The 57671-nt window shown below is 63.7% G+C and carries 48 protein-coding genes and 2 tRNA genes; 21 read left to right on the top strand and 29 right to left on the bottom strand.

Annotated elements, in window-relative coordinates; genetic code table 11:
• The first annotated feature begins 184 nt into the window (after window positions 1-184).
• On the top strand, window positions 185-2014 hold the full coding sequence (locus FHS31_RS15640; protein ID WP_167075258.1) for a hypothetical protein: 1830 nt from the start codon (window positions 185-187) through the stop codon (window positions 2012-2014).
• Window positions 2015-2527: 513 nt separating this feature from the next.
• Here the strand turns inward: FHS31_RS15640 and FHS31_RS15635 are convergent.
• Together FHS31_RS15635 and FHS31_RS15630 are read right to left on the bottom strand one after the other, a co-directional pair.
• Window positions 2528-2926 carry a hypothetical protein gene (locus FHS31_RS15635; protein ID WP_167075256.1) on the bottom strand — a complete coding sequence of 133 codons (399 nt, stop codon included), beginning with the start codon at window positions 2924-2926 and terminating at the stop codon, window positions 2528-2530.
• A gap of 510 nt (window positions 2927-3436) precedes the next feature.
• Window positions 3437-7510, bottom strand: coding sequence for an Eco57I restriction-modification methylase domain-containing protein (locus tag FHS31_RS15630; protein ID WP_208408767.1), 4074 nt, complete (start codon window positions 7508-7510; stop codon window positions 3437-3439).
• Between the two features lie 138 nt (window positions 7511-7648).
• Here FHS31_RS15630 and FHS31_RS16820 point away from each other — a divergent pair, with 138 nt between their 5' ends.
• A complete protein-coding gene (locus FHS31_RS16820; RefSeq protein ID WP_167075254.1) occupies window positions 7649-7801 on the top strand; it encodes an integrase core domain-containing protein in 153 nt (50 codons plus the stop codon).
• Window positions 7802-7915: 114 nt separating this feature from the next.
• On the opposite strand, the gene FHS31_RS15620 is transcribed toward FHS31_RS16820, so the two are convergent.
• Both FHS31_RS15620 and FHS31_RS15615 read right to left on the bottom strand, forming a co-directional pair.
• Window positions 7916-8356, bottom strand: coding sequence for an ASCH domain-containing protein (locus FHS31_RS15620; RefSeq protein WP_167075252.1), 441 nt, complete (start codon window positions 8354-8356; stop codon window positions 7916-7918).
• Window positions 8353-10503: a GNAT family N-acetyltransferase gene (locus FHS31_RS15615; protein ID WP_167075250.1), complete on the bottom strand. Its 2151-nt coding sequence runs from the start codon at window positions 10501-10503 to the stop codon at window positions 8353-8355. Before FHS31_RS15615 ends, FHS31_RS15620 begins: the two co-directional genes overlap by 4 nt.
• A gap of 215 nt (window positions 10504-10718) precedes the next feature.
• On the opposite strand from FHS31_RS15615, the gene FHS31_RS15610 reads away from it, so the two are divergent.
• Window positions 10719-10931 (top strand): helix-turn-helix domain-containing protein, encoded by a 213-nt coding sequence (locus FHS31_RS15610; RefSeq protein WP_167075248.1) that lies wholly within the window; start codon window positions 10719-10721, stop codon window positions 10929-10931.
• Here the strand turns inward: FHS31_RS15610 and FHS31_RS15605 are convergent.
• Both FHS31_RS15605 and FHS31_RS15600 read right to left on the bottom strand, forming a co-directional pair.
• Entirely contained in the window at window positions 10903-12156 is a 1254-nt protein-coding gene (locus FHS31_RS15605; RefSeq protein ID WP_167075246.1) for a tyrosine-type recombinase/integrase, read from the bottom strand. The genes FHS31_RS15610 and FHS31_RS15605 overlap by 29 nt on opposite strands.
• Window positions 12157-12329: 173 nt before the next feature.
• A tRNA-Leu gene (locus tag FHS31_RS15600) sits at window positions 12330-12416 on the bottom strand.
• 125 nt (window positions 12417-12541) lie between these two features.
• Between FHS31_RS15600 and FHS31_RS15595 the strand changes: the two genes are divergently transcribed.
• The 6 genes from FHS31_RS15595 (at window position 12542) to gltB (ending at window position 21547) form a co-directional block, all read left to right on the top strand.
• The gene (locus tag FHS31_RS15595) at window positions 12542-13477 is read left to right on the top strand and encodes a complex I NDUFA9 subunit family protein (RefSeq protein WP_167075244.1); all 936 of its coding nucleotides are present in this window, start codon (window positions 12542-12544) and stop codon (window positions 13475-13477) included.
• Window positions 13474-14274, top strand: a complete 801-nt coding sequence (locus tag FHS31_RS15590) for an undecaprenyl-diphosphate phosphatase (protein WP_167075241.1) — start codon at window positions 13474-13476, stop codon at window positions 14272-14274. Before FHS31_RS15595 ends, FHS31_RS15590 begins: the two co-directional genes overlap by 4 nt.
• Before the next feature lie 148 nt (window positions 14275-14422).
• A complete protein-coding gene (locus tag FHS31_RS15585) occupies window positions 14423-15856 on the top strand; it encodes an NAD(P)-dependent oxidoreductase (RefSeq protein WP_167075239.1) in 1434 nt (477 codons plus the stop codon).
• Complete coding sequence (locus FHS31_RS15580) at window positions 15856-16569, top strand: DUF2059 domain-containing protein (protein ID WP_167075236.1); 714 nt, start codon at window positions 15856-15858, stop codon at window positions 16567-16569. Before FHS31_RS15585 ends, FHS31_RS15580 begins: the two co-directional genes overlap by 1 nt.
• Window positions 16566-16997, top strand: coding sequence for a hypothetical protein (locus FHS31_RS15575; protein WP_167075234.1), 432 nt, complete (start codon window positions 16566-16568; stop codon window positions 16995-16997). Before FHS31_RS15580 ends, FHS31_RS15575 begins: the two co-directional genes overlap by 4 nt.
• A 5-nt stretch (window positions 16998-17002) precedes the next feature.
• Complete coding sequence (gene gltB, locus FHS31_RS15570) at window positions 17003-21547, top strand: glutamate synthase large subunit (RefSeq protein WP_167075231.1); 4545 nt, start codon at window positions 17003-17005, stop codon at window positions 21545-21547.
• Window positions 21548-21580: 33 nt separating this feature from the next.
• On the opposite strand, the gene FHS31_RS15565 is transcribed toward gltB, so the two are convergent.
• On the bottom strand, window positions 21581-22204 hold the full coding sequence (locus FHS31_RS15565; protein ID WP_167075228.1) for a class I SAM-dependent methyltransferase: 624 nt from the start codon (window positions 22202-22204) through the stop codon (window positions 21581-21583).
• 112 nt (window positions 22205-22316) lie between these two features.
• On the opposite strand from FHS31_RS15565, the gene FHS31_RS15560 reads away from it, so the two are divergent.
• Genes FHS31_RS15560 through FHS31_RS15550 form a run of 3 tightly spaced genes read left to right on the top strand, consistent with a single transcriptional unit; the run spans window position 22317 to window position 24198 of the window.
• Complete coding sequence (locus FHS31_RS15560; RefSeq protein WP_167075224.1) at window positions 22317-22637, top strand: antibiotic biosynthesis monooxygenase family protein; 321 nt, start codon at window positions 22317-22319, stop codon at window positions 22635-22637.
• Window positions 22634-23446, top strand: a complete 813-nt coding sequence (locus tag FHS31_RS15555) for a cytochrome b/b6 domain-containing protein (protein WP_167075222.1) — start codon at window positions 22634-22636, stop codon at window positions 23444-23446. The genes FHS31_RS15560 and FHS31_RS15555 overlap by 4 nt, the downstream gene beginning before the upstream one ends.
• Entirely contained in the window at window positions 23443-24198 is a 756-nt protein-coding gene (locus FHS31_RS15550; protein WP_167075221.1) for a molybdopterin-dependent oxidoreductase, read from the top strand. The genes FHS31_RS15555 and FHS31_RS15550 overlap by 4 nt, the downstream gene beginning before the upstream one ends.
• A gap of 15 nt (window positions 24199-24213) precedes the next feature.
• Here FHS31_RS15550 and FHS31_RS15545 read toward each other — a convergent pair whose 3' ends face one another.
• From FHS31_RS15545 to FHS31_RS15525, 5 genes are all read right to left on the bottom strand, one after another.
• Window positions 24214-24909, bottom strand: a complete 696-nt coding sequence (locus FHS31_RS15545) for a head GIN domain-containing protein (RefSeq protein WP_167075219.1) — start codon at window positions 24907-24909, stop codon at window positions 24214-24216.
• Between the two features lie 192 nt (window positions 24910-25101).
• Window positions 25102-25632 carry a CarD family transcriptional regulator gene (locus FHS31_RS15540; protein ID WP_167075217.1) on the bottom strand — a complete coding sequence of 177 codons (531 nt, stop codon included), beginning with the start codon at window positions 25630-25632 and terminating at the stop codon, window positions 25102-25104.
• A 263-nt stretch (window positions 25633-25895) separates the two neighbouring features.
• On the bottom strand, window positions 25896-26234 hold the full coding sequence (gene fdxA / locus FHS31_RS15535) for a ferredoxin FdxA (RefSeq protein ID WP_167075215.1): 339 nt from the start codon (window positions 26232-26234) through the stop codon (window positions 25896-25898).
• Between the two features lie 54 nt (window positions 26235-26288).
• Window positions 26289-26558, bottom strand: a complete 270-nt coding sequence (locus FHS31_RS15530) for an RNA-binding S4 domain-containing protein (protein ID WP_167075213.1) — start codon at window positions 26556-26558, stop codon at window positions 26289-26291.
• Window positions 26558-29068 (bottom strand): helicase-related protein, encoded by a 2511-nt coding sequence (locus FHS31_RS15525; protein ID WP_167075211.1) that lies wholly within the window; start codon window positions 29066-29068, stop codon window positions 26558-26560. The genes FHS31_RS15530 and FHS31_RS15525 overlap by 1 nt, the downstream gene beginning before the upstream one ends.
• A gap of 328 nt (window positions 29069-29396) precedes the next feature.
• On the opposite strand from FHS31_RS15525, the gene FHS31_RS15520 reads away from it, so the two are divergent.
• Window positions 29397-30872 (top strand): M23 family metallopeptidase, encoded by a 1476-nt coding sequence (locus tag FHS31_RS15520; protein ID WP_167075209.1) that lies wholly within the window; start codon window positions 29397-29399, stop codon window positions 30870-30872.
• A gap of 270 nt (window positions 30873-31142) precedes the next feature.
• Complete coding sequence (locus tag FHS31_RS15515) at window positions 31143-32033, top strand: LysR substrate-binding domain-containing protein (protein ID WP_167075207.1); 891 nt, start codon at window positions 31143-31145, stop codon at window positions 32031-32033.
• A 36-nt stretch (window positions 32034-32069) separates the two neighbouring features.
• On the opposite strand, the gene FHS31_RS15510 is transcribed toward FHS31_RS15515, so the two are convergent.
• Together FHS31_RS15510 and FHS31_RS15505 are read right to left on the bottom strand one after the other, a co-directional pair.
• Complete coding sequence (locus tag FHS31_RS15510) at window positions 32070-32534, bottom strand: peptidylprolyl isomerase (RefSeq protein ID WP_167075308.1); 465 nt, start codon at window positions 32532-32534, stop codon at window positions 32070-32072.
• Between the two features lie 120 nt (window positions 32535-32654).
• Window positions 32655-33674 carry an LLM class flavin-dependent oxidoreductase gene (locus FHS31_RS15505; protein WP_243843506.1) on the bottom strand — a complete coding sequence of 340 codons (1020 nt, stop codon included), beginning with the start codon at window positions 33672-33674 and terminating at the stop codon, window positions 32655-32657.
• Window positions 33675-33781: 107 nt separating this feature from the next.
• Between FHS31_RS15505 and mgtE the strand changes: the two genes are divergently transcribed.
• Both mgtE and FHS31_RS15495 read left to right on the top strand, forming a co-directional pair.
• Entirely contained in the window at window positions 33782-35191 is a 1410-nt protein-coding gene (mgtE, locus tag FHS31_RS15500) for a magnesium transporter (RefSeq protein ID WP_167075205.1), read from the top strand.
• Window positions 35192-35229: 38 nt separating this feature from the next.
• Window positions 35230-35631, top strand: coding sequence for a DUF1489 family protein (locus FHS31_RS15495; RefSeq protein ID WP_167075203.1), 402 nt, complete (start codon window positions 35230-35232; stop codon window positions 35629-35631).
• Here the strand turns inward: FHS31_RS15495 and FHS31_RS15490 are convergent.
• From FHS31_RS15490 to FHS31_RS15455, 8 genes are all read right to left on the bottom strand, one after another.
• Entirely contained in the window at window positions 35628-38456 is a 2829-nt protein-coding gene (locus FHS31_RS15490; protein ID WP_167075201.1) for a M16 family metallopeptidase, read from the bottom strand. The two genes, FHS31_RS15495 and FHS31_RS15490, sit on opposite strands and share 4 nt — an antisense overlap.
• Before the next feature lie 65 nt (window positions 38457-38521).
• Window positions 38522-40513: an ATP-binding protein gene (locus FHS31_RS15485; protein ID WP_167075199.1), complete on the bottom strand. Its 1992-nt coding sequence runs from the start codon at window positions 40511-40513 to the stop codon at window positions 38522-38524.
• Between the two features lie 178 nt (window positions 40514-40691).
• Window positions 40692-41951, bottom strand: coding sequence for a serine palmitoyltransferase (gene spt, locus FHS31_RS15480; RefSeq protein WP_167075197.1), 1260 nt, complete (start codon window positions 41949-41951; stop codon window positions 40692-40694).
• Window positions 41948-42196: an acyl carrier protein gene (locus tag FHS31_RS15475; RefSeq protein WP_167075195.1), complete on the bottom strand. Its 249-nt coding sequence runs from the start codon at window positions 42194-42196 to the stop codon at window positions 41948-41950. The genes spt and FHS31_RS15475 overlap by 4 nt, the downstream gene beginning before the upstream one ends.
• Before the next feature lie 61 nt (window positions 42197-42257).
• Complete coding sequence (locus tag FHS31_RS15470; RefSeq protein ID WP_167075193.1) at window positions 42258-43166, bottom strand: NAD-dependent epimerase/dehydratase family protein; 909 nt, start codon at window positions 43164-43166, stop codon at window positions 42258-42260.
• Between the two features lie 109 nt (window positions 43167-43275).
• On the bottom strand, window positions 43276-44415 hold the full coding sequence (proB, locus tag FHS31_RS15465; protein ID WP_167075191.1) for a glutamate 5-kinase: 1140 nt from the start codon (window positions 44413-44415) through the stop codon (window positions 43276-43278).
• 71 nt (window positions 44416-44486) lie between these two features.
• On the bottom strand, window positions 44487-45536 hold the full coding sequence (obgE, locus tag FHS31_RS15460; RefSeq protein WP_167075189.1) for a GTPase ObgE: 1050 nt from the start codon (window positions 45534-45536) through the stop codon (window positions 44487-44489).
• Window positions 45537-45555: 19 nt separating this feature from the next.
• Window positions 45556-45747: a Thivi_2564 family membrane protein gene (locus FHS31_RS15455; protein ID WP_167075187.1), complete on the bottom strand. Its 192-nt coding sequence runs from the start codon at window positions 45745-45747 to the stop codon at window positions 45556-45558.
• A 192-nt stretch (window positions 45748-45939) separates the two neighbouring features.
• Between FHS31_RS15455 and FHS31_RS15450 the strand changes: the two genes are divergently transcribed.
• Together FHS31_RS15450 and FHS31_RS15445 are read left to right on the top strand one after the other, a co-directional pair.
• Window positions 45940-46539 (top strand): YceI family protein, encoded by a 600-nt coding sequence (locus tag FHS31_RS15450; protein WP_167075185.1) that lies wholly within the window; start codon window positions 45940-45942, stop codon window positions 46537-46539.
• A 4-nt stretch (window positions 46540-46543) separates the two neighbouring features.
• Window positions 46544-47116, top strand: a complete 573-nt coding sequence (locus FHS31_RS15445; RefSeq protein ID WP_167075183.1) for a cytochrome b — start codon at window positions 46544-46546, stop codon at window positions 47114-47116.
• 51 nt (window positions 47117-47167) lie between these two features.
• On the opposite strand, the gene FHS31_RS15440 is transcribed toward FHS31_RS15445, so the two are convergent.
• Window positions 47168-48100 carry an alpha/beta fold hydrolase gene (locus tag FHS31_RS15440; RefSeq protein ID WP_167075181.1) on the bottom strand — a complete coding sequence of 311 codons (933 nt, stop codon included), beginning with the start codon at window positions 48098-48100 and terminating at the stop codon, window positions 47168-47170.
• Window positions 48101-48182: 82 nt separating this feature from the next.
• Here FHS31_RS15440 and FHS31_RS15435 point away from each other — a divergent pair, with 82 nt between their 5' ends.
• Window positions 48183-49325, top strand: coding sequence for an aminotransferase (locus tag FHS31_RS15435; RefSeq protein WP_167075179.1), 1143 nt, complete (start codon window positions 48183-48185; stop codon window positions 49323-49325).
• Between the two features lie 3 nt (window positions 49326-49328).
• Here the strand turns inward: FHS31_RS15435 and FHS31_RS15430 are convergent, their stop codons facing one another.
• Genes FHS31_RS15430 through FHS31_RS15420 form a run of 3 tightly spaced genes read right to left on the bottom strand, consistent with a single transcriptional unit; the run spans window position 49329 to window position 53262 of the window.
• Window positions 49329-51455 carry a malate synthase G gene (locus tag FHS31_RS15430; RefSeq protein ID WP_167075177.1) on the bottom strand — a complete coding sequence of 709 codons (2127 nt, stop codon included), beginning with the start codon at window positions 51453-51455 and terminating at the stop codon, window positions 49329-49331.
• Between the two features lie 16 nt (window positions 51456-51471).
• Complete coding sequence (locus FHS31_RS15425; RefSeq protein ID WP_167075175.1) at window positions 51472-51642, bottom strand: hypothetical protein; 171 nt, start codon at window positions 51640-51642, stop codon at window positions 51472-51474.
• A gap of 27 nt (window positions 51643-51669) precedes the next feature.
• Complete coding sequence (locus tag FHS31_RS15420; RefSeq protein WP_167075173.1) at window positions 51670-53262, bottom strand: isocitrate lyase; 1593 nt, start codon at window positions 53260-53262, stop codon at window positions 51670-51672.
• A 122-nt stretch (window positions 53263-53384) separates the two neighbouring features.
• Between FHS31_RS15420 and FHS31_RS15415 the strand changes: the two genes are divergently transcribed.
• A complete protein-coding gene (locus tag FHS31_RS15415; protein ID WP_167075171.1) occupies window positions 53385-54791 on the top strand; it encodes a helix-turn-helix domain-containing protein in 1407 nt (468 codons plus the stop codon).
• 63 nt (window positions 54792-54854) lie between these two features.
• Here the strand turns inward: FHS31_RS15415 and FHS31_RS15410 are convergent.
• Both FHS31_RS15410 and cpdR read right to left on the bottom strand, forming a co-directional pair.
• A tRNA-Val gene (locus FHS31_RS15410) sits at window positions 54855-54929 on the bottom strand.
• Between the two features lie 142 nt (window positions 54930-55071).
• Complete coding sequence (cpdR, locus tag FHS31_RS15405) at window positions 55072-55446, bottom strand: cell cycle two-component system response regulator CpdR (protein WP_167075304.1); 375 nt, start codon at window positions 55444-55446, stop codon at window positions 55072-55074.
• A gap of 124 nt (window positions 55447-55570) precedes the next feature.
• Between cpdR and FHS31_RS15400 the strand changes: the two genes are divergently transcribed.
• Window positions 55571-56389, top strand: coding sequence for an N-formylglutamate amidohydrolase (locus FHS31_RS15400; protein ID WP_167075169.1), 819 nt, complete (start codon window positions 55571-55573; stop codon window positions 56387-56389).
• Window positions 56390-56598: 209 nt separating this feature from the next.
• On the opposite strand, the gene FHS31_RS15395 is transcribed toward FHS31_RS15400, so the two are convergent.
• Window positions 56599-57360 carry a SapC family protein gene (locus FHS31_RS15395; protein WP_167075167.1) on the bottom strand — a complete coding sequence of 254 codons (762 nt, stop codon included), beginning with the start codon at window positions 57358-57360 and terminating at the stop codon, window positions 56599-56601.
• Between the last annotated feature and the right edge of the window lie 311 nt (window positions 57361-57671).

The following is a 57671-nucleotide window of genomic DNA, read 5'->3' as shown; positions in this document are numbered from 1 at the left end:
CCGCTTTCCCTCATGTCCTGTCATCCCAACCGCCGGCCGCGTGCGCCAAATTGCCGAAGGCACGCGCGGCCCTGCCAGCCCATGACGCCCCACCGCCGATACGCCCGTTGTGCGGCTCGCAAGCGCGTTGCCACGTCTAAAGGCTCCAAAATGGAGTCATCGATAACATACGCTGGTCAAGGCGTTGAAATGCGATACGCTGCCGGAACAGTTAGAACGTGCGTATCTTGGCGAATCAAGCTGGGGGCTTGCGCTTATGAGACACGGCTTGCGAGCGATCCGGCATCGGGATCGCAATGTTTCTTCATCTCTTCTCGGCTCGGCGATTGCCATGGCGACAATGGGTCTGGCAGGATGTTCGACATCCTCGATCGTGACCTCTACGGAACTTTCGGGCAACGCACCTCCAGCGCTGGCCGGCGCGTCCGCAATCTATGGTGTCGGCCGGTCATCGATCCAGGTCAGCATGTCGCTACCCGATGATGCGGCATCGTCTGACAGCAGCTCCAAAGGCGGCTCTGCCACCTCCGATACCGACAAAGGAGTCGCTCCGAAGACGACAGACAGTAAGGACAAAGACGCCAAAACGGACACGGCCGATAAAGGCACTACCAGCGCGGCACCCGCGGCGGACGCAAGTGTTAATCCCACCACTGTGGCGCAGCCCGCGAGCTGCAAGGATCTCAGAACCGCCTATCGGGCCAGCCGCTTTTCATACCTGAAGTTCTTCTTCGCCACGAAAGGAATGCTGGCTCGGCTCGACGATTTCGCGGATCTCGATCCTAATCCTGCTCCGGTCAGCGACGCTGCGCTGAAGCCAATTCTCGCCAGCCTTCAACAATATCAAAAGGACTCACCGGCGGCCATCGCCTTGGCGCATGTCGCCAACCAGACCTACGACGTCATCGAGGCCGAGTGTCAGACGCCTATCAAGGTCGAGTTGAAGCATATCGTCGACGCTGACCCTGACCATATCTTTCAGCTCACTCTGAACACCGACGACTTTGCCTCGGACCAGCTGACGGTAAAAACCGATGAGGCCGGATTGCCCGTGCTCGTCGAAACCGCGGCCGACGACCAGACCGGCACGTTTCTGACCAGTCTGGCAACTTCGGTCGGAACGATCGTCGGGCTAGTGAAACCCATTCCGCTGCCGATCGGTGACGCGGCGAGCATTGTCGTCACCGGGTCAAAAACCAGACCGGTCAAAGCCGTCGGGCGACCCCCGACCCTCGACGAACTGATCGCGGCCTTGAGCAAAGCGCCGCCACAACAAAGGCCGCATTTGCTGGCTTATATCATGAACATGATCAATTCCGCCTTGCCTCCCACCCCGGAGTCCATCGATCCGGCAATCCCCAGTGCTGCCCAAACTTATCTGATTTCCGACCTCGAGAAGGGCCCGCTTCGGATCGCCGATGGAATAGCACTGCAAGCCGCTTGCGGCCTTCGGCTTTCCGCCTCGCCAATCCCGGTCAAGACCGCCGACGGCAAGATTGTGCCAAATCATTATCCTGGCGTTGTTGCCTCCTTGCCCCGTCCTTGCACAGTGCGCGTGAGCCTAGTGAAGCGCTTTGATCCGCCAAAATCCGAGGGAGATTTCGCGGACCTCGACCCTTCGGAATTGCCGCCGCTCCTCAAGATGGGCGGGCAGAATTTCGCGCTCGGCCCCGACCTCGCGCGCGCATCGTTCCTAGCACTCGACAGCAAGGCGCTGTTCGTGGTGCCGATCGAACGATCGACATTGGTCAAGCGCACCGCCCATATCGAATTCGCAGCCGGACGGGTCGTCAACACCCAATATACAAGGCCGAGCCCGGCGGTCGCTGCAGCATCGCTGCCAGCAAATGTCGTCGGAGGCTTCCTTAGTGGGATCGTCGGCGGCATCACGGGGCGGACCAACAGTGTGAAGGCCGAGACCGACCTCGTGAACGCCAAGGCCGCGATGCTGGCCGCGCAGGCCGCCTACAAGAAAGCGGCGGCCGATCCCCAGCCTGCCAGCACGAGTAAATGATCTAGCATATCCGCTGATCGCCCCGCCGCTGAGCCCGTCGCTTTCTGGTTCCTTAAGCACGCAGCCGGTTGTCGCGCCACTCAACGCGCTATAGCGTCGGCCGATGGCCGCTGGTTCATGGGCTTGATGCTGGTGGATGGCGATGGCGATCCGCAACGAATGCTCGGCCGGCACTTATTCCGGAGCGGAAAGCAAGCGCGGAAGCGCTGCCCGGTGCGCAATGACCCACAGGAGTCCGGTTGGGAGGAGCGGCGTAGGATCGGCGCTGCTCCTCGCCTTCGTTTTTAGCGGGGAAGCTCAGAAGGAGGGAGGCAGGGAAAACAAGATAAAGGCAATGTCTCGCGTCACTGCCTAAGTGTTTGTCTGCACATCACTTTTTCGAGAGACAAGCTCGCCGATCGCGAGACAAACATGCTCTCGCGCGGTGGATAATAGCCTTTAATCAACTGGTTATGCGCCACCCGCCCGCCAGAGCTAGTAAAGCGCGCGCTCAACCATATGGCAGCGTATTAGCTAGGCTGGTGGCAGCAACTGACGCAGATCTGCAAGGATCAGTGGTTCGATCTGGCCATCGTAGCCATGCTGTTGGAGGAGTTCGATCTTACGAATGGCGGAAGGCAGGTCCGGAGAGGGCGTATCGTAAAAGGCTTTGGCCGCTTCGAATAAGGCGTCGCCAAAGATGCGCTCGTTGGCATAGGCCTTGTCGACGCGCTGCTTGGCATTCGCTTCCCGTGAGATAGCCGCAGCATCGTCACCAGATTTGCCGCACATATCGAAATACTCACGCTCGGCACGATTGAGTTCCACGCGCACAATTTCGAAGTCGGCATCGGCATCATGCAATCTGATCATCGCGATGGCCCAGGCGTCTTCAGTAGCAGTTGGCAAAGAAGGTTGGCGTGCAGTTGCCATGTTCGCCTCCGTTCGCATCCACGCGAGACCGGAAGCTCGGTTGGATGCAAACCCATCGCTCCCGCGCGCTGAGCGCGGGAGCCGGGGCTGGTAACATGACTGCTCATGCGCCTGCGCTTTTAGCCGCAAGCGACCTGGACATATGCACAGGCACCCCGGCGAGAAGCTCTCGTCGAAGTGTATTTGCAGTCAGGATTACCAGTCCCGGCGCCGCCCTTTTTGCAGCGCCTAACCAAGATATGCGTCGCATCCAGTTGAAGCAAGCTGCCCGCCGTGCATTTTGGCTAGGATCGGCTGTTGCTTGAAGCAGTGCCCGTTATCGCGCCGCGCGTGGCTAGAACCGCTGATGCGGACAAAGGATCGCTATACGGTGGAAGAAAGCGTCAGCGCGACGAAGCTGTAATGTAGCAAGTTGCGAAGGCGAGCGATCGCCTCCTCGATTCGCTCGGCTTCGTCGTCAAATATCTCGCGCACATCGCAAGCTGGTTCAGGAATTGCTTGCGATAGCCACTACCCAGCAACCGCGCCGTCAGGCTGTCCCGCCATCAGCGCATTGATCCAGGCGAGGCACAGGTCGCGGCTACGGTAACTGCCCCATTTTTCCGTCTCTTCTCGTTCAACGATTGGGAAGGTCGAATAGATATAGCGTATGTCGTCGCGACTTCGCGATGGGTCAGCGGGATCGAAAACGCCGTAGAGGATGAAGTAAAACGCATCCAGCTTGGCGCGCAGCCGTAACCGCCGGTCCTCGTCCCAAACGAAAGGTGGGAGCACGTCTCCCGCCGCATCGACATGGCCCATGTCGCGCGCGAAGGGAGCAAGGTCGTTTGCGGTGTATGTCAGTTCTAGCACAGCCTCGCGGACGATCTGAGCAGCGGACTTGGGACCGAAGCGTCGATTGTAGGCGGCAGGCGGCACGACGGGGAGTTGAGCAAGTATATACTTGCTCAGATTCCGGCTTTGAATTTTTTGTCGTGCGATATAGTCGGTAATGATTGATGCCAAGTTCGCTTGCAGCAACGGTAAATTAATGATCGTTTCGTCAGTCCAAGTCAGCAAAGGTAACTTGTTTCCATAGGCACCCCTTGGAACTATAGCAGATATCAGGCTACGCGAATTGTTCGTATTACAGATATCATTAAAGCCGATTGCGAACTCGAAGTCTGGAGCGGCATCCGATTCCAAAATCCAATAACGTGGTATTGGCAGAAAAGTCGGATCGGCGAGGTCAGTCTCCGAGCTGTGCACCGGGATTCCCTGTCCACTGACAGAGTTCGACCGGTTCCGCACCCCCGCATATCGATGATTGAAGATCGAAACCATCTTACCTTCATAGAGGCGCAGCCATCGACCGGCAGGCGAGTCAAACTCACCGTTGCCAACAGGCCAAGCGCCCTCTTGTTCAGTAAGCATTTGAGCGGTCCGAAAACCTTCGCTCCTGCTCGTCATGTTGATCATCTGCCGATATTTTATCGGCCACACGGGAGCTTCATTGCGCCCTGTCCCTTCGATCAACACCGGAGAGCTATCATAGACTTTTGCCACTATTCCCAAGTCGATCATCGACCGGAAAATTGGCATTGTCCCCGTCGTCGGATTCACTTTGGCCAAGGTTTCGCGAGTGAGTGTTACTGGCTTGGGCGCGTCGGGATCAGTTGGAAGACGGTGCAGTTTTACCCCGTACGCAAACTTTTGAAATGCCCGCTTCCAGCCGCCAACGCAAAATATCGTAGGTTGGTCCTCGGCGTGCACGTCGGCGAACAACCAGTGCCGCTTATTTTCGAAGGCCACAAATGCCTTGAGCCGGTCGGCTTCGGTGATTTTTCGCAGGAATGACGCGACATTATGGTCCGTTCCGATACCGATTGGCGTCAAGAGACCGACCATGCCCTCCGGCTTAACCAGTGAAATCGCCCGCTCGACGAAAATTTTATAGATGTTGAGCTTCCCGCTGGTCAGCTCACAGTATATTTTTCCGTTTCTGACAATCTTTGCCGCCGCTGTCTGTCGCGCTTGGGCGGTCTCGAACTCCGCAAGGAGTGTTGGATTGCTGACCTTCAACGCCGCGATCATGGCTTTGCGTTTTGATTTCAGCGGCTCTGTTGCAATCGCGGCATCACGCGCGGCGAACCACGGCAGTTCTTCGAATTCAAACCTATCCCAAGGAGGATTGCCCACCACGGCGTCGAACCCGCCTTCTCGCCCTTTGCTGGCCCAATTGTCCCACACGCCGGGGAAGGCAATCTGCCAGTTGAGGAAGCGTTCTTCGCCAATGAGCGCCCGCGCGCGTTCCCAGATCGCGGTGAACGCCTCGACTTCCTCCGGCTTCGCCATGCCGCCTTCCGGCGATTTACGGCCACGCGCGATCGGCATGGGATCGCCGAACCGGCCATCGAGCCAGAGCCGGGCCAGGGCCTTGTCCTTGGCTCTCAGATCAAGCCAGTCGAGCCCGTGGAGGAAGCTGACAAAACCGTCGAGTTCGCCGGTCATCAGCTCCACGTCTTCATACATCGCCGCCGAACGATGCGCCTCCGCGATCTCCACATCGGTCAGCGCTTCGATCGTTTTCATCGCTTCCGCCGAGCGCTGCGCGTTGCGCAGCGCCTCGTTGTAGAAAAGCTCGCCGCCCATCGCGGTCGCCTTGTCGATGGCGTCGCGCACCCAGAGGCCGAACAGGCTGTCGCCGGCGTGCAGGTGGTGGTCGATGAACGATAGCGGCGCGCCGACCGTGAATGTGTGAAGCCACAGCGCGACCTTGGCAAGTTCGACCGCCATCGGATTCTTGTCCACGCCATAGACACAGCGTTTCAGCACCATGCGGCGGACGATGTGCCGGTCGTCGAGCTGTTCCTCATCGATGGTCCAGTTCGCCGTCCTGGCGTTCTTCAGGATCGTGGCGCGAATATCCTCGATTTTGTCGGCGAGCGGCGAGGTGTAGTGCAGATCGACGCCCAGCGCGGCGGCTTCCGCCATCGCATCGAGCACATGGTCGGCAAGCGTATCGACCAGGCTGACGAGGAAGTGCCCCGATCCCATCGCCGGATCGCAAACGCGAAGCGACAGGATCGCGTTGGCCGGATCGGCATCGCGCAATTCGCGCCGCCGATAATCTTCGGCGTCCTTGGCATTGAGCTTCGCAAACGCCGAGCGAAAGGCGTCCAGCCGCTCAGTGACGAGCGGTTCGAGCGTTTCGTCGAGAATCAGTCCGACCAGCTCGTCAGGCGTATAGTAGCTGCCGCTGTTCTTGCGTGCGAAAAGGTTTGGGCGAACCGTCAGCGCGTCGGTCTCGTCGCGCACAATCTCGAATTCCAGCAGCCGTTCGTAGATCGAGCCGAGCTGCTGGACGGAGAGATCGCGGTAATTGATGTAGCGGCGCTCGCCCGACGATCGCTCGTAGGAAAGCGCATCAAGGGCGGGAGCCATCACGGTGTCCGGCACGCGGGCGCTGGCAAGTAGGGGTGTTCCGCCCGTGGCGAACAGGCCGCCATTGTAAGGCGGAATACCGACGGACGCATCGCCCTTGTCGATGATCCGCGACAGATCGGAAACATGCGACCAGATGCGGGCGGCGGACGTGGAAAATGCGTCCCCATTGGTCACGCGCCTGCCGACATCGAGCCTCAGCGGGCGCAGCGAATAGTCGTCATATCGCGGGTCGCTGACCGGCAGCAGGTCGCGATCCTCAGCATATAGCAGGAAAAGCAGGCGATAGAGGAGCACCAGCGCAGCGTCCCGAACGTCGGTCAACGGCGCTTCCGGCGCGGCGTCGGCGATGGACTTGGCCAGGCTGGGGAACACGACATCGAACACCAGCTTCGAGAGGCTGGCGGCGACCCGTTCCTCATAGAACGCGGCCTCGGCGCGGGCGCGATCGTGGAACGAGCGCTGCTCCACGCCGTCCCGCAGGAACGCCTCGCGCCCGAACATTACCGCGAAGACCCGCAGCCAATGGTCGCGCGTGGCGGAATCGGCGAACAAGTCGCCGCCGCTATCGAGGGCAAGGACGCGGCCCAAGTCGATTTCGAGAAACTCTTCCGAGATCGACCGTGCGCCCGCCCAATAGAGCCGCCAGCGCGTGCCGTTGGTGAGGATGCCCCAGCGCAGTGCGCCACCCGTCAGATCGTCGATCCGGCGTAGATAGCGCAGCATCTGAGTGGACGGCGCGGTGGTTTCATCGCGGCCAGATGCGCGGTCCAAAGGGCGCGCCCAGCGCTTGCTTTCGACGACGGCGAGGCCGTGCGCGTAGCGCCGCCATTGGTCTCGTTGCGCGTTGGCCGAAGCTTTCGCCGCCGCGTCCGCAAATAGCAGGCCATCGGGCACGTCATCGCGCCCCGTGACAGTCAGATTCTGTTGGCGAAGCGATTCCGACCAGCCGAGTGCAATCAGCACCGGCCAGATGAAATCGTCTTCGGTCTGGCTTTCATTTGTCCGCTGATCTTGCGGAAATTCAGCGGCGATCTGATCGAGCCGCGCCCGCAATCGGGCTACATCGACAGCGCGATATGCGGCGGTGTCCCTGATCGCTTCTACAAGATAATCGGTGGTGAAGAGCGCACCGGAAATGAACAACGCGGAATCGGCCAAACGGCACCCCCTTTCTGGTTTCATACCGACGGATAGGCGAGCCGCAAAGGAGAAGCCCTGTAAGGTGCGCGAAACGGGCCAACGCTTGGCGGCGACGATATCTAGGGGTCTTCCAAGCCACATAATCTGTTCGCGTCGTTGAGCCATGGCCGCTCGGTGCTGAGCGACTGGCGCGACGGCTACAACCGTGTGCGACCGCATAACGGGATAGGCGGGCTGACGCCCGCCGGTGCTGCCAGGCTCGTTGTGCAACCCAGCCCGCAAGGGCACGATGATAACCCTGGCCTCTAGTTATGACTGGAGGAGCTTTGAGGCGCACGTCAGCTGTCGTTCGATTAACCGCTAGAGGCAGCCCTTAATGCGTCAAATGCCGGCCCCAGCTTGTCTTTACGACGAAGCAGATCGCTACCCCTTCGAACCAGCCATACGGTGCAGCAGCTGGGCTTCACGATTGCTAATATTCATCATGACTTGAGGAGGGTGGAAACGATCGCGCAGACAACGCAACTGTTCGATCTCCACGTGCTCAGCATTACGCCGAACATCAACCAGTATCAGGCCGATCGCTTCCTGCGCGCCATCAAAATAGGCGTCGAAGTCAATCCGCTCAATGCCGGCCTGATCTCCAAATTCTAGCCAAATTTCCTCAGGATCACCCCGAACAATGCGCTCCACTGTCGCCATCCCAATGACAGCGCCTATCGGCCGCGTGGCATAAATCCAGAGCCGTGTACCGATCGAAAGATAGGGTATCCGGCGACGTAACTCGATTGTTTTCGCGCCATCCAGAATGGCATTGGCGTGACGGGGATGGATGGAGATTATTGCGTCGCTGTCGGGGGTCATTTCCTCCACGCAGCCTCAATAACGCGGGCCAGATTTTCGTGAGATAGAGGGAATGCGGAAATCAGATTATTGCTTCCAGCAGCGCCGAAACCCTTCAGAGTGGCGAAGCGAACGGGGGTGGGAAACGCGATCAAATTATCAAAGGTCGTCATCAACACTTCATCCATCGCGGAAAATTCTGAGAGGTCATCGACGACCACCCTGCGCATGGCATCTCTTGACGTGGTCTCCTTAGGGACAAGGACGGAATCCACAATCCGGCCAACCGCAACCACGGCGCTTCGCCCACCATTTTTTCCAGATTCGTAGAACAGGATGGCGAGGCCAGGTCGCATGGCATTTCTGGCGCGCGGCGTGTTTACGTAAGCTCTGCGCGACAAGAACGACGCATCGCGATCCTCGATGAAGGAAAGCCGGGTCTGTGTATTCGTTCCCAGCAGTTCGTCGGCGTAGGCGCGTTGGATGGGGACGATTACCGCTTCTCTGCCCGGCCACAGATAGAGGGTTGGCCCGAAGATATCCTCAAATCGCTCTGGCGAAAGGTCTAGCGACTGACCGGAGCTATTCGTTACAGCGATGTCGCGCGAACCGTTTTGAAAATTGGGCCACTGCGCTGGAAGCGCCAAACCCGTTTTGCGCCGGGTGGACTGCCGTGTCGCCTCCCAATTATCGCGGGTAATTGGCTGGCCGATTGCAACTTTGACTAGGTCGTGACCTGAACCTGTAGCAACGAAGCCGCGGGTGGCGGCAAGCGCGCCTACAGTCGGCTGCCCTTGCACATTTAGCAAACGTATGGCGGCGGGATTATTCAAACACGCCTGTTTGATAGCCGCGTCCAGCAGGTATTCGGCGTAAAGCTCCCGATCGAGATGACCCGCATCCACGTTGATGAGCAGCCGATCTTCACCGGCAGTCGAGACGGGGGAGGCTAAGCAAGCGACCGCGACAGTTTTTGATTCCACCCAGATTCCACAACGCCAACCGACAGCCCGCCCCGTGGGCGTTCCACAGACCTCGTCGATAACGCTAGCTGGGACGTTGGCCGTCGTCAGATAGGCAGCCACTTCATCAGCGGATGGTGTCTTGCATTCGAAGCCGTCGCCCTTCCGTTCATTGGGGGATTGCTCGTCAAGGGCGTCTGGCAGCAGTGTTAGAAGCTCGTCCAACCCAGCAATATCAATGCCGATTTTAGCCAGAAGCTCGTCGCGAGCCTCCAGAAGGGCGCCATCACTAGTAATGAACCCCGATACACGGGAAAGCGCTGAATGGGCTAGGTGGCGGGCATCGCTTAGAGCTTGGGTTGAACCAGCGCTGGCGTCCTTCCTATCCGTGAATACGATTTGATGGATTTCGTAGGCCAAGCGATCAAGATCTTGAGCGTTGACCGGCGGAGGTAGCCTTGGGAGTTGCAGAGCCATCTGAAGTACGGGATCATTTTTCTGCCCGATCGAGGTGCGCCTAAGCTCGGTGATAAATTCGGACGCGATACCAAGCCGGATGCGGTGATCCAGAGCGGCACCAAAAAGGGCGCAGGCCGCATCGTGCCGTTGCCGGTTTTTCACCAGATCAAAAAAGACGTTGAGATCGAAAGTGTAAAAGGAGGCCTCATTCCCAAAGCGCTTTGGCAAGCCAAGATCGATCGTGGCGGGCGCAACGGAAAACAGGTGGGGTGTCGCCAGATTACGAACGCGGATGATTATAGTTCTGCCGCGCGTGTTACCGCCAGCCTTGGAAGTAACAGCCTCAAAGCCATGTTGCTCATAAAACGCCTGAGCATGGGCAAGATCATCAGCGACTTTCGCTTTCACCGTTAGAAAGCCAGCTCGCTCCAGATCGCTCACCAGAGCATCGATCAGTGCAGAAGCGACTTTGTGCCTCCGCCAATCGGGCTTCGTGCATACCTGCTGGACCCGCGCGTGGGGAAATACGCCGCCGTGCAGTATGTAGCCGACAACAGCGGACTGGCCGTCATCATCTTCCGCCAACATGGCGAAGAGACGCTTCTGCGCGATTGCTTCCTCGTAGGCGGAGTTAGGAAGAAACCCAAGCGCTTCCTTCTCCCCATTCGATAGCGCTATGATTTCGCTGAGACGGCTCTTTAACTCAGCAGGGTCTCTTTCAAGTGTTGTTCGCAACGCGAGTTTCACTGGCCGTCATCCCTACCTTCAAGATAGGCCAGCCCCCTCTAAGCGCCCCGCCTTTCATCGGCTCACGATTATCGTGGCAGCTTCGAAGAGACAATTTTTTTGAGAAGTATTCGTCGGAGCGCACCGAATGCGCCCGCGTCGACCCTTAGCAGTGTCTATCTCGCGTATATCGATCAAAGGATGATTGCGCGCTCTAGCTGTCCGTGGAGAGCAATATGCGCGTTAATTCAGACCCACAAACTCGAACGGCCAACGTCTCAATCGAGCCGCTGACCGTTCGGATCCCGACAGCCGTTCAACTCACCGGCTTAAGCCGCTCACGTATCTATGAGCTGATCGAGGCTGGCGATTTGGATATCGTCAAAGTCGGTCGCTCGACGCTCATTCCATTCAAGAGCCTCAGGAGACTGATCGGAGAGCAGGTTTGAACCGTGTGCCAAAGGTAGATACTGGCGCTGGCTCCTCTTTTCGAAGATCGTCCACGTAGTCTGACCACCATTGCATGAGTCTTACCCGCTCAGGCCAATATTCACCGCGCGTGTAGGCTCTCCGGATTTGGTTCGCTTCAAGATGGGCCAGCTGGCGCTCAATAGCGTCTGGATGCCAAAGTCCGGATTCGTTCAGGAGCGTTGCTGCCATCGCCCTGAAACCGTGCGCTGTCATCTCATCCCTGCCGTATCCAAGCCGACGGATCGCTTGGTTCACGGTGTTCTCCGACATCGGGACATTTTGCTTTCCAAGGCACGGGAAAACGTAGCGATCATGTCCCGTCAGGTCGTGCAGGTTATCGAGCAATTCCATAACTTGACGCGATAGCGGCACCTGATGAGGGCGGCGCTTCTTCATCTTCTCCGCCGGGATCATCCAGACGCACGCATCCACGTCAAATTCTCGCCATTCCGCGCGGCGAAGCTCTCCAGGCCGGACGAACAGGTGTGCCGATAGCTTTAAGGCATAGGAGGTGATCTCACAGCCCGAATAAGCTTCGATTGCCCTGATCAACTGCCCCGCCTCTCGCGAGGTTGTGATCGCAGCGAGGTTCTTTGCTTTGGGCGCCACGATCGCGCCGCGTAAGTCTGCCGCGACATCGCGCTCGATCCGCCCAGTCGCCACGCCATAGCGAAAGACTCTGCTCAGAACGCTGCGAAGCCGGCGAGCCGTCTCGTAATGCCCTTTGGCTTCGATCTTTTTTAACGCCGCCAGAGCATCAACGGGGCGGATCACTTCGATCGGCAAGGAGCCTAGCGCGGCATACGCCTTATCGAGCAGCCATCGCGTCTTCCCAATCGTGATGTCGGCAAGTCCCTCTTGCTCCAGCTTGCGCAACCATTCTTCCGCGACGACCCGGAAGCTGTTGCCGGGCGCAATCTTGATCTTTGCGGCACCCCTTCCAAACCGCTTCACGATCGCGGGGTCGATGCCTTCGCTGAGCAGTTCGCGGGCCTGCTCGCACTTTCGACGAGCATCAGCGATCCCGACCTTTGGCCAAATGCCGATATGCAACGTCTTCTGTCGGGTTTCGAAGCGATAGCTCCATCGCCAGATCTTCGATCCACAGGGTTGGATGACGATGGCAAGGCCTCGGCCATCGGACATACGAAACGCCTTGTTGGTCGCCTTGGCATGGGTGATCTGAATATGAGTCAGTGTCATGATGTCAGCTCCGTGAGGGGCTGTGCCAACACCAACATCAGGACCAACAAATCGTCGACTCTGCTGTTGGTCCTGGCTGGATCAGCCCGGATTTAAGCCGACGAATGTCCTGGGGTTTTCGCTTGAAAACCAGTCGCTTACTGGACGTCCTCGGACGCGCCTGGGAAAGCGTTTGGTGCCCAGAAGAGGACTCGAACCTCCACGACCTTGCGATCGCCAGCACCTGAAGCTGGTGCGTCTACCAATTCCGCCATCTGGGCACGGGGTAGGGCGCGGCCTCTAGGCGGGGGGCTTGTCGCTTGTCAACCGAATGCGGCGGCTTGCGCGGGCGTGCCGCCGAAGGCATGGACCGCACCGCGGTACAGGCCCGAGGATAGCAAGCGCGATGGACCAGGTGGTGACGGTGTTCGGCGGCGGCGGCTTTCTCGGCCGCTATGTCGCGCAGGAGGTGCTGAAGGCGGGTGCGCGGCTGCGCGTGGCCGAGCGCGATCCGCGCGACGCCTGGTTCGTGAAGCCGCTGGGCGGGCTGGGACAGACCCAATTCATCGCGGCGGACGTTACCAAGCCGGAAAGCGTGGCCAAAGCAGTGGCGGGCGCGACAAGCGTGATCAATCTCGTCGGCATCCTCGCGGGCGATTTCGACAAGGTGCATATCGAGGGCGCGAAGAATGTCGCGGAGGCCGCGCGCACGGCGGGCGCGGCGGCGTTGGTCCAGATTTCGGCGATCGGCGCCGATCCGCTGGCCGAATCGGCCTATGGGCGGAGCAAGGGGCTGGGCGAGCAGGCGGTGCAGGGCGCTTTCCCGGGCGCGACGGTCATCCGGCCTTCGATTGTGTTCGGGCCGGAAGACAATTTCGTGAACCGTTTCGCGGGGCTGATCTCCAAGCTGCCCGTGGCACCGATCATTCGACCGACCGTGCGGTTTCAGCCCGTCTGGGTCGGCGATCTGGCGCAAGCCATCGCGCTGGCGGCGCTCGATCCCAAAGCGCACGCGGGCAAGACCTATGAACTCGGCGGGCCCGAGCCGATCAGCATGGCGGCGCTCAATGCCTGGATCGCGCAGGCGATCGGGGCAACGCCGCGATTCCTGTCCGTGCCGGATCCGGTGGCGCGCGCGATGGCTCGGTTCGGCGGCCGCCTGCCCGGCGCGCCGATGACGTGGGACCAGTGGCTGATGCTGCAGAACGATAATGTCGTGGCGCCGGGCGCTGCGGGGTTCGATGCGTTCGGTATCGCGCCCCGCCCGCTGGAGGCAATGGCGCCGGCATGGCTGGTGCGCTTCCGCCGCGAAGGCCGCTTCAGCCTTACGACCGCTGCATGAGCATCCTCCAGCCGATCATCCTCGGCATCGTCGAGGGCGTCACCGAATTCCTGCCCGTCTCCTCGACCGGCCACCTCATCCTCGCAGGCGCGCTGCTCGGCTATGACGATGAGAAGTGGAAGGTGTTCAACATCGTCATCCAATTGGGCGCGATCCTGGCGATCGTCGTGCTCTACTGGCGCACTTTCTGGGCGGTGTTTCACGGGTTGCTGCGGCGGGATGCGACATCGATCCGCTTCGTGCGCAATCTGCTCGTCGCCTTTGTCCCGGCTGCGGTGATCGGGCTGGCGCTGCACAAGAAGATCGAGGCTCTGCTCAGCCGGCCGGACATTGTCGCGGTGGCGCTGATCGTGGGCGGCGTCGCGATCATCATCATCGAGCGGCTGGTCAAGGCGGCGCGGGTTTCCGGCGTCGCCGATATACCGGTGCGGACGACCGTCGGCATCGGCATCGTCCAATGCCTGGCGATGATCCCGGGCGTCAGCCGATCGGGCGCGACGATCATGGGCGCTTTGTCATTGGGCGTCGAGCGGCGCACAGCGGCGGAGTTCAGCTTCTTCCTCGCCATTCCGACGATGCTCGGCGCGACACTGATCGAGCTCAAGAGCAATTGGCATGAGATCGGCCACGGCACTGTCGGCTGGGGAACAATTGGCATCGGGTTCGTGGTCGCGTTTGTGGTGGCCTTGGCGGTGGTGCGGGTGTTCGTGCCGTTTGTGTCAAAGCACGGTTTTACGCCGTTCGCCTGGTATCGAATCGGTGCAGGCGCGGCGGCATTGATCTGGCTGTGGAAATGATAATAGTACCGAAACGGACACACTAGATTTGTCTGAAGCCTAAAATTCCAGGAAAGTGCAGATAAGTCCCTCAATATAGGACAGTTGTGCTTACCCATCCTATCGACTTCGTCTGTGGATAAGGCCATGAAGCTCGCGGAGGGCTTTCATGCTGCAATTCACCAAGGTCGGTCAGGATTATCCCGAAAAGCGCGCAGCGGGCGACCGCGCCGCTGATTTCGCGGAGATCTCAACGAGCTTCGTAGTGGAGACCGCCGAAGAGCAGAGTTCGCGTTGCTCGCAATGCGGCGTGCCCTATTGCTCGACGCACTGCCCGCTCCACAATCATATTCCCGACTGGCTGAGGCTGACCGCCGAGGGGCGGCTGCGCGAGGCTTATGAGCTGAGCAACGCAACCTCGACGATGCCCGAGATCTGCGGCCGCATCTGTCCGCAGGATCGGCTGTGCGAGGGCAATTGCGTCATCGAATTCTCCGGCCACGGCGCGGTGACGATCGGATCGGTCGAGAAATTCATCACCGATACCGCCTGGGAAAAGGGCTGGGTCGAACCGCTCGCGCCCGGCCCCGATCGCGGCCAATCGATCGGCGTGATCGGCGCGGGGCCGGCGGGGCTGACGGTCGCCGAGCTGCTGCGCGTCCAGGGTTACGAGGTCCACGTCTATGATCGCCACGATCGCGCGGGCGGGCTGCTGACCTACGGCATTCCCGGCTTCAAGCTGGAAAAGCCGGTGGTGATGCGCCGGGTCGATCGGCTGGCGCAGGGCGGCATCGTCTTCCACCAGAGCTTCGAGGTCGGCCGCGACGCGACGCTTGATGAGCTGCGCGCACGCCATGATGCGATCGTTATTGCCACCGGCGTCTACAAGCCGCGCGCGATCAAGGCGCCCGGTGTCGGTGCGGACGGCGTGATCGAGGCGCTCGACTATCTCACCGCATCCAACCGCAAGGGCTTCGGCGATGCCGTTCCGGCGTGGGACGACGGCAGCCTCAATGCGCTCGGCAAGCGTGTGGTCGTGGTCGGCGGCGGCGATACCGCGATGGATTGCGTGCGCACCGCGATCCGCCAGGGCGCGGCCTCGGTCCGCTGCCTCTACCGGCGCGACAAGGCCAACATGCCGGGCAGCCAGCGCGAAGTGAAGAATGCCGAGGAGGAGGGCGTCGAGTTCGTCTGGCTTTCCGCGCCCGAAGCGTTCCACGATACCGGCGGCACCGTCTCCGGCGTGCAGGTCAGCCGGATGCGGCTGGGTGCGCCCGATCCCAGCGGCCGCCGCACCCCTGAAGTCGATCCCGGCATGGGCGAGCGGATCGACGCCGATCTCGTCATCAAGGCGCTGGGCTTCGATGCCGAAGACCTGCCGCGCCTGTTCGGATCGCCCGATCTGGCGGTGACGCGCTGGGGCACGCTCCGCGTCGATCACAAGACGATGATGACCAGCCTCGACGGCGTGTTCGCGGCGGGCGACATCGTCCGTGGCGCCAGCCTGGTGGTGTGGGCGGTACGCGATGGTCGCGATCTGGCCGAGCGGATGCATGCTTATCTCAAGGCGAAGGCTGCGACAAAGCTGCTGGAGGCGGCTTGATGCGCGGATTGCTGATCGCACTGGCGCTGATCGCCGCGCCGCTTTTCGCTCAGGCTCCTGCGCCCGCAGCGGTCGATCCCGCGCGGCTCGTCGCGGCGCGCGCACTCGCGCAGAAGCTTGTCCCGCCTGATTTCTATAAGCGGAGCCTGGCTTCTTCATCGGCTGCGATGACCAACAGCGTGACGAGCCAGATAATGGATCTGCCGCTGAGGCTGATGCTCAGCTCTGCCGGCATCTCGAACGACGAAATCGCCAAATTACCCCCGGGAAAGTTGCATACCGCGACAATGATCGTCGATCCGGCTGTTGAGCAGCGGCTGAAAATCGCGGTCGAGATCGGGAAGGATGCGATGGCCGAGATCATGGCCCAGCATGAACCATCGATGCGTGAGGCGATGGCGCAGGTTTATGCGGATCATTTTTCGCTGGCACAACTTCAGGAGATCGATGCTTTCTTCACGACGCCCACCGGGCGAAGTTTTGCCTCTCAGCAGCTCGCAATGCTCAATGACCCAAGCATGCAACAGCAGATGCGCGAGCTAACCCGCCAAGTCGTCCAGCGCATGATGACGATTTCAAAACAGATTGCGACGGACACCGCTGCACTGCCCAAGCCCAAGACGCTCGCGGATCTGACCGATGCGGATCGCGCCAAGCTGGCCGCGTTGCTCGACACGACGCCCGATAAGCTCAAGGCCAAGGCAACCAAATGATGCGAGCTTTTGCCATCGCTGCTGCTTGCGCCCTCGGTCTGGTTACACCCGCGCTCGCACAGACGCCGACCGCACCGGCGGCTCCCAGCACGCCCAGCGGCGAGATTTGGGATCTCGATCAACTGCGCGTGGCGCGCGACGTGCCAGAGGAGAAGATGAAGGCGCTTGAGCCGGCGCATTCTTTGGATGCGGCGATCAAGACGCTGACCGACCTCGGCGTTGCCTTCACGCGGACGCACGTCCGTATCGTCGCCGACAAGTTGCCCGAGGAGTTGCGCAACGCTCTGCTCGCACTTCCGCCCGGCGAGCCGTTCATCTTGCCCGAAAACGAGTTTTGGTCGGTCAGCGTCATCGTCGGCCGGAGCTTGCCGCCGGGCAGCGTCCGCTTTCTTTTCTCTCCCCATACCGCTCCTTTGCGGAAGGTCTGAGCCTTATGACCCACGTTCCTTTCCTCGCCTCCGACGCCGAGCGCGCGCGTATCGCCGACGAGGGCATGTATCGCCCCGATATGGAGGGCGATGCCTGCGGCGTCGGCCTTGTCGCCGCGACCGACGGCAAAGCCTCGCGGCGTGTCGTCACGGCGGCGGTCGATGCGCTGAAGGCGGTGTGGCATCGCGGCGCGGTCGATGCCGATGGCAAGACCGGCGACGGCGCAGGCATCCATCTCGATATTCCCGCCGCCTTCTTCGATGATGCGATCGAGGCCGCCGGGCATCGTCCGCGCGGCAATCGCCTCGCGGTCGGCATGATTTTCCTGCCGCGCACCGATCTCGGCGCGCAGGAGAGTTGCCGGACGATCATCGAGAGCGAGATCATCGATTTCGGCTACACCATCTATGGCTGGCGGCAGGTGCCCGTCGATGTCTCGTGCATCGGCGATAAGGCAATGCTGACCCGGCCCGAGATCGAGCAGATCATGATCGCCGGCCCGATGCCCGATGAGGAGAGCGAGGCCGAGTTCGAGAAAAAGCTCTATCTCGTCCGCCGGCGGATCGAGAAATCTTTGATCGAGGCGCAGATTCAGGGCTGCTACATCTGCTCGCTCAGCACCCGGTCGGTGATCTACAAGGGACTGTTCCTCGCGGCCGAGCTTTCGGTCTTCTATCCCGATCTGCGCGACGAGCGGTTCGTCAGCCGCGTCGCGATCTTTCACCAGCGCTATTCCACCAACACCTTCCCGCAATGGTGGCTGGCGCAGCCGTTCCGCTGCCTCGCGCACAACGGCGAGATCAATACGATCCGCGGCAACAAGAATTGGATGAAGAGCCACGAGATCAAGATGGCCTCGCTGGCCTTCGGATCGCACTCGGAAGATATCAAGCCGCTGATCCCCGCCGGCGCCTCCGATACCGCCGCATTGGATGCGGTGTTCGAGACGATCTGCCGTTCGGGCCGCGACGCGCCGACCGCCAAGCTGATGCTGGTGCCCGAAGCCTGGGCGGGCTCCGATCTGCCCCAGCCGGTGGAGGACATGTACAATTATTTCGCAAGCGTGATGGAGCCGTGGGACGGGCCCGCGGCGCTGGCGATGACCGATGGCCGCTGGGTGGTGGCGGGCGTCGACCGCAATGCCTTGCGCCCACTCAGGACGCTGCGCACCGCGGACAATCTGCTGATCGTCGGCTCCGAAGCGGGCATGGTCATCGTGCCCGAAAGCTCCGCGGTGGCGAAGGGGCGGATGGGCCCGGGCCAGATGGTCGCGATCGATCTGGAAGAGGGCAAATTCTACGACGACGCCGCGATCAAGGATCGGATCGCCGCCGAAGCGCCGTACAGCGACTGGATCAAGGGCTTCCGCTTGATGGCCGATCTGCCAGTGCCGCCCGAGGCCGCGCCGCCGGCATGGACACGCGCCGAGCTGATCCGCCGCCAGATCGCGGCCGGTCAGACGATGGAGGACATGGAGCTGATCCTGGCGCCTCAGGTCGAGACCGCCAAGGAGGCGATCGGATCGATGGGCGACGATACGCCGCTTGCGGTCATCTCGGACAAGCCGCGGCTGATCAGCCACTTCTTCCGCCAGAATTTCAGCCAGGTGACCAACCCGCCGATCGACAGTCTGCGTGAGACGCGCGTGATGTCGCTGAAGACACGGTTCGGCAATCTCGCCAACATCCTGGATACCGAAGCGCAGCAAGTGGGTGTGCTGGTGCTTGATAGTCCCGTGCTGACCAGCCGGGACTGGGCGACCCTGCAGGCGCATTTCTCCACCAGCTACGCCACGATCGATTGCACCTATCCGGTCAGCGATGCGCCCGATGCGCTGCGCCAGGCGATCACCCGCGTGCGGCGCGAGGCCGAGCAGGCGGTGCGGGAGGGCAAGAGCGAGCTGTTCCTGACCGACGAGAATGTCGGGCCGGAGCGGGTTTCGATGGCGATGGTGCTGGCGGCGGCGGCGGTGCATACCCACCTCGTCCGCAAGGGGCTGCGCTCCTATGCCTCGGTCAACGTGCGTTCGGCGGAATGTCTCGATACGCATTATTTCGCGGTGTTGATCGGCGTCGGCGCGACGACGGTGAACGCCTATCTCGCCGAGGCGGCGATCGCCGATCGGCATGCGCGCGGACTGTTCGGCGACAAGAGCCTCGCCGATTGCTTCAAGGCGTGGCGCAAGGCGATCGACGACGGTCTGCTCAAGATCATGAGCAAGATGGGGATCGCGGTGATCTCCTCCTATCGCGGCGGCTATAATTTCGAGGCGGTCGGCCTCTCCCGCGCTCTGGTCAACGATCTCTTCCCCGGCATGCCCGCCAAGATTTCGGGCGAGGGTTATGCCTCGCTCCAGCTTTCGGCGCGGCTGCGGCATGAGAAAGCGTTCGAGGGCGGTCCTGCGGTGCTGCCGGTCGGCGGCTTCTATCGCCAGCGCCATGACGGCGAGAGCCACGCTTATTCCGCGCAGCTGATGCACCTTCTGCAAACCTCGGTCGCCAACGACAGCTACAGCCAGTATCTGCAATTCTCGCGCGGCGTTCGTGACCTGCCCCCGATCTATCTACGCGATCTGATGGAGTTCAACTGGGCCAAAGAGCCCTGTCCGATCGACAGCGTCGAAGCGATCACCGAGATCCGCAAGCGCTTCGTGACGCCCGGCATGAGCCTCGGCGCGCTCTCGCCGGAAGCGCACGAAACGCTGGCGATCGCGATGAACCGGATCGGCGCCAAGGCGGTTTCTGGCGAGGGCGGCGAAGACAAGATCCGGTTCACGCCCTATCCCAACGGCGATAATGCCAATTCGGTGATCAAGCAGATCGCGAGCGGCCGCTTCGGCGTCACCGCCGAATATCTGGGATCCGCCGAGGAGCTGGAGATCAAGGTCGCGCAGGGCGCCAAGCCCGGCGAGGGCGGGCAGTTGCCCGGCTTCAAGGTGACCGAGATGATCGCGCGGCTGCGCCATTCGACGCCGGGCGTGACGTTGATCTCGCCGCCGCCGCACCACGATATCTATTCGATCGAGGATCTGGCGCAGCTGATTTACGATCTCAAGCAGATTAATCCGCGCGCACGGGTCTGCGTGAAGCTGGTGTCGTCGGCGGGAATCGGCACGGTCGCGGCGGGCGTTGCCAAGGCGCATGCTGATGCCATCTTGATCGCCGGCCATGTTGGCGGCACGGGTGCGTCACCGCAGACCAGCATCAAATATGCCGGCACGCCGTGGGAAATGGGCCTTAGCGAGGTCAATCAGGTGTTGACGCTCAATGGCCTGCGCCACCGCGTCAAGCTGCGCACTGATGGTGGCCTCAAGACCGGGCGGGACATCGTCATTGCCGCGATCCTCGGTGCCGAGGAATATGGCATCGGTACGCTTTCGCTGGTGGCGATGGGCTGCATCATGGTCCGCCAGTGCCATTCGAACACCTGCCCGGTCGGCGTCTGCACGCAGGATGAGGCGCTGCGCGCCAAGTTCGTCGGCACGCCCGAGAAGGTGATCAACCTGATGACCTTCATCGCGGAGGAGGTGCGCGAAATCCTCGCCCGGCTCGGCGTGAAGAGCCTCGACGAGATCATCGGCCGTACCGAGCTCCTCCGCCAGGTCAGCCGCGGCGCCGAGCATCTGGACGATCTCGATCTCAATCCCGTGCTCGCCAAGGTCGATGCGCCCGATCACCATCGTCGCTTCATGCTCAGCACCTTCCGCAACGATGTGCCGGACAGTCTTGACGCGCAGATGATCCGCGATGCCGCGCCGGTGTTCGCGCGGCGCGAGAAGATGCAGCTGACCTATACGGTGCGGAATACGCATCGCGCGGTCGGCACGCGCTTCTCAGCCGAGATCACTGAACGCTTCGGGATGAGCGCGCTGGCCGACAATCATGTTCAGGTGCGGCTGCGGGGAAGCGCGGGCCAGTCGCTCGGTGCATTCGCGGTCAAGGGGCTGACGCTCGAGGTGTTCGGCGAGGCCAATGATTATGTCGGCAAGGGGCTTTCGGGCGCGACGATCATTGTCCGCCCGATGGTCTCCAGCCCGCTGGAGAGCAAGGCCAACACGATCATCGGCAACACCGTGCTCTACGGCGCCACCTCGGGCAAATTGTTCGCGGCGGGGCAGGCGGGGGAGCGGTTCGCGGTGCGCAATTCGGGCGCGACCGTGGTCGTGGAAGGCTGCGGCGCCAACGGCTGCGAATATATGACCGGCGGCACCGCGGTGATCCTCGGCGCGATCGGCGACAATTTCGGCGCTGGCATGACCGGGGGCATGGCCTTCGTGCTCGATGAGCATGGCACGTTCGAGGGGCGCGCCAACCCCGAGAGCATCGGCTGGCACCGGATCGGATCGGCGCGCTGGGAAGCCACGCTGAAGGCGCTGGTCGCCGAACATGCGGTGGCGACGGACAGCAAATGGTCCAACACGATCCTTGACGATTGGGATCGATGGAAGGGCAAGTTCTGGCAGATCGTGCCGAAGGAGATGATTTCGCGGCTGCCCCATCCGCTGGAGGACGCGGCGGATGCGATCGATGAGGTGGTTGCGGCGGAGTGACTCGATCCTCCCCTTGCCGGGGAGGATTTGAAGTTATTCCTTCCAGGCCCAGTAGAGCTGGGCCGGGGGAATGTTCACCGGTTCGAAGGCGTGGTCGATCGTGTCGAACGCCAGCGCCATGAAATCGCGGCACTTGGGGCTGAACTGATAGACTAAGAAGGCACCGCCCGTGCGCAGTGCGTCATAGGTTTCGTGCGCGATCTTGGGTCCGACGCCGGGCGGCAGGGTGGAGAAGGGCAGGCCGGAGAGGACATAGTCGGCCTCGGTGTGGCCATTGTCCTTGATGATCTGGACGACGTCCGCGGCCGATCCGTGAACCGCGACGAAGCGCGGATCGTGGATGCGATCGCGCAGATAATCGATGAACTCGCGATTGGTGTCGATCACCAGATAGGTGCCGTCCGGACCAAGCCGCTCGAGGATCGCTTCGGCGAAGGTGCCGACGCCCGGGCCATATTCCACAAAGAGCCTGGTGTTCGCCCAATCGCAGCGCGACAGCATGTGGCGGATCAGCTTCTTCGACGATGGGATGATCGAGCCGACCATCACCGGATGGCGCAGGAATTCCCGAAAGAACATCGCCATGGGGGTCAGCTTCGCCGTGCCGCGCTTGTCGGCGCCCCGCTGCAACGCCTGCTCGCCGGCGGGTGCGTTCATATTTCCAGACCCTTTGTCATTCTTCTTCAAACTCTATCCCGTCGCACAAAGCCGCGCGCAAAGGCAAGCGACGGGGGTTTGAAGTGGGGCGTGCTGCGGTTATTCCTGAGGCATGGATAAGACGAAGCGTGGCGCGTGCGCGGTGATCTTCATCAGCCGCCGCAATGCCAATGATCCGCAGGGCTATGCGCAAGCATCCGAGACGATGGCGGCCGAGGCAGCGCGCCAGCCCGGCTATCTCGGTATGGATAGCGTCCGCGATGCCGATGGCGAGGGGATCACGATCAGCTTTTGGCAGGATGAAGCCGCGGCGCTCGCGTGGCGGAAACATGCCGAGCACAGCCTGATCCGGGACCGCGGTCGGAGCGACTGGTACGATCGTTACGGGGTAGTAGTCACACGGATCGAACGCGCGTATCATTGGCGGCGATGAGCGATCCCGCCGCCGATCCTGCACCCAAGGGTGGCGATATCGTCCGCCGCCACGCGCTGCCGGTGCGGATATGGCATTGGCTGAACGCGCTATCGGTCTTCGTCATGCTGATGAGCGGGATGATGATCTTCAACGCGCATCCGCATCTCTATTGGGGGCGGTACGGCGCCAATTTTGATCATAGCTGGCTGGACATCGGCGCGGGACACATCCGCATCGGGCCGCTGACCATTCCCGTGCCGCCGCCGATCGGGGTGGTGATCCACGGGCGGCTGTTCGCCTTCTCACCCATTCTCACCATCCCTGCGCATTATGATCTGGCGGGCGCGCGCCAGTGGCATTTCGCTTTTGCCTGGCTGCTGGTGGTGCCGGGGCTGCTGTTCGCGGTGTGGAGCCTGGTACGCGGGCATTTGCGGCGCGATCTCGCGCCCCGCCCGGCGGAGCTGCGGCCGCGCCATATGTGGCACGACATCAAGGATCATGCCCGGCTGCGCTTTCCCACGGGCGCCGCGGCGCTGCGCTACAATATCCTACAGAAGCTGGCCTATTGCGCGGTGCTGATCGTGTTGCTGCCCGGCGTGGTGCTGAGCGGACTGATGCTGTCGCCGACGATGAACGCCGCTTTGCCCTGGCTGTTGGCGCTGATGGGCGGGCGGGCGTCGGCGCGATCGATTCACTTCATCTGCGCGATGGGGCTTGCGGCCTTCATTCTGGTCCACCTGCTGATGGTGCTGTTGGCGGGCCCGATCAACGAGGTGCGCTCGATGCTCAGCGGCCGCTACCGCCTGCCGCGCGAGCGCGCCGAATGATCAGCCGCCGTCAGCTCATCGGTGCGGCGGGAGCTGGTGCGGGCGGGCTTCTGTTGAGCGGTTGCGACAAGATCGCCGCCAGCCCGTCGGTCCAGGCTTTGCTGGAGTTTGGTAACGCCGGCACCCGCTTGGCGCAGCGTGCCGTTACCGACCGCGCGGCGCTGGCGCCAGAATATAGCGGCGCGGATATGTCGCCGGTGTTCCGCGTCAATGGCAACGCCACGCCGCGATCGTCCGATTATGCGCGGCTGCTGGCGGGCAGGTTTGCCGATTGGCGGCTGCAGGTCAGCGGTCTGGTGGCGCATCCTCTCAGCCTTTCGCTGCAGGATATCGGCCATATGCCGGCGCGCACCCAGATCACGCGCCACGATTGCGTCGAGGGCTGGAGCGCGATCGGGCAGTGGACGGGCGTGCCGCTGCGGCTGATCCTCCAGCAGGCCGGGCTATCGAGCCGCGCCCGCTACATCGTCTTCCGCTGTGCGGACGATTTCGGCGGCACGCCTTATTATGAATCGATCGATCTGATCGATGCCTTCCACCCGCAGACCATCCTCGCCTGGGCGATGAACGGGCGAATGCTCTCGGTGCCGCACGGCGCTCCCCTCCGCCTCCGCGTCGAACGACAGCTCGGCTACAAGCAGGCCAAATATGTTATGGGCGTCGAGGCGGTGGAGAGCTTTGCACATATCGCCGGCGGCAAGGGCGGCTATTGGGAGGATGTTTCCCGCTATCAATGGTATGCCGGGATCTGATCCTCCCGGTTGCGGTCAGCCGCAGCGCACCGAGCCCGGGCCGCTCTTCTCGATCGAGCAACGCGGGTGGCCAGCGATGTCGACATCGCCCGGACCGGAGACATTGCCGGTGGCATTATGCGCGGCATTGGTGGTGATGCCGCCCGGGCCGGACACGTTGAGATCGAGATCGAGCGAGACGAAATCCTTGCCGTGGATGTTGCCGGGGCCGGAGACGTTCATCCGCGATCGCGACGCATGCCCGGCCAGCGTGATAGTGCCGGGGCCACCGACCGAGAGATGCGCCTCGACGGTTTCGAGCATCCCGATCCTGAGATCGCCCGGACCCGAAACCGATGCCTCGAACGCCCGCGCTCGGACATGATCGACACTCATATTGCCCGGCCCCGAGACTGAGGATCCCGTAAGCGCCGGCGCGACGACATCGATCACCGTCCGGCCGGTGTGGCCGAACCAGTGCCAACCGAAGCTCCAGTTGCCGGGCTTGGTGCCGATCCAGAGCGTGCCGTTGCGGACCTCGACCTTCAGCCGATCGAGCACTTCCTGCGGGCCATCTGCGCGCGCGCTGGGCGCTCCGCCGACGTGAACGCGCACGTCGAACGGGCCCGCGCTCTCGACGCGATCGAAGCCGCCAATGGGGAAGGTGCGGGTGGCAGCAGCGGCGGGCATCGCCGCACCGGCCAGTAGGGCAAGGGTAAGGAAGGCACGCATGACATCATCTCCGCTGTGTTAGCGAAGTGATACACTTATGCCGTGCGAGCGGTCAAGCGGGTACACCGCCAACCACAGACATAAGTCACCCCGGACTTGTTCCGGGGTCCACTTTAAACGGGCTTAAGCGCCTGCGGATGGGTGGACCCCGGGACAAGCCCGGGGTGACGATGATCGAAAGCAAGCCGTTGCTTAGGCCGCCGCAACCTTGTTGTGGATCGCTGCCGCGGCGCGGAGGATGTCGAGGATCTTCACCTGCGCGGTGGGCTCATCGACCTGCTCCATCGCAGCCAGCTCGCGGGCAAGGCGGCTGCACGCTGCTTCGAAGATCTGGCGCTCCGAATAGCTCTGCTCGGGCTGATCCTCGGCGCGGAACAGGTCGCGCACCACCTCGGCGATCGAGACGAGATCGCCCGAGTTGATCTTGGCCTCATATTCCTGCGCGCGGCGCGACCACATGGTGCGCTTGACCTTGGGCTTGCCCTTCAGCGTCGCCAGCGCGTCCGACATCTGCGCGTTGGACGAAAGCTTGCGCATGCCGACACTCTCGGCCTTGTTGGTCGGCACGCGGAGCGTCATGCGCTCCTTCTCGAAGCGGAGAACATAAAGTTCGAGCTTGGCGCCGGCGATTTCCTGGCTTTGCAGTTCGATCACGCGGCCGACACCATGCTTGGGATAGACGACATAATCGCCCACGACGAAACTCAGCGCCTGTGCAGCCATTGCTCTGCAGCCTTTCTGTTCAATAAGCCCGAGGGCGCCCTGCGAGGTCCAACGCGAACGTGGCCCGGCAGCAGCGCGCGGGACGAAATGATCTAACCGTTTTCAGAGGACTCGATCCGGACGATCGGTCTCGAGGCCGCTTGTAACACAAAATCAACAGTTACGCCAGCTTTGCGGCTTATGCTGCAATGCGGCGTTCGTTCCGGATATGCAATAAGCCCGGCGGGGCTAACTTATCCTCCCGCATCGGGGAGGATGGCCCATCAATCGCCCTGGCCGGGTTCCGGCGAAAATTGGTTTTCGTATTTGTCCGCAACGCCCTTCCATTCGTCGGCGTCGGCGGGCGCTTCGCGCTTGCGGGTGATGTTCGGCCATTGGTTGCCGAACGTATTGTTGAGCTCCAGCCATTTCTCCAGCCCGCCCTCGGTATCGGGCAGGATCGCCTCGGCCGGGCATTCGGGCTCGCAGACGCCGCAATCGATGCATTCGCTGGGGTTGATGACGAGCATATTCTCGCCCTCATAGAAGCAATCGACCGGGCAGACCTCGACACAGTCCATATATTTGCAACGGATGCAGGCGTCGGTGACGACGTAGGTCATTCTTCAATAGCTCCCGGGAATGCGCTGGCGCATATGGCGTGCGCCCCGCGCGCGTCAACACTCGTGTGGCGATTGCGGCGAGAGGTCGGTGTAACAGGCTCGCGCTTCTGTCGCGGGGCCGCGGCGATCGGGCAGGGCCTCGATGCGCAGAATGTGGACGCGATCCTGATGCGCAAAGCTTAGCACCATGCCCGGCCGCACCTCGGCATGGGGCTTGTCGCAGGGTCGGCCATCGATGCGCAGGCGTCCCTGTTCCACCAGCGCGGCGGCAAGGGGGCGCGTCCTGGTGATTCGCAGGAACCAGAGCAATTTGTCGAGCCGCATCAGCTCCGCAGCGCCGCCAAGGCGCCGAAGGCGTTGCCGGGCCGGGGCGCGCGGGGTTTGGCGCGCGCTTCCTCGCGCTTGCCACGCCAGCGCCAGCCCTCCTCCGTACGCCCGAAACCGAGCGCGAGCATCAATTGCTGGAAGCTTGGGCTGGAGAGCCCAAGCGAGGTGGCGAGACCGGGATCGGGGGAGAAGACCGCGCGACCGGTACGCGCGTCATGCGCCGCACGCGCGAGCTTCTCGACCTGATCGACGCGCAGCATCTGCGCCCCCAGCGGCCGGAAGCCTGCCAGCAAAAAGGCCTGGGCAGCGGCGGGTTCGGCGGGGGTCGCCACCGAAACCGCGCCCGGCGGGGGCAGCGGCGGCATCACCGCATCCTCCTGCGCGGCGGCGAGCGCGATCCGCCAGCGCGTCGGCTCGGGCTTGATCAGCGCCGGCACGAACAGATCGAGCGTGCCGAGCCGGATGCCGAGCTTGTAGACGCGCGGGCGCAGATCACGATCGATCGCCGTCACCACCGTCTCCATCACGCGCCGCGCAACCACGCCGCCCGCCTCGGCGAGGTTGGCGAGCAAGGCGCGGACCGCCGCCGCCTCATCCGGATCGCGCGCCGCCTCGGCCATCGCCGCTAGCGGCGCGAGATGGCGGGCGATGTTGCCCTCCAGCCAGCGCCGGAGCCGTCCGCAGATCGCATCGCGCACCGCTTCGGGTAGTGCGCCGAGCGCGCGGTGCAATTCAAAGCGGGGGTGGAGCAGGCTCTTGCCGCGCGTCAGCCGCGCGACGACGTCGCCGCGCCAGAACAGAGCCACGGGACGGCCGATATCGGTGGCAAGATTGAAAGCGGCGTCCTCATCCTCGATCAGCGCCTTGGCCCGCTTACCCAATTCCTCGCCCAGGCGGCGTTCGGCGGCGGCCATCAGCCGCTTCATGTCGCCGTGGCGCGCCTGCGGATCGGCTTTGAAGCGGAAGCCTATCAGCAGCCCGATCGCCTCGCCATCGACCGTGACGGTGCCGTCCTCGGCAACCTTCATCGGCAGCAAATCCGCGCCGCGCGCGCCGAGATCGCGCATCAGCACCGAGGTCCGCCGATCGACGAAGCGCTGCGTCAGCCGCTGGTGGAGCGCGTCGGAGAGCTTCTCCTCAATTCCTCGGGCGCGCTCGGCCCAGAGGCCGGGATCGGCCAGCCAATCGCGGCGGTGGGCGATATAGGCCCAGGTCCGCACGCCGGCGAGGCGATCGGCCAAGGTCTCGACATCGCCCTGTACGCTTTCCAGTCGCACCAGTTCGTCGGCGAACCAGCTGACCGGGATATGCCGGTCGCCCTCGCTCAAATGGCGGAAGATGCGGCCGATTAGGCGGCTATGCGGTTCGGCGCCCGTCTTGCGGAAGTCGGGCAGTCCACAGGCGTCCCACAGCCGCGCGACCATCGCCTGGCCCTTGGCGCGCTCGCGCACCCACGGCTCGTCGGCCAACCGCTTGAGCACCGCGAGATCCACCGCCTCGGGCGCGGCACGGAGCACGATCTTGTCGGGCTTGCGCTCGAGATCGGCGATCAGGCGATCGATGCTTGCGGTGTTGGGATCACCGTCGCGCCAATAAAGATGATCGAGCGGCGGGATGTGGTGCCCCTCGATCGCGTGGACCTCCTCATCCTCGAAATGCGCGTTCGAGCCTTCGAGGCTGAGCGAGCCGAAGGTGCCGTCGCGTTGATGCCGTCCTGCGCGCCCCGCGATCTGCGCCATTTCGGAGATGGTCAGGCGGCGCGTCTTGCGTCCGTCGAACTTGCGTAGAGAGGCGAAGGCGACGTGGCTGACATCCATGTTCAGCCCCATGCCGATCGCATCGGTGGCGACGAGATAATCAACCTCGCCCGCCTGGAACATCGCCACTTGCGCGTTGCGGGTGCGGGGGCTGAGCGCGCCCATCACGACCGCCGCCCCGCCGCGCAGACGGCGCAGCATCTCGGCCACCGCATAGACTTCCTCGGCCGAGAAGGCGACGATGACCGAGCGTTTGGGCAGGCGCGAAAGCTTCGCCGGCCCGGCATAGGTCAGCGTCGAGAAGCGCGGACGGGTGATGATCTCCGCTTCCGGCGCCAAGGCGGCGAGCATCGGGCGGAGGGCATCCGAGCCCAGCAGCATCGTCTCCTCGCGCCCCCGCGAGCGCAGGATGCGATCGGTAAAGATATGCCCGCGCTCGCGGTCCGCGCCGAGTTGCGCCTCGTCCAACGCGACGAACGCGAAATCGCGGTCCATCGGCATCGATTCGGCTGTGGTGAGGAACCAGCGCGCCTTGTCGGGCAGCACCTTCTCCTCACCAGTAATGAGCGCGACCGAATCCTTGCCCTTGATAGCGACCACCCTATCATAGACCTCGCGCGCCAGCAGGCGGAGGGGGAAGCCGATCAATCCGCTCGAATGGCCGCACATGCGCTCGACCGCGAGATGGGTCTTGCCCGTGTTGGTCGGACCGAGCACCGCAACAAGCGGCCGGTCGGTAAAGCGCGTCATGGCCGGACCAAGATGGCGGGTCCGGCGGCGAAAGCAACTGGCAAATCCTCCCCAGCTTTTGCTGGGGAGGGGGACCGCTCGAAGAGCGGTGGAGGGGAAGTGCGGAACGGTAGGGATTTTCTCCTCCACTGTGCTGCACATGGTTCCCTCCCCATGAAATCATGGGGAGGGCGCTTCACGTTGTTCCCGCGATTCACCGGGAAAACGAGTCGCCTCGTCGCAGCTTCGCGCCGAATCTCGCTGATTAAATTGACTTTAACCCCTCCGCTTTACACTCCTCCTGCCGGGTGCTCCGGCAAGACGTGCGCCGAACAGGGATACAGGGGCGATGATGATCCGGCGTGAGGCGGAACTGCTGATGGAAGGTGGTGGCGGTTCGGCCGCGACTGTCCGAGCCCGCAGCTTCGGCCTGCTCGATACGCCCGCCATCCGCCGTGGCATCGAAAAGACGCAAGGGATCGATCTGGTCGTTGATCTCGGCGCGCGGATCGGCAGCGCCACCTGGTGGCGCGGGCTCGCGACCTGCACGGCGCTGTGCGCGCTTACCTTCAGCATGGCGCCCTCGTTCCGGCCCCTGATCGGCGCGTCGCCGGCGCCGCTTGCGGAGACGCAGGAGCGGGAGAATCGCCGTCAGGCGATCGCGCCGCAGGCGTTCGGCGCGGACACTGGCGCGCGTGCTCCCGCCACCAACCTCGTCGAGCGGCTGACCGATACGCCCGAGCGGCCGCAGATCCAGCTTACCGCCACGCTCGGCGCGGGCGACGGCTTCGCGCATGCGCTGGAGCGCGCGGGTGTCGGTGCGGATCAGGCGCAGCAGGCCGCCGATCTGGTGTCCGAACAGATGAGCCTGGGCGAGATCAAGCCCGGCACGCGGGTCGATCTCACGCTCGGCCGCCGCCCCAACAAGCAGGTCGCGCGGCCGCTTGATCGTCTGGCATTCCGCGCCAAGCTCGAGCTTGCCCTGGAAGTGCAGCGTATTGATCAGGCACTGAAGCTGATCCCGCATCCGATCGCGGTCGATGAGACGCCGCTGCGTATCCAGGGCCGCGTCGGCGCCAGCCTGTTCGCGGCCGCGCGCGCAGCGGGCGCTCCGGCGCAGGCGGTGCAAACCTATCTGCGCGCGATGGCGCAGCATGTTTCGGTTGGTGCGATCCGCGCCAACGATCGCTTCGATCTGATCGTCGCGCACCGCCGTGCCGCCACCGGGGAGACCGAGACCGGCGGGCTGCTCTACGCGGGGCTCGACGAGGGCAAGAAGGTGCTGCGCCTGCTTAAATGGGACATGGACGGCAAGGAACAATGGTTCGATGCCGCCGGCGTGGGCGAGCAGCGCGGGCAAATGAAGATGCCCGTCGCCAACGCGCATGTCACCTCGGGCTTCGGCCAGCGTTTCCACCCGATCCTGGGCTATAGCCGGATGCACCAGGGTATCGATTATGGCGCGCCGATGGGATCGCCGATCGACGCCGCGACGGACGGCGTCGTCAGCTTCTCGGGCTGGCATGGCGGGCATGGCAATTATGTCCAGATCCGCCACCCGGGCGGCATGGGCACCGGCTATGCGCATATGAGCCGCATCCTGGTCCATGCGGGCGATCATGTCCGCGCCGGGCAGATCATCGGCTATGTCGGCTCGACCGGGCTTTCGACCGGCCCGCACCTCCATTTTGAGGTGTTCAAGAACAATGTCGCGGTCAATCCGCTGAGCGTGAAGTTCACGCAGGCGGCGCAGTTGGCGGGCAATACCCTGGCACGGTTCAAGGCAACGCTGGCGCATCTGCTGGCGACGCGCGTTTCGGGCTGAACGTCCGGCGAAGGATCGCCCTCCAAGGTCTATCGGATGACGAAAACGCGCTTTGGCGCGTCGCATGTCAGCAGACGAAAAAAAGGCCGATCCCGAAGGACCGGCCTAAAGTCTAGGAGAGGATGCCTGAAAGGCAGGATCGATATCTGCCAAAACTATTTATGTTGCAAGTGCGAACGGCATTGCTGCGATTGCGAATTCCGCAATCGGCCCTTATATCAGCCGTGATAGACGGGATCGTAAGGCCGTAGCGGCCGCAGGAGACGGAAATTGCGCAGATTGCCGCCGCTGACGGCTGTCGAAGCCTTCGTTCAGGTGGCCCAGCTGGGGTCGGTAAAAGCTGCTGCCGAGGAGCTTGCGCTGTCATCTCCCGCGCTGAGCCGCCGCATTCAAGCGTTCGAACGCTTTATCGGCCGCCCGCTTTTCGATCGCCGGCATCAGGCGATGGTGCTCAACAGCGATGGCGAACAGTTGCTCAGCCGGATCGCGCCGCCGCTGGATGCGCTGTCGGTCGCGATCGATGAAATGATGGGCGACGCGGATCTGCTCCGTCTGAGGTTGAGCACGCAGCCGCTTTTTGCAGCGCAGCGTATTCTTCCAATTCTGCCGACGCTGCGCGCGCGCTATCCCGAGCTGCATATCGACATCGATACCCAGCCCTATCCGCTCGCCCGGCTGGGCGAGGGCATCGATGCCGCGATCGTCATGGCGCGGGAGATCGATCCCGCTTTCTACAGCCGGCGGGTCGCGCACGGCCGCATCGCCGCGATCGGCGCATCGACAATGAAGGAAGGGCCGGATGCGCTGCGTGAACCAGCCGACATCGCGCGCGCCACGATCCTCGTCCACCGCGATATGGCCGAGCTTTTCACCCACTGGCGGGAAGCAGTCGGCGAGCCTGATCTCGAGCCGCTGGCGATCGATCATTTCGATTCCGGGCCGCTGATGCTCGAAGCGGCCGCGCAGGGTCTCGGCGTTGCCTTCATGCTGCAGGAGCATGTCGAGCTTGCGCACGACAGCCGCCTCATCAACCTGTTCGAAGACAAGGTGGACAGCAGCTACAGCTATTGGTTCGCCTCTCGCCGTTCCGCGCTTTCCAAGAAGGCGGTGCGGCTGTTCCACGATTGGCTGTTCGAAGCGGTCGCCGATCCGGAGGCGTAGGCTTGTAAATCCTCCCCCTCGTAGGGGAGGATTTATTTACGCCACCGTTGCCTTGACGATCTTGCCCGGTGTGCGCGGCGGCTCGCCCTTGGGGAGCGCATCGACATGCTCCATGCCGCTGATCACCTCACCCCAGACGGTATATTGCTTGTCGAGAAAAGTGGCGTCGTCGAACACGATGAAGAACTGGCTGTTGCCGCTGTTCGGGTTTGACGAGCGCGCCATCGAACAGATGCCGCGGACGTGCGGCTCGGCCGAGAATTCGGCCTTGAGATCGGGCTTCTTCGATCCGCCCATGCCGGTGCCGGTCGGATCGCCGCCCTGCGCCATGAAGCCGGGAATGACGCGGTGGAACACCACGCCATCGTAGAAGCCTTCCTTGGCCAGCTCGCTGATCCGCTCGACATGGCCGGGTGCCAGATCGGAGCGGAGCTTGATGACGACATCGCCGCCCGTATCATTGCCGGTGTCCAGCGTCAGGGTGAGCGTTTCTTCGGCCATCATCGTCTCCTGCAAAATTCAATGCCGTTGGTGCTGAGCTTGTCGAAGCATCGTCCTTCTTCGGCCACCAAAGAAAGACAGCCTTTCGACAGGCTCAGGGCGAGCGGGTGTTAGGCGCACCTAGGCGGCGAGCGCCGTTTTCGCCAGACCATATTCGGCGGCGATCAGTTCGTAGCTGCGGCGGCGGGCGGCATGATCGGGCATGATGTTGACCAGCATGACCTCATCAGCGGCATAATCACGGGCGACGCCATCGAGCTGCGCATGGACCTCGGCCGCTGTGCCAAGCGTGGTGCGGCGGCGGCTCGGCGCATTATTCTGTGCAGCCCAGGCTTCCGCTTTTTCGATCGACGGCACCGGGATCAGCCGCCCGGCGAGCAGATGCGCGAACATCATCCGCGACGGCAGTGCCTGACGCTGGGCCTCGGCAGTCGAATCGGCGGCGATCGCCCAGGTGGCGACCATCACATAAGGCTGCGCGAGACGGGCAGAAGGCTGGAAGGCGCGACGATAATATTGCGCGAGATCGGCGCCGTCCGAATTGATGAAGTCGGCGAAGCAATAAGGGAGCCCTCGCTCGGCCGCCCAGCGCGCCGAATCGGGCGAGGAGCCGAGCATCCACAGATCGGGATTGCCACCGCCGGAGGGCAGCGTTTCGCTCAGGGGTGCAAACGGGTGATCCGGGGGCAGGCTGTCGTCGAGATAGGCAATGAGCTCGTCGAGCGCCTCGGGGAAATCCATCGGCATCCGCCGGCTGCGGTCGCGCTGCAGCGCCAGCGCGGTGCGCTGATCGCTGCCCGGCGCACGGCCCAGCCCGAGATCGATCCGCCCCGGCGCTATCGCCGCGAGCAAACGGAAGGTCTCCGCCACCTTGAACGGCGAATAATGCGGCAGCATGATCCCGCCCGATCCAACCCGAATATGCTGCGTGGCGAGCGCCACCGGCCCGATCAGTGCCTCGGGCGCCGATCCCGCCAGTCCGGGCGAGGCGTGATGCTCCGCCATCCAGTAGCGGTGGTAGCCTTGGCGGTCGCACGCCCGCGCCAGATCGATCGTGTTGCGGATCGCGTCCGCCGCGGTCGATCCCTCGGCGATGGGCGATTGGTCGAGAACGGAGAGGCGATAGGTCATGCCTATCATATGGGGGCTTCGCCGCGCGCGGGAAGAGGAGGCATCGGCAAGGGGCTGACAGATGGGTCCGCACCTCCTAACGCCATCCTGAACAAACGGGCGAGAGGAGGCGCGCGATGAGCGACACCGATATCCAGATGCCCGAGGCTGAGCTTCGCGAGAACGAAGCCATCCATGACGATGAGGATCGGCTGAGCCGCGCCTTCGTCCAATCGGTGCTGGACAGGGTCGAGGAAGGCGATGCCGCCGGCGCGCGCGCGCTGGTCGAGCCGCTGCACCCCGCCGACGTCGCCGATCTGTTCGAACTGTCACCCGCCGATATGCGCCCGGCGCTGGTGCAGGCGCTGGCCGATCTCGTCGATGCCGATGTGTTCGCGGAGATGAACGACTGGGTCCGCGAAGGCCTCGTCGATGCGCTCGAGCCGCACGAGGTCGCGGAGATCGCCAGCGAACTCGATACCGACGATGCCGTCGCGCTGATCGAGGATATGGACGAGGAGGACCAGCGCGCCGTCCTCCACGCCATGGAGCCCGAGGATCGCGCCGCGATCGAAGAGGCGCTTTCGTATGAGGAGGAGACCGCCGGCCGCCTGATGCAGCGCGATCTGGTCGCGGTGCCCGAACATTGGCTGGTCCGCGACGTAATCGATTTCGTCCGTTCCAGCGACGATCTGCCGACCGATTTCTGGGAAATCTTCGTCGTCGATATCGCGCACAAGCCGATCGGCACGCTCAAGGGCAGCTGGGTGCTGCGCGCCCGCGATGATGAACCGATCGTGGAAGTGATGCAGCGCGAGCAGACACTGATCCCGGTCGATATGGATCAGGAGGAAGTGGCGCTCCGCTTCCAGAAATATGCGCTGATCTCCGCCGCTGTGGTCGATCGTTCGGGCCGGCTGGTCGGCATGATCACCGTCGATGACATCCTCCACATCGTCCAGGAGGAGGCGGGCGAGGACGCGCTGCTGCTGTCCGGCGCGGGCGACGGCGATATCAACGAGCCGCTCTCGTCCACGATCAAGACGCGGATGTGGTGGCTGTTCATCAATCTGTGGACCGCGATCCTGGCGGCTGGCGTGGTCGCGATCTTCCAGGAATCTATCGCCAGGCTGGTGACGCTCGCGGTCCTGATGGGGATCGTCAACGGCATGGGTGGCAATGCCGCGACCCAAACGATGGCGGTAACCGTTCGTGCGCTGGCGACCAACCAGCTGACCGGATCGAACAGCTGGCGGATGGTCGTGCGCGAATGGTGGATCGCCAGCGCCAACGGCTTAGGCTTGGGGTTGCTGATGGCGATCGGCTGCCAGCTCATCTACCATGATTTCTGGCTGAGCGTGGTGTTGTTCCTGGCGATGGTGATCAACAGCATCAACGCGGGCCTGTCCGGCGTGCTGATCCCGCTGGGGCTGGCCCGGCTCAAGATCGATCCGGCGATTACCTCCACCGTCTTCGTGACGACGATGACCGATACGATGGGCTTCTTCGCCTTCCTCGGCTTGGCAACGCTTTTTCACCTCTCGTAACCGCTTGATCGGGCGGGATAAGCGCCCACATCGCAGGCATGCACCCGCTCAATCTCTCGCGCCTCGCCTTCGGCTGCGATGACATCGATGTGCTGCGCGAGCGGCATCGAGCGCGTGCGGTGGATGGCGCGACCTGGATCGAGACGCGCTATCGCCCGACCCGCCATACCGAGCTGATCGGCGGATCGTTATTCTGGATCATCCGCCACCAATGGGTGGCGCGGCAGGAGATTTTGGGCTTCGCCGAGGTGGACGGGCGCTGTCGCATTCTGCTCGCCGCCGATGTCGTACCGGTCCGCCCGCGTCCCAAGCGTGCGCATCAGGGCTGGCGCTACTTGCCCGGCGATGACGCGCCTACCGACTTCGATGCGGCGGACGAAGACCTCGCCGCCATGCCTGCGCCGATGGCGAGCGAGTTGGCCGCGCTCGGTCTGCTTTAAGGCGCACCCTTGGCCTTCACGACCACACGGATCGCGCGATTGGGCAGGAGATATTTGGCCGAGACGCGCTGGACATCGGCGGCGCTTACCTTCTCCAGCCCCGAAACCATCGTCCGCGCGGCATCGAGGGCGCGCGGATCGCGCAGAGCCAGTGAGACGATCCCGGTCCAGAAGCTGTTGCCCTGCAGATCGCGTTTGCGCTTGTCGATCAGCGGCTGCTTGGCGCGATCGAGCTCATCGGCCGAAAGCGGCTTGGCGCGCAGATCGGCGGTGATCGAATCGAGCAGGGTGAACACAGCCGCCGTCTTTTCCGGCGCGACTTCAACCTGGGCCTCGACCGAGCCGAAGTGCGGCAGGACGTTGGAGGAGGGGGCGCTGACTTCGGGCGAGTAGGTCGCGCCCTCGGCTTCCCGCAGCTGATCGAACAGCCGCGATTTGATCACGTCCGCCGTCACCATCAGCGCCAGCGCTTCCTGCGGATTGGCGAAATAGCCATCGGTCGGCCACGTCTCGAAGGCGACCGCCTGATCGGCGCGGCCGCTATGATCCAGCCGCTTGGGCACCATGTTCGGGGCCGGCGGGCGGATGTCGCGCGGTTGGGGGTCCACGCGCGGTGTCCGGGGCGGCAGCGCGCCGAGCGTCGCCGCTACCGCGTCGATCGCCTGATCGACCGTGACATCGCCGACGATCACCACCTGCAGCGCGCTGCCCAGCGCGGTATCGATCAGCGCGATCAGATCCTGGGGGCGGCTTTGCGCAAGCTGGGCCGCGGTGGGGAGCGGCGCCCAGCGCGGATCGCCATTGTGCATCAGCAGCGCGATGTCGCGCTTGGCGACGCCAGTCGGGGTCGAATCGATCTGCGCGATCATCTGGCCGACCGCGATCTGCGCTCGCGTCACCGATTCGGGGCGGAAGCCGGGATCGGTGAGATAGGCCGCCTGCAGCTGCAGTTCGGTGAGCAGGTCGCGCGTCACAGTCTTGCCCTGCAGCGCGAAAATGTCGTCGCCCAGCGCGAGGCCGACGTTGACGCTCTTGCCGGTCAGCACGCGCTGCATCTCGCCGGCGGCAAGCTTCCCCGTGCCGCCTTCGATCAGGATCGGCGGCAGGCCCACCATCCAATAGCTTTGCGCCTTTTCGGGCGGCAGACCGAGCCGGCCCGCGCCGAAACTGGTGTTGACCCACGCTTCGTTCGCCGTCATTTTCTGCGGCTTGATGCCGAGCACGACCCCGTTCGCGAAGGTAACGACGGTGACGCCAAGATCGGCGATCTCACGCTTCTGCACGACGCGGCCGGGCGTGCCGAAATTGGTGTAGGGCCAGCCGGGCAGGTCCGCGGCGGCGGCGGGCGCCGCAAGCCCCTTGCCGGCATCGTCATAGGCCGATCGCAGCGCGGCCTCGCCCCCCGTCAACGGCTGCGCGCTCGAGAAGAAGATCAGCGGACCCGAGCCCGAGAAACTGCGCTTGAGGGCATTGTTGACGTTGCGCAGCGATAGGAAGCGGTTCCATTCCTGGATATCGGCCTGATTCTGTTCGGGGCTGCGCGTCACCTCATTGGTGGCGATATCGCGGACGATCGTGGTGGCGATCGCCGGGCTTGGCCGGCTGTTCGCGCTTGCCGCCGCATTCGCCATCGTCGTGCTGATCGTCTGAAGCGCGCGCGAGAGTTCGGTCTGCGAGATGCCGAAGCGGAGCGCGCGTTGCTGCTCGTCGATCGCGGCGCGGATCGATGGCACGGGCGCATCCGGCAGCGGGTTGATCGCCAGCGTCGTGATGTTGGCCGAATCGAGCGTATTGTTCTGGCCCAAGGCCGCGCCCAGGAACGGCGCGCCGGCACGGCGGGCGATATCCTGCAATCGCTGGTTGAGCACGACCTGCGCGACCTGGCCGTCATAATCCTCGCGCTCGCGATCCGGCGTATCGGCGCGATCGTCGAAAGGACGGACCCAATTGATCTGCGCTGATGTGGGCGCCCCCGGCTCACTGAACAGCCGCACTTCCTCGCCGCGACGCGCCGGCGGACCGAGCACGGGAGGCTGCGGTGGGGTGCCCTTGCCCTGCCAATCGGCGAACAGCGCTTTGATCTGCGTTTCGACGATATCCGGATCGAAATCGCCGACCGCGACGATCGCGGCATTCTCCGGTCGATACCATGCCTCATAAAAGGCACGGAGCTGCGCGGCGGTGGCGTGGCGGATGACGTCGGTATGGCCGATCGGCAGGCGATCCGCACCGAGCTGGCCCTGCAGCATGAAGCCGATCGCCGCCTTGGCCGCGTGGAAGCCGGGTGCATCGCGCAACCGCTCCTCAGAGAGGATTACGCCGCGTTCGGCATCGACGCTCTTGTCGCTGATCGTCAGCTTGCCCGCGATCTCGCGAAACAGCATCAGCCCGGTATCGATCGCGGGCTTGCCGCCCTGTGGGAAATCGAACGAGAAAACCGTCGATTCGGGCGTGGTGCCGGCATTGGCGTCGGCACCGACCGCCAGGCCTTGTCGCGCCAGGATGCGCATCGCTTCGCCATCAGCGACATTGGCGCTGCCGCGAAACGCGATATGTTCGAGGAAGTGAGCGAGACCTTCGCTGCCCTTGGGCTCATCCAGCGAGCCCGATCCGATGTAGAGGCGCAGCGAAATCTCACTGGCCGGCGTGGCATTCTTGCGGATCGCATAGCGCAGCCCGTTGGGCAGCTGGCCGAAGCGGATCGAAGGATCGGCGGGGCGATCGGTATAGGTCTGCGCCCAGACACCGGGCCGCTTGGCCTTGGCGAGCGCGGCTTGCGGCAGCGCCGTCAGTGCGAGGATGATCAGGGGCGAGAGGATTTTCATCGCACCAACGCCTGCCACGCCGATGGTTAACGGGCAATGCGCGTCATCGCCGCTTGGCTCGGTGATTACGCCGCTTCTTGCTTCTGATCCCGAACGGCTTCGACCCGCGCCATCGCGGCAGTGACGGCGCTGGCCAGCCGGGCCAGCGTGTAGGGCTTGCGCAGCACCTCGTGGCCCTCGAACATCTCGGCCTCTCCCGCCTCGCCGACATAGCCGGTCACGAACAGCACAGGCAGCTCGGGCAGGCGCGGGCGGATGGCGGCGACCAGCTCGGGCCCCGTCATGCCCGGCATCACCACGTCGGTCATCAGCAGGCCGATATCGCTGCGCGTATCGAGCAGGGCGATCGCCTCTTCGGCGCTGGCGCAGGGTAGGGGATGGTAGCCGAGTTCGCCCAGGGCATCGGCGGAGGCAGCGCGGACGCGGACGTCGTCCTCGACCAGAAGGATGGTCAGCGCGGAAGCCGCTGCCTTCGGCGCGGGCAGAGGCGTTGGATCGGGCGCGGGCAGCGCCGTCGCCTCGCCACGATGGCGTGGCAGAAACAGCGATACGATTGTACCGACGCCCAGCGTCGACCGGATGATGACATCGCCATGGCTCTGCCGCGCGAAGCCGAAGATCTGGCTTAGGCCGAGGCCCGTGCCCTCGCCCACCGGCTTGGTGGTGAAGAAAGGCTCAAACACGCGCTCCAAAACCTCGGGGCTCATGCCCGCGCCATCATCTTCCACGGCGATTTCGACATAGTCGCCTGCGGGCAGCAGGTTGATTTCGCCCGTCCGGATCGTGCGGTTGACGGCCTTCATGGTCATCACGCCCGCGCCGGCCATCGCATCGCGCGCATTGACGCAGAGGTTGAGGATGGCGTTTTCGAGCTGATAGGGATCGATCCATACGGGCCAGATGTCCGGGCCGCCGACGATCTTCACGGCGATCCGCTCGCCGATCGTGCGGTCGATCAGATCGTTCATGCCGCGAATCAGCGCATCGGGATCGACCGCGCTCGGCAGCAGCGGCTCGGTGCGCGCGAAGGAGAGCAAGCGGCGCGTCAGCGCGGCGGCGCGGTTGGCGCCCTCCATCGCATTCTCGATATGGCGATTGGCCTCGGCAGCCTGTTCCGTCACGCGGTTGCGCGCCAGCTCGAGCCCGCCCAGCACCACCGCAAGCATATTGTTGAAGTCGTGCGCGATGCCGCCGGTCAGCTGGCCGACCGCCTCCATCTTCTGGATCTGGCGGAGTTTGGCTTCGGCCTCGGCGCGGGTCGCGGCTTCCTCGGTGAGCATGCGGTTGGCTTCGCTGAGCTCCTGCGTCCGCGCGGCAACCGCATTTTCCAGCGCCTGGGTGCGCAATATCTCGACATCGGCATCATCGCGGGCGCGCCGTTCCTGGCCCCAGGCGATCATCGCCGCCCAGCCGGTGGCGATCATCGCCAGCGCGAAGCTCGCACCTACCGCCGAAAGCCACCAGGCCAACAGGTTGGAACGATGGACCCGTGCCGCCGCCGCCGCCGATCGCTCATCGAGCAGACTGCGCTCGGTATCCTGGATCATGTGGATCAGCTTGGCGATTTGGGGCAGCGTCTGCGATCGGCCCGCGCGCGAGAAGAGCGACAGCGCAGCCCAGCCGCGCTTGTAATTGGCAAGCGTCGCCGATTTGCCGAGCTCCTGCTCGCGCGTCAGATAGAGGCGCTGCAGTGCTCCGACGCGCGCGAACTGAACCGGATTGTCGGCGGTGAGATCGGCCAGCGTATCGAGATCGCGACCCGCGCGGCGCCACTGATCAAGATATTGCGCGCCGTTGCCCTTGGCGTCCCCATCAGTGATGAACCGGCTCAGCGCTGCCTCGCTGCGCGCGAGCGCACCATCCAGCTCGCTGGTCAGCATCATCACGTCGAAACTGTGCTGTTTCTGCGCGAGCGCCAAATCGCGTTCGTGATTGGATTGCTGGACGAGGATGATCAGCACAGCCAGCAGAACAGCCGTGATCACGCCGAAAACCGCGGCGAGCAGGCGATAGCCGAGTGTGACGCCGCCTTGAGGGTTTACGCCTTCGTCACCCATTGGCGGCAGTTTACGCCGAAGATGGTTAACAGAAAAGCAATGATGCTGAGAGCGGTGCACCCTCCCTCTCTCCTTGTGGGAGAGGGCTGGGGAGAGGGGTGTGCGATGGCGCCAGCCGAGCTCTACGCTATCGAATGCGGGAACCCCTCTCCCATAAGGGGAGAGGGCTAAAGAAGGATTAGATCGCCCCGACCGCTTTGCCCGCCGCCTCGAAAATGCCGAGGATCTGCCCCACTCGCTCATCCGAATGCTCCGCACAGAGCGAGCAGCGCAGCAGGTAGGTGCCGGCAGGGGTCGCGGGCGGCCGGGCGAGGTTGACGTAGACGCCGCCTTCCAGCAGCGCCTGCCATAGCGCCACGGCGCGCTCCTGATCGGGCAGCATCACCGCGATGATCGCCGATTGCGCAGTCTCGGTGGCGATCGTGTAGCCAAGATCGCGCAAGCCCTGGTGGAGCCGCTTGCTGTTCTTCCAGAGATGCGCGCGCTTGTCGCCCGCGTGCATCAGCTTGCGGATCGATGTCGCGGCGGTGGCCACCACGCTCGGCGGCAGCGAAGCGGTGAAGATATAGGGCCGGCAGACGAGGCGCAGCACCTCGAAATCCGGGTGGTTCGAAACGCAGAAGCCGCCGACGGTGCCGACCGATTTCGAGAAGGTGCCGATGACGAAGTCGATATCGTCCTCGACGCCCATCTCTTCATAGACGCCGCGGCCGTTGGGGCCGAAGAAGCCCATGCCGTGCGCCTCGTCGCAGAGGATCATCGCGCCGTGCTTCTTGGCGACGGCGACCATCTCGGGCAGCGGCGCGACATCGCCGAACATCGAATAGACGCCTTCGAGAACGACCAGCTTGCCCGCGTCCTTGGGCAGGCGACCGAGGCGCTTATCGAGATCCTCGACCGAATTGTGCCGGAAGCGCACGATCTCGGCATTGCCAAGCCAGCAGCCGTCGTAGATCGACGCATGGCTGTCGGCATCGAGAATGATGTAATCGCCCTTGCCGGCCAGCGTGGAGATCACGCCAAGATTGGCTTGATAGCCGGTGGAGAAAACGATCGCCGACTTGGTACCGTAAAACTCCTTCAACGCCTGCTCGCAATCCTTGTGCGGATTGTAGGTGCCGTTCAGTACGCGGCTGCCGGTGGTCCCCGAACCGAAATCGTCGAGCGCCTGCTTGCCTGCTGCGATCACGTCCGGATCGAAGGTCATGCCCATATAATTGTAGGTGCCGAGCAGGATCGTATCCTTGCCCTGGATCACCGCCAAGGTCGGGCTCTTCACCTCGGTCATCACGATTGAAAAGGGATCGCGCACGCCGGTAGCGAGCAGCGCTTCGCGCTCGGCGATCAGCGGCCTGAACTTGGCGAGGAGATCAGAGGTGTGACCCTCAACGCGATCGGTGGCGGCAACGGCCTCGGGTGTATCGATCGCCTCGCTCATCGCGTCGCCTGCAGTTTCTGCACGGTATCGACGAGCTGGCCGACGGTCTCGATCTCGGCCTGCATGTTCATCGTGATCAGGATATCGAACTCGTCCTCGATCGCTGCGACGAAATCCATCACGGTCAAGCTGTCCCATTCGAGATCGCCTGCGAAGGTCGTCGCGTCGGAAAGCGCCGCGCCCTTCTTGTTGAAGGGTTCGATCTGCTCGGCCACCTGGGCGAAAACGTCGTTGCGATTGCTCATCATCAACTCATACGGAGGGAGCCCGCCGCTTGCCAAGCGATTGCGGCAGGCGTGTGTCGCTTTAGCGACCGAGCCAGCCCTGCGCGCGATACCAGGCGGCGGTTTGGGTCAGGCCGGTGCGGCTATCGATTTGGGCCTGCCAGAGCGATGCCGGCGGTTGCCTCTCGGCATGCGCCGTCCAATCGGGATGGCAGAAGTAAGCCACACGATCGGGGGTGAGCTGGGCCTTCTGGCCACGAAGCAGCCGATCGATACCCGCGCCGACACCGAGCAACGCCTTCGGCAACGGCAGGGGCAGCACCCTGCGACCGATCGCCTCGCCGATCGCGCGGGCGAAGGCGCGATACTCCCAGCCACCGGGTACGCCATCATCGGGTTCGTAGCTTTTGCCGTGGCTTTCGGGGGCGTAGATACAGTCGAGCAGCAGGCGGCAGAGATCGTCGACGTGGAGCAAAGACAAGTGGCCGGCGGGTGGCAGGGGGAGGACGCCGAAGCGCGCCGCCCGGAAGATCCCGAGGATTTCCCGGTCGCCGGGGCCATAAATGGCGGGAGGGCGGATGATCGTCCAATTGCCCAGAAAGCCGCGTACCGGCGCCTCGGACTGGCATTTTGACCAGCCATAGACCGAGAGCTGCGGCTCCCGTGCCGCAAGCGAGGAGACGTGAACGAAGCGTTTAACCCCCGCGGGTTCTGCGGCGGCGACCATATTCTCCGTGCCGTTGACGTTGCCGCTGTGAAATGCCTCCCGATCGCCGTTGATCACGCCCGCGATATGGATCACCGCGTCCGTGCCCTCGCATAGCCACGCGAGGCTCTCGGGCCGATCAAGCGCGCCTTCGATCCACACGATGCCGTCGCGGGCAGGCTGCGGCCGCCGCGTGAGTGCGCGCAGCGTGTGTCCGCGCGCGATCGCCAGATCGAGCAGATGGCCGCCGACGAATCCGGTCCCGCCGGTCACGGCCAGCTTCATGCGCGCTTTCCCCCACCGTTTGTGTCGAGCGCAGTCGAGAGACGTTCGCTCTCACCGCCCTTGGCACGTCCCTTGACTACGCTTGGGACAAACGGATTTGAGGGAGATGTCACGCCAGCACCAAATGATCGCGATGCACCAGCGCCGATCGCGGCGCATAGCCGAGTAGTTCGGCATGGGCCGCGCTGCGATGGCCGGCGATCCTGGCGGCATCGGCGGCGTCATATTCCGCGAGCCCACGCGCCAGCACCGCGCCCGCGCCATCGATGATCTCGACGACATCGCCCCGCGCGAACGTGCCCGTCACCTCGGTCGCACCCGCCGCGAGCAGGCTACGTCCGGCGCGCAACGCTTCGGCCGCGCCCGCATCGACCTTGATCCGCCCGCGCGCGGTCAGACGACCGGCGATCCACGCCTTGCGCGCACCGCCGCCCGCGCTTTTGCGATCGCCGCCCAAGAATAGGGTGCCGCGGCCATCCGCCTCGAACGCCGCCAGCGGATCGTCGCGTTTGCCCGATACGATGGCGAGGTGGATGCCCGATCCCACCGCGATTTTCGCCGCCTGCAGCTTGGAGATCATGCCGCCCGATCCCATGCCGGAGGCCGAGCCGCCGTCCGCCATCGCCATGATCCTCGCGTCGATCGAGCGTATCTCAGGGATGAGAGTTGCGTTGGGATCGACGCTGGGATTGGCGGTGTAGAGACCATCCACATCGGAAAGCAGAATCACGCCGTCAGCCCGCGCCGCCTGGCCGATGCGCGCGGCGAGGCGATCATTGTCGCCGAAACGGATCTCTTCGGTAGCGACCGAATCATTCTCGTTGATGATCGGCACTACGCCGAGCGCCAGCAGGCGATCCAGCGTGGCGGCGGCGTTGAGATAGCGCCGCCTGTCCTCGAGATCGTCGAGCGTCACCAGGATCTGCGCCGCCGTCAGCCCCTGCGCGCCGAGCAGTTCCGCCCAAGCATGGCTCAATCCGATCTGCCCGGTCGCGGCGGCCGCCTGCGCATCCTCAAGACTCGCGCGCCCGCCTTTCGGCAGCCCCAGCCGCCGCGCGCCGAGCGCGATCGCGCCCGAGGAGACGATCGCCACCTGCTGCCCCGCCCGCGCCCGCGCCGCGATATCGGCCACCACGCCTGCCAGCCAATCGCGCCGTATCGCGCCCTTAGCATCGACGAGCAACGCCGATCCGATCTTGACGATCAGGCGCTTGGCGTTGGCGGGCGAGAAATACGCGGCGATCGTCATGCCGCTCCCTTAGAGGAGGCTGCGGCCGAAACGAAGGCTGGAAGAAAGGACCATCAGGTCCCGGCCAAGACTCAAATCGGCGACCATTCGATCGCGTCCTCGCCTTCATCATCGTCGGCAACGGCGGCGCCTTCCGGACCGATCGCCTCCAGCAATTTATCGAGCACCCAGTCGACGCCGACGCCGCTGACGCCCGAGAGCGGGATCACCGGAGCGCCGCTTGCCTCTTCCAACTCGGCGGAGAGCGCGGCGATGAGTTCGTCGTCCAGCGTATCGATCTTGTTGAGCGCGACGATCGCGGGTTTGTCGATCAGGCCGGCGCCATAGGCATCGAGTTCGTCGCGGACGATGCGGTAACTCTCCGCCACATCCGCGTCGTTCGCATCGACCAGATGGAGCAGCACGCGGCAGCGCTCGATATGGCCAAGGAAGCGATCGCCGACGCCCGCGCCTTCCGCCGCGCCCTCGATTAGGCCCGGAATGTCCGCGACGACGAACTCCAGCCCCTTGTGACGCACGACCCCGAGCTGGGGCCGCAGGGTCGTAAAAGCATAAGCGCCGACTTTCGCCTGCGCGTTGGTGACGGCGTTGATGAAGGTGGATTTGCCAGCGTTGGGCAATCCGACCAAGCCGGCATCGGCCAGCAGCTTGAGCCGCAGCCATACCCAGGCTTCCTCGTTAGGCCAGCCCTGGCCATGCTGGCGGGGCGCGCGGTTGGTCGAGGTCTTGTAGCTGGCGTTACCGCGCCCGCCGTCACCGCCGCGCAGGAACACGCGCCGTTCGCCGACCGTGGTCAGATCAGCGAGCACTTCGCGTTCCTCGGTATCGGCCAGGATCTGCGTGCCGACCGGCACCTTGATGATCAGATCGTCACCGCCGGCGCCCGTGCGGTTTTGCCCCGCGCCACCGCTGCCGCGCGGCGCGCGGAAGTGCTGCGTATAGCGGAAATCGATCAGCGTATTGAGGCCAGCAACCGCCTCGAAGATGATGTCGCCACCCTTGCCGCCGTTGCCGCCGTCAGGACCGCCATATTCCATGAACTTCTCGCGCCGGAACGAGACCGCGCCCGGCCCCCCGGCGCCCGAGCGGATGAAGATCTTGGCTTGGTCGAGGAAATGCATCCGCGCCCCTTAGAGCGCCTCAGCCGCCGACGCGAATCCCGCCGATCGTGCCCAGCAGCCCGAACACCTGCAGCAGCCACAGGATCACCAGGATGACGACGACGGCATTGAGGATGCTTTTGATCTTGCCATCCATCGGGATGTAATTGTTGACCAGCCACAGCAGCACGCCGACGACGATCAGCACCACGATCAGACTCAGTAGCGACATGGATAAGCTCCAACAGATGTGTGTTGGGCGTGTAGCGCGCGAGCCGCCCGATCCGTTCCGCCTCGCCAACGATATGCGCGAATTGCCGTTATCGCGCTGGCCAGCGTGAAAGCCTTTGCCTATTTGAATGCGCATGAGAGACAGCGGTCGATGGAGCACATGCTTCGTACCGGTAGACCTTGGAGAGAGACCATGAAGAGCTTCCTGATCAAGGCTGTCGGTATCGGCCTCGCCGCGATGGGGCCGATCATTTTCGCGGGCGCGATGCTTCCGGCCGCGGCGCAGGCGGCGCCGGCGCCGGGCTGGGCGGTCAATATGGCGGCATCGCGCCTGACCTTTCAGAGCAGCATGGGCGGCGAGGCATTCACCGGACAATTTCAGCGTTGGCGCGCCGACATCCGGTTCGATCCCCAGAATCTCCCAGCTTCCTCGGTGCTGGTGAAAGTCGATATGACGTCGGCGCGCACCGGCTCGTCCGAGCGTGACGAGGCGCTGCCTGGCGATGATTGGTTCGCGGCGGGCAAGTTCGGTGTGGCGACCTTCGCCGCCAAGACCTTCAAGGATCTCGGCGGCGGCCGCTATCAGGCGATCGGCACGCTGACGATGCGCGGTGTCACGCGCCCGCTCGCGTTAGCCTTCATGCTGAAGATCCAGGGCGATCAGGCGCGGATGGAGGGCAATACGATGATCGATCGGCATGTCTTCGGTGTCGGCCAGGGCCAGTTCGCCGGGGCGGATTCGATCCCCTTCGCCGTGAATCTCCGGGTGTCCCTCGCCGCGAAGCGCATGTAATCCGATGATCGCCCGCGATCCCACGCCATCCCGCCGCTATTCGCTGGTGGCGATAGCTTTCCATTGGCTGATCGCGCTGCTGATCCTGTTCAATCTCTATCTTGGCTGGTCGATGGATCATTGGGCGACGGGCATGAGCAAGTTCAGCATCTTCCAGCTGCATAAATCGATCGGCATCACCGTGCTGGCGCTGAGTGTGCTGCGCCTGCTCTGGCGACTCACCCACAAGGCACCGCCCTTTCCGGCGACCATGCAGGCATGGGAGCGGACTGCGGCGTCGGTCACGCATTGGACCTTTTATGCGCTGATGATCGTCCTGCCGTTCACCGGCTGGATCGTCGTATCGGCGAGCCCGCTGAACATCCCGACCTTGCTGTTCAAGACGGTGCCGCTGCCGCACCTCGGCTTCGTCCACGATCAGCCGATCGGCACGCGGACGGCGATCGACCATGGCATCGGCACGACGCATCTGGTGCTGGCCTATATCTTTGGCGCGCTAATCCTGATCCACATCGCCGCCGCGCTGAAGCATCAATTCATCCAGCGGGACGGTGTGCTCCGGCGGATGCTGCCTTAGCCTGGTAGCGATCGGCGGCTTGGCGGCCGGTAATGGGATCGATGTGGTGTATCAGGAAACAGCGCTGTCCGCATCGCGCATGAAGCCGTTCAAGAGCCTATTGAACGCCTCGGGATTGGCCAGCTGCACCATGTGGTTGCGCGCACGCACGGTTTCGAACCTGCCGTTGGTGAACCGCGCGACCACCTCTCCGACCTGATCGAAAAAAGCGCTCCAGCCGCCGCTGATCACCAGCACCGGGATTTTGTGCGCTGCGACCGTGTCCGCCGCCGCACGCATCGCCTCGGGCGAGGCCATCTTGCCGAGCAGGAGGGCGCAGCCGAGACGCTCCGCCGCCTCCCGATGCGCTTCCAGGCCGGCGATGCGATCCTGGATTCCCGGATCATCGGGCAGCCCCATCACCGTGCGCTTAAAGGCGATCGCATAATCGGCGGGGGTCTCGGATTGGAGCACGAGGCCCGCCATCCGCCCTCCCACCATTTGCATCTCCGGATCGGCCCGCAGTTCGGGATCGGACATCACGATCGGGAACAGCGCGGGCTCGATCAAGGTCAGCGATTGCACCGCCGCGGGGCGGCGCGCGGCGGCCAGCAAAGCATCGGCGCCGCCCCAGCTATGGCCGATCAAGTGCGATCCTTCACCCAGCATCTCGGCGATCCACTCGGCTTCCGCCTCCATATCGTCGACGCCGCGGGATGGGCTCTGGCCGAAGCCGGGCCGTTCGATCAGGCGCAGCCGCCAGCCTTTCTCGGCCAGCACGCGCTGACGATCAAAAGTCCCCGGGCCGCCGCCGAGCCCGCCCTGAACACCGCCGTGGATGAAGATCGCGCTGGGTCCGCTGGTGCCGACTTCGATGATCCTGATCGGGTTGGCGCGAAGTTCTTCGGCCGACGGCGTCGGCGGGGGCGCCGGACATTGCGCGATCAGCGCGGACCGGCGCTCGGCGATTGCGGCCATCATCGCGGCGGGGTCTGCCATGGTCATTTCATGCTCCATTTTGACGCTGGTCCGGCCTCTACTTCCCGTACAAGAGCGGTGGAACCCCGGCCGCGCAGGAGGAAGCCTGATGAATCCGATTTATGCCGCCATGCGCGCGACGGTGTTCGAGGAAATGTCGGCGCTGGCGCGGGCGCGGGGGGCGATCAATCTCGGCCAGGGTTTCCCCGATGGCGATGGCCCCGCCGATGTCCGGCAGGAGGCTGCGCGCGCTCTGATCGAGGGGCCGAACCAATATCCGCCGATGATGGGTTTGCCCGCGCTGCGCGAGGCGGTGGCGCGCCATTATGCCGAGCATCAGGGCCTGACGCTTACGTCCGATCAGGTGCTCGTCACCTCGGGCGCGACCGAGGCACTGGCGGCGGCGATCCTGGCCATCGTCTCGCCCGGCGACGAGGTGCTGATCATCGAGCCCGCCTATGACGCCTATCGGCCGCTGATCGAGCGCGCCGGCGGCATGGTGCGCACGCTCACCCTGTCGCCGCCCGATTGGCGGATCGAGGTGGAAGCGGTCGACGCGGCCTTCGCCCGGCCGCCCAAGGCCGTGATCTTCAACGATCCACTCAACCCGGCTGGGAGGGCCTTCACCCATGCGGAAGTCGCGCTCCTCGCGGCCGCCTGCCGCCGGATCGGAACTATCGCGATTTGCGACGAGGTGTGGGAGCATGTCCGCTTCGACGGCCGCAATCACTATCCCCTGATCGCCGAGCCGGGGATGGCGGAGTTGGCGATCAAGATCGGGTCCGCGGGCAAGATCTTCTCGATGACTGGCTGGAAGGTCGGCTTCGTCATGGCGGCGCCCGATCTGCTCGAACCGATCGCCCGCGCGCATCAGTTCCTGACCTTCACCACGCCGCCCGCATTACAGACTGCCGTCGCTTATGGCCTCGGCAAACCGATGCGCTGGTTTGAGGAGATGCGCGCGGGCTATCAGCATTCGCGCGATCTGCTGGCGTCCCTTTTGGCCGATCAGGGCTTTGTCACATTGGCCAGCGACGCAACCTACTTCCTGTGTGTCGACCTGCCCGCGTCAGGCTTCGCCGACGATGATCGCGCCTTTTGCCTGCGTGCGGTCGAGCAGGCGGGTGTCGCGGCGATCCCGGTGTCGGCTTTTTACGGCGGCGAAAGCGAACGGCGGATCGTGCGGCTGTGCTTCGCTAAGCGCGATGAGGTGCTGGTCGAAGCGGTGCGCCGCTTGGCGACGCTCAGGTAAAAGTCAGTCCACCAGCTCCGCCTTGAGGCGCTGGCGGAAGGCGTGGAGCAGCGGTTCGGTATAGCCGTTTGGCTGCTCGATCCCCTCGAACACCAAGGCGCGCGCCGCTCGGTAGGCAAGGCTGTCGGCACCGGCGTCGGCCATCGGGCGATAGGCAGGGTCGCCAGCATTCTGCGCGTCCACCTTAGCGGCCATGGTGCCGAACGCCTCATCCACCTGCGCGTCATCGGCGATCCCGTGCAGCAGCCAGTTGGCGATATGCTGGGAGGAGATCCGCAGCGTCGCGCGATCCTCCATCAGGCCGACGTCGTGGATATCGGGCACCTTTGAACAGCCGATGCCCTGATCGACCCAGCGCACCACATAACCGAGGATGCCCTGCGCATTGTTCGCCAGCTCCTCGCGCACCTCCTCCTCGGACCAATTATGTCCGTGGGCGAGCGGCACGGTCAGCAGCTTTGCGAGCGGCGCGATCGGCTCGGCAGCACGCGTCTTCTGCCGATCGAAGACGTCGACCTGATGGTAGTGCGTCGCGTGCAGTGTGGCGGCGGTGGGGGAGGGCACCCAGGCGGTGTTGGCGCCGCTCATCGGATGACCGATCTTCTGCGCGAGCATGTCGGCCATGCGATCGGGCGCGGCCCACATGCCCTTGCCGATCTGCGCCCGACCCGAAAGCCCGCAGGCCAGCCCGATCTGGACGTTGCGATCCTCATAGGCCGCGATCCAGTCGCTCGCCTTCATCTCCGCCTTGCGGACCATCGGCCCGGCGCGCATCGAGGTGTGGATTTCATCGCCCGTGCGATCGAGGAAGCCCGTGTTGATGAACATGAGGCGGTTCCGCACCGCATGGATCGTCGCGGCGAGATTGGCCGAGGTGCGCCGCTCCTCATCCATCACGCCGACCTTGATCGTGTGGCGGGAGAGGCCGAGCAGATCCTCGATCGCGTCGAACAGCCGATCGGTGACGGCCGCTTCCTCGGGGCCATGCATCTTGGGTTTGACGATATAGATCGATCCCGCGCGGCTGTTCCGGAACTGGCCCAGCCCCTTGAGATCGTGCATTGCGCAGAGGCTGGTGACGATGCCGTCGAGGATGCCCTCCGGCGCCTCGCTGCCCTCCGGCGCCTCGCGGCCATCCGGCAAGCGCAAGGCGGGGGTGGTCATCAGATGGCCGACATTGCGCACAAGCAAAAGACTGCGGCCGGGCAGCACGATCTCCTCGCCATTCAGGCCGTTGTACCGGCGATCGCCATCGAGCTTGCGCGAGAGTGTCTTGCCGCCTTTGGCGAAGCTCGCTTCCAGATCGCCCCGCATCAGGCCGAGCCAGTTGGCGTAGGCCGCCACCTTATCCTCGGCATCGACCGCCGCGATCGAGTCCTCGAGATCGCAGATTGCGGTCAGCGCGGATTCGAGGATGACGTCGGCGATGCCCGCCGGATCGTCCCTGCCGATCGGATGGCTGCGATCGATCACCACTTCGATATGCAGACCATTGTGCCGGAACAGCAGTCGGTTTTCGTCTTGCGCCAGCAGTTGCCCGGGATCGGCCAGATGGGGCGTGCCGCCGCCCCAATCGGCCCATTTGCCGTCCGCAAGCGGCACGGCCTTATCTAGAAAGTCCTTCGCCCAGGCGATCACCTGCGCGCCGCGGGCGGCGTCATAGCCCGGGCCGGTCGCGATGCCTGGGATGGCGTCCGTGCCGTAAAGCGCATCGTAAAGGCTGCCCCAGCGCGCGTTGGCCGCATTGAGCAGGAAGCGCGCGTTGAGGATGGGGACGACGAGCTGCGGCCCCGCCAGCGTGGCGATCTCCGCATCGATGCCCGACGAATTGATCTGAAAGGGCTCGGGCTCTTCGACGAGATAGCCGATCTCACGCAGGAAAGCCTGATAGGCCTCCGCATCGATCGGCTTGCCGACGCGCGCCTGATGCCACTCGTCGATCGCCACCTGCAGCCGATCGCGCTTGGCGAGCAAGGCAGCATTTTCCGGCGCGAAGCGGGCGAAGATATCCGCCGCTCCGATCCAAAATGCATCAACAGCGAGGCCCGTCCCCGGCAGCGCACTGTCTTCGATAAAGGCAGCAAGCTCGGCGGCGACGGACAGCCCCGCACGATCGACATAAGAGGTCATCAGTATTCCTGTGTGCTCAGCCGAGCCGGCCGAGACGGTGGTAGAGATTGCTATACTTGATCGATTCCGGCGATTCCTGGTTCTGCTTGAGATAGGCAAGCACCGCGGTCTTGAGCAGCTCGGTATCCTCGGTCGAGAAGACCGGGCGGGCGCGGGCGGGTTCGGGTGACATGGTGGCAGTCTCCATCGTTTCGACTCCTTCTGGACGTTACGGTCAGGCGAACTGGTTCATGGTGTTGTGCGCGCCGCCGGCCTTGAGCGCGGCTTCCCCGGCGAAATATTCCTTGTGATCGTCGCCGATGTCGGAGCCCGACATATTCTGATGCTTCACGCAGGCGATGCCCTCGCGGATTTCCTTGCGCTGCACGCCTGCGACATAGCCGAGCATGCCGGCCTCACCGAAATAGTCCTTGGCCAGGCTGTCGGTGCTGAGCGCCGCCGTGTGATAGGTCGGCAGCGTGATCAGATGGTGGAAGATGCCCGCGCGCGCCGCCGCATCCTTCTGGAACGTGCGGATGCGATCGTCGGCCTCCGCCGCCAGCGGCGTGGTATCGTAGATCACGCTCATCAGCGCGCCGCGCTCGTAGCCTGACACGTCCTTCCCCGCCTCGGCCCAGGCATCGAACACCTGCTGGCGGAAGTTGAGCGTCCAGTTGAAGCTGGGGCTGTTGTTATAGACCAGCTTGGCGTTCGGAATCACCGCGCGGATGCGATCGACCATCGATGCGATCTGCTCGATGTGCGGCTTCTCGGTCTCGATCCACAGCAGGTCGGCACCATTCTGAAGGCTGACGATGCAATCGAGCACGCAGCGATCGGCGCCCGTGCCGGCCTTGAACTGGAACAGGTTCGACGGCAGTCGCTTCGGGCGCATCAGCTTGCCGTCGCGCTCGATGACGACATCGCCCCGCAGCGCCGAAAGATCCGTGACCTCCTCGCAATCGAGGAAGGAATTATACTGGTCGCCAATGTCGCCGGCTTGGGCCGAATAAGCGATCTGCTTGGTGAGACCGGCGCCGAGCGAATCGGTGCGCGCGACGATGATACCGTCGGGCACGCCCAGCTCCAGGAAGGCGTACCGGCAGGCGCGGATCTTCGCGAGGAAGTCCTCGTGCGGCACGGTGACCTTGCCGTCCTGGTGACCGCACTGCTTCTCGTCGGAAACCTGGTTCTCGATCTGCAGCGCGCAGGCGCCGGCCTCGATCATCTTCCTGGCGAGCAGATAGGTCGCCTCGGCGTTGCCGAAGCCGGCATCGATATCGGCGATGATCGGCACGACATGCGTCTGATAGGTATCGATCGCGTTCAGCAAGAAGCGTTCGCGGGCGGTATCGCCGCTGCTCCGCGCTTTATCCAGATCGCGGAAGATCATGCCCAGTTCGCGCGCGTCCGCCTGTTTCAGGAAAGTATAGATCTCCTCGATCAGCGCCGGGACGCTGGTCTTCTCGTGCATGGACTGATCGGGCAGCGGCCCGAATTCGGAGCGCAGCGCGGCGACCATCCAGCCCGAGAGATAGAGATATTTGCCCTTGGTCGATCCGAAATGCTTCTTGATCGAGATGATCTTCTGCTGGGCGATGAAGCCGTGCCAGCAGCCGAGCGACTGGGTGTAGTTCGCGGAATCCGCGTCGTAAGCCGCCATATCCTCGCGCATGATCTTCGCGGTATAGCGCGCGATATCGAGCCCGGTGTGGAAGCGGTTCTGGAGCTGCATTCGCGCCACTGATTCGCCTTCGATGCTCCGCCAGCTGTCACCTTGGCTCCGGATCATCTCCTCGGCGGCTGTGACCATATTCTGATAGGGCATTCGATATCTCCGTAAGCAACGGAGCTTCCGTCGGGATAAACGGCGCGCGGCGCTAGGACGGAGACAGTCGCTTAGTCACAATATGATTTGTGCAAACTGTCATGATGTGACAATCTCTCAAGATGCCGTCTCCCGATCGAAAGCTCTATCTCGGACCGCGCTTGCGCATCCTGCGCCGCGAACTGGGCATCAACCAGACGCAGATGGCCTCCGAGCTTGGCATCTCGCCTTCCTATCTCAACCATCTCGAACGCAACCAGCGCCCGCTGACCGCGCAGATGCTGCTTCGCCTCGCCGATACCTATGATGTCGATCTCCGCGATTTCGTCTCCGGGGTTACCGGCGCGGATGGCAATGCCGCGCTCCAGGAGGCGCTGAGCGATCCGCTGGTGCACGATCTCCAGATCAGCCGCACGGAGATATTGGAGCTCGGCGAGAATTACCCCGGTGTGGTCGAAGCGCTCGTCCGGCTGCACGGCGCGCTCGGCGATCTGCGCCGGGGGCCAGAATTGCTCGATCAGCTTGCGGGCATGCGCGTCTCGGCCGCGCCGATCGATTGGCTGGGCACCCACCTCGCCGCCCGCCGCAACCATTTCGCCGGGATCGAGAGCGCTGCCGAGGCCTTGGGCGCGGACCTTCCCGATGATCCGACGATGCGCGCCGAGGGTCTGCGCGCGCTGCTCCACGCGCGGTTCGGGATCACGGTCCTGATCGTACCCGCAGATGTACTGGGCGATGGCCTGCGCCATTATGACTTTCACCGCCGCCGGCTGATGATCTCCGAACGCCTGCCCGCCGCGAGCCGCGCCTTCGCGGTCGCCTATCAGGTCGCCACGACCGGACTGCGCGAGCCGATCGAGGAGGCCATCGAGCGCAGCGAGGCGCCCGACGACGAAAGCCGCGGCTTGCTCAAGATCGCGCTTGGCAATTATGCGGCGGCGGCGCTGCTGATGCCTTATGCCCGCTTCCAGAGCGGCGCCGAGGCGAGCGGCTATGATTTCGATCTGCTGGCCGCGCGCTTCGGCGTTTCCTACGAGCAGGCGGCGCAGCGGTTGACGACGCTCGATCGCAGCGGCGCACGCGGCATCCCTTTCTTCCTGCTGCGCGTCGATCGCGCCGGCAACGTCTCAAAACGTCTGGCCGGTGCCGAAGGCGGCGCCATCGCGCGCGCCGGTCAGGATTGTCCGCGCTGGCGCCTGGCGGAGGCCCGACACGATCGTACCATCGCGCAATGGGTGGAAATGCCCGACGGTGCGCGCAGCTTCACCTTGCTTCGGGCCGTAACCAGCCCCGGCGTGCCCCGCGAAGGCGGCCCGCTGGTCATCGCGCTCGGCTGCGATGCACGCCATGCCGCACGGATTGCCGTGTCGAAAGGGATCGATCAGACCGGCGTGACGACGATCGGCCCGGGTTGCCGCTTATGCGAACGGGTGGCCTGCCCCGATCGCGCCGCGCCGCCAGTGACCCGGGCGGTCGAGCCCAGCTCCTTGCGGCGTAATGCCAGCGCCTATCCGTTCAGGATCGTATAGGCGCGACTGACCTGCCGAGCTCATGAAAAACCCCGCCAAGTCACTGACCTGACGGGGTTAATCTGGTGGGCGTGGCAAGGATTGAACTTGCGACCCCTGCGATGTCAACACAGTGCTCTACCACTGAGCTACACGCCCGAAGGCAGCGCCACTAGCGGAGGGGTTCGCCCCGCGCAAGCGCAGGAATACCTATTTCTATAAGCCCTTCCGTTTGTCCCGAGCGAAGTCGAGGGACGTGTCTCGACTTCGCTCGACACGAACGGAGAGGGTTGAACCGACCTCAGCCGCCCGCGACGCTGTTCATCTCAAACATGCGATCCACTTCGCTGACCAGATCGCGCAGGTGGAAGGGCTTGGAGAGGACCTTCGCCTGCTGCAGCATCGCGCCATTCTCCAGCGCGACCGCCGCGAAGCCGGTGATGAACATCACGCGCAGCGCTGGATCGAGCGCAGCGGCGCGCTGCGCCAGTTCGATGCCGTCCAGCTCGGGCATGACGATATCGGTGAGGAGCAGATCGAAGCTCTCATGTTCGAGCTGCTTGAGCGCGGTGGTGCCGCGATCGACGGCGACGACGCCGTAGCCCTGCTTCTCGAGCGCCCGCGCGAGATAGGTCCGCATCGAATCATCGTCTTCGGCCAGCAAAATGCGGATCATAAGGGCGCCCATGCCTCTCCATAGGGTGCGGTCCCCAACACTATGCCCGAAACCGTTAAGAAATCCTAACCAAAGTCTAACGGCCCGGCTTGCCAGCACGCGATTTCGGCGCTTAGCCGGGGAAATGACGCGCGATCTCTTCGCTCCGCTCCGCCGTGGGCCGGCTTATGCGCAGACGCCGCTGGTGATTTCTGTGCCCCATGCGGGACGCTTCTATCCCGAAGAGATCGCCGCCGCGCGCGCGGTGCCGCAGCGCGTGATCGAGGAATTGGAGGATCGCCACGCCGATCTGCTGATCGGCGCGGCGGTGGGGGAGGGCGCGGTAGCGATCGTCGCGCAGTGTGCGCGCGCCTGGATCGATCTCAATCGCGCGCCTGTGGACGATGGCGAGGGGCGCCATGCCCGCGGCGGCCTCGGCCTGATCCCGACGCGGCTCGGCGGCCAGCTTTTGTGGCGAACGCCGCCGGACGCAGACGCGCGGGCGGCGCGTGTGGCCGTTGTTCACCGCCCTTATCATGCGGCGATCGCCGCCGCTTTGGCTGAAGCGCGGGCGCTGCACGGGTTCGCGCTGCTGATCGATTGCCATTCGATGCCGCCGATCCGTCGAGGGCCGGGGGCAGGGGCGGCGCTGGTCATCGGCGATCGCCACGGCCGCAGTGCGGACCGCATGATCATCGATGCCGTAGCCGCCGCAGCGCAGGCGCGCAGTCTTAGCGTCTCGCGCAACGCGCCTTATGCCGGCGCCTATACGATAGAGCATCATGGGATACCGGAAAGGCGCTGCGACGCGCTGCAGCTGGAATGGGACCGCAGCCTCTATCTGAGGCAGGGTCTGCGCGAACCGAACGCGGGCATTTCCGCAATCGCACAGCACTTCGCCGCGCTGTGCCGGGCGGCAATCGCCGCCGCGGAGCGTCCCCCTCTGCTGGATGCCGCCGAATAAAAGAAGCCACCCCGTGCTATGCACGGAGTGGCCAAGGTTCAGGGAGGGGCGCGCCGGAGCGCGCCTGGCCCGACCGTGAAAGGGGGGAAACACGGTGGGGCCAACACATAACTAAGCGTTGGGGGAAAGGGTTTCAACCCCTCACAAAAAATCCCGGCTTTCCGATACTTATCCGAAACGATCTCGCCGCATAGCGCGGCGCGCCTGCCTTAGCCATCGGCTTTGGGCATGGCTCCGCTGGTATATTGGCGATTGAACAGCACCGGTATGTGCGTCAGCGAAAAGAGGTGCGCGTGGAGCAGGGGCAGCATCCCGTTCTGCATCATCTTGCGCAGCTGATCGCCGCGCAGATCCTTTAGCTTGGCCTCATCGACAATCTTGAAACCGCGATAGATGAACGGCTGCGGCTCGCCCGGTTGATCGATCTTGATCTCGCCATCCATCAGCAGGCCGAGCTCCTTGAGCTCCCCCATAAACTGGCCGGTCTGGCCGACCGAGTTCTGGAAGCTCTCGCAGAAGGCCAAGGTGTCCTTCAGCGGCTGCGTCGCCTCGCCATTTTCGATCAGGGGCACGCCATCCTCGAAATCGCCGATCAGGTTGGACTGCGGATCGAAGCAGAGCGTCAGCTCCTCGCTGTTTGGCTGCACCTGGACGAGCATGAACGGATAGCGGCGGACATAGGCGGGCAGATAGGGCTCGTTGATCATCTGGTTCGCGTCATCGATGAAGACGTTGACGCCCTCGTTGAGGCCGAACAGAGCGAGCGGCACGTCATCGTCCGTGAAGACGATCGGGTGGCGCTGGCTCGCCATGATGAATTCCTCGACCGTGATCGGGAAGGCATGGTGGCCCTTGATGATCCCCCAATCGGGCGCCTGATGCGCCTTCCAGCCGCCATGCTCCTGCGTGGAGAGGGGCGTGAGTTCCTTGTAGAGAATGGGCAGGGGATTGTTCTGCGGCGCGCTCGCCATGCGTGAAGCTCCTGGAGGTTCGATGGCGAAACCGGCGGCCACCTTGTTGGCCGCAGCGTCTATTGTCTCGCGCGCCCTTAGACAAGCGTCGGGCGGTAACAGCTCCAAATCCTCCCCTGGAAGGGGAGGTGGCGCGCGAAGCGCGTCGGAGGGGTGTCGCGCTATCGAGAGGGTGACACCCCTCCGTCAGCCCTAAGGGCTGCCACCTCCCCTTGCAGGGGCATTGTTCACTTTGTATTGACGTGCGATGATGCGGCGTTCTGATGGGAGGCGTTGATGCGGTGTCATCATTGTGGTTCGGAGGAGTCGCG

It is taken from the genome of Sphingomonas vulcanisoli, from assembly GCF_011761305.1.
Classification (GTDB): Bacteria; Pseudomonadota; Alphaproteobacteria; order Sphingomonadales; family Sphingomonadaceae; genus Sphingomonas_I; species Sphingomonas_I vulcanisoli.
This window is presented reverse-complemented; position numbering and strand designations above follow the sequence as displayed.

Coding starts and splice junctions, on each gene's coding strand:
- FHS31_RS15605 (WP_167075246.1), bottom strand. CDS start 12,156: ATGACACTGACTCATATTCAGATCACCCATGCCAAGGCGACCAACAAG.
- cpdR (WP_167075304.1), bottom strand. CDS start 55,446: ATGATCCGCATTTTGCTGGCCGAAGACGATGATTCGATGCGGACCTAT.
- obgE (WP_167075189.1), bottom strand. CDS start 45,536: ATGCATTTCCTCGACCAAGCCAAGATCTTCATCCGCTCGGGCGCCGGG.
- FHS31_RS15455 (WP_167075187.1), bottom strand. CDS start 45,747: ATGTCGCTACTGAGTCTGATCGTGGTGCTGATCGTCGTCGGCGTGCTG.
- FHS31_RS15510 (WP_167075308.1), bottom strand. CDS start 32,534: ATGGCCGAAGAAACGCTCACCCTGACGCTGGACACCGGCAATGATACG.
- FHS31_RS15490 (WP_167075201.1), bottom strand. CDS start 38,456: ATGAAAATCCTCTCGCCCCTGATCATCCTCGCACTGACGGCGCTGCCG.
- FHS31_RS15520 (WP_167075209.1), top strand. CDS start 29,397: ATGATGATCCGGCGTGAGGCGGAACTGCTGATGGAAGGTGGTGGCGGT.
- FHS31_RS15425 (WP_167075175.1), bottom strand. CDS start 51,642: ATGGAGACTGCCACCATGTCACCCGAACCCGCCCGCGCCCGCCCGGTC.
- FHS31_RS15565 (WP_167075228.1), bottom strand. CDS start 22,204: ATGAACGCACCCGCCGGCGAGCAGGCGTTGCAGCGGGGCGCCGACAAG.
- FHS31_RS15450 (WP_167075185.1), top strand. CDS start 45,940: ATGAAGAGCTTCCTGATCAAGGCTGTCGGTATCGGCCTCGCCGCGATG.
- FHS31_RS15575 (WP_167075234.1), top strand. CDS start 16,566: ATGATGCGAGCTTTTGCCATCGCTGCTGCTTGCGCCCTCGGTCTGGTT.
- FHS31_RS15580 (WP_167075236.1), top strand. CDS start 15,856: ATGCGCGGATTGCTGATCGCACTGGCGCTGATCGCCGCGCCGCTTTTC.
- proB (WP_167075191.1), bottom strand. CDS start 44,415: ATGACGATCGCCGCGTATTTCTCGCCCGCCAACGCCAAGCGCCTGATC.
- FHS31_RS15540 (WP_167075217.1), bottom strand. CDS start 25,632: ATGGCTGCACAGGCGCTGAGTTTCGTCGTGGGCGATTATGTCGTCTAT.
- FHS31_RS15505 (WP_243843506.1), bottom strand. CDS start 33,674: ATGATAGGCATGACCTATCGCCTCTCCGTTCTCGACCAATCGCCCATC.
- gltB (WP_167075231.1), top strand. CDS start 17,003: ATGACCCACGTTCCTTTCCTCGCCTCCGACGCCGAGCGCGCGCGTATC.
- mgtE (WP_167075205.1), top strand. CDS start 33,782: ATGAGCGACACCGATATCCAGATGCCCGAGGCTGAGCTTCGCGAGAAC.
- FHS31_RS15595 (WP_167075244.1), top strand. CDS start 12,542: ATGGACCAGGTGGTGACGGTGTTCGGCGGCGGCGGCTTTCTCGGCCGC.
- FHS31_RS15485 (WP_167075199.1), bottom strand. CDS start 40,513: ATGGGTGACGAAGGCGTAAACCCTCAAGGCGGCGTCACACTCGGCTAT.
- FHS31_RS15560 (WP_167075224.1), top strand. CDS start 22,317: ATGGATAAGACGAAGCGTGGCGCGTGCGCGGTGATCTTCATCAGCCGC.
- FHS31_RS15415 (WP_167075171.1), top strand. CDS start 53,385: ATGCCGTCTCCCGATCGAAAGCTCTATCTCGGACCGCGCTTGCGCATC.
- fdxA (WP_167075215.1), bottom strand. CDS start 26,234: ATGACCTACGTCGTCACCGACGCCTGCATCCGTTGCAAATATATGGAC.
- FHS31_RS15525 (WP_167075211.1), bottom strand. CDS start 29,068: ATGACGCGCTTTACCGACCGGCCGCTTGTTGCGGTGCTCGGTCCGACC.
- FHS31_RS15445 (WP_167075183.1), top strand. CDS start 46,544: ATGATCGCCCGCGATCCCACGCCATCCCGCCGCTATTCGCTGGTGGCG.
- FHS31_RS15440 (WP_167075181.1), bottom strand. CDS start 48,100: ATGACCATGGCAGACCCCGCCGCGATGATGGCCGCAATCGCCGAGCGC.
- FHS31_RS15495 (WP_167075203.1), top strand. CDS start 35,230: ATGCACCCGCTCAATCTCTCGCGCCTCGCCTTCGGCTGCGATGACATC.
- FHS31_RS15435 (WP_167075179.1), top strand. CDS start 48,183: ATGAATCCGATTTATGCCGCCATGCGCGCGACGGTGTTCGAGGAAATG.
- FHS31_RS15610 (WP_167075248.1), top strand. CDS start 10,719: ATGCGCGTTAATTCAGACCCACAAACTCGAACGGCCAACGTCTCAATC.
- FHS31_RS15590 (WP_167075241.1), top strand. CDS start 13,474: ATGAGCATCCTCCAGCCGATCATCCTCGGCATCGTCGAGGGCGTCACC.
- FHS31_RS15530 (WP_167075213.1), bottom strand. CDS start 26,558: ATGCGGCTCGACAAATTGCTCTGGTTCCTGCGAATCACCAGGACGCGC.
- FHS31_RS15635 (WP_167075256.1), bottom strand. CDS start 2,926: ATGGCAACTGCACGCCAACCTTCTTTGCCAACTGCTACTGAAGACGCC.
- FHS31_RS15395 (WP_167075167.1), bottom strand. CDS start 57,360: ATGGCGAGCGCGCCGCAGAACAATCCCCTGCCCATTCTCTACAAGGAA.
- spt (WP_167075197.1), bottom strand. CDS start 41,951: ATGAGCGAGGCGATCGATACACCCGAGGCCGTTGCCGCCACCGATCGC.
- FHS31_RS15430 (WP_167075177.1), bottom strand. CDS start 51,455: ATGACCTCTTATGTCGATCGTGCGGGGCTGTCCGTCGCCGCCGAGCTT.
- FHS31_RS15620 (WP_167075252.1), bottom strand. CDS start 8,356: ATGACCCCCGACAGCGACGCAATAATCTCCATCCATCCCCGTCACGCC.
- FHS31_RS15555 (WP_167075222.1), top strand. CDS start 22,634: ATGAGCGATCCCGCCGCCGATCCTGCACCCAAGGGTGGCGATATCGTC.
- FHS31_RS15545 (WP_167075219.1), bottom strand. CDS start 24,909: ATGCGTGCCTTCCTTACCCTTGCCCTACTGGCCGGTGCGGCGATGCCC.
- FHS31_RS15585 (WP_167075239.1), top strand. CDS start 14,423: ATGCTGCAATTCACCAAGGTCGGTCAGGATTATCCCGAAAAGCGCGCA.
- FHS31_RS15470 (WP_167075193.1), bottom strand. CDS start 43,166: ATGAAGCTGGCCGTGACCGGCGGGACCGGATTCGTCGGCGGCCATCTG.
- FHS31_RS15420 (WP_167075173.1), bottom strand. CDS start 53,262: ATGCCCTATCAGAATATGGTCACAGCCGCCGAGGAGATGATCCGGAGC.
- FHS31_RS15400 (WP_167075169.1), top strand. CDS start 55,571: ATGACGCGCGATCTCTTCGCTCCGCTCCGCCGTGGGCCGGCTTATGCG.
- FHS31_RS15475 (WP_167075195.1), bottom strand. CDS start 42,196: ATGAGCAATCGCAACGACGTTTTCGCCCAGGTGGCCGAGCAGATCGAA.
- FHS31_RS15550 (WP_167075221.1), top strand. CDS start 23,443: ATGATCAGCCGCCGTCAGCTCATCGGTGCGGCGGGAGCTGGTGCGGGC.